The sequence below is a fragment of the Actinoallomurus liliacearum genome (assembly GCF_039542035.1).
Classification (GTDB): domain Bacteria; phylum Actinomycetota; class Actinomycetes; order Streptosporangiales; family Streptosporangiaceae; genus Actinoallomurus; species Actinoallomurus liliacearum.
On record NZ_BAABHJ010000041.1, the window covers coordinates 1 to 56961 of the forward strand.

The 56961-nt window shown below is 71.2% G+C and carries 51 protein-coding genes, 1 tRNA gene and 1 pseudogene (1 of these 53 only partly in view); 24 read left to right on the forward strand and 29 right to left on the reverse strand.

The window, feature by feature from the left end; genetic code table 11:
* Positions 1-596, forward strand: a 596-nt coding sequence (locus tag ABD978_RS43095) for a serine hydrolase (protein WP_345367457.1), incomplete at its 5' end; no start/stop codon positions are given.
* 127 nt (positions 597-723) lie between these two features.
* On the opposite strand, the gene ABD978_RS43100 is transcribed toward ABD978_RS43095, so the two are convergent.
* The 3 genes from ABD978_RS43100 to ABD978_RS43110 all read right to left on the reverse strand — a co-directional run bounded on the left by ABD978_RS43100 (position 724) and on the right by ABD978_RS43110 (position 4730).
* Complete coding sequence (locus tag ABD978_RS43100) at positions 724-1287, reverse strand: DUF3618 domain-containing protein (RefSeq protein ID WP_345367459.1); 564 nt, start codon at positions 1285-1287, stop codon at positions 724-726.
* Positions 1284-1733: a phage holin family protein gene (locus tag ABD978_RS43105; RefSeq protein ID WP_345367461.1), complete on the reverse strand. Its 450-nt coding sequence runs from the start codon at positions 1731-1733 to the stop codon at positions 1284-1286. Before ABD978_RS43105 ends, ABD978_RS43100 begins: the two co-directional genes overlap by 4 nt.
* Before the next feature lie 90 nt (positions 1734-1823).
* Positions 1824-4730, reverse strand: coding sequence for a CHAT domain-containing protein (locus ABD978_RS43110; RefSeq protein WP_345367463.1), 2907 nt, complete (start codon positions 4728-4730; stop codon positions 1824-1826).
* Between the two features lie 157 nt (positions 4731-4887).
* On the opposite strand from ABD978_RS43110, the gene ABD978_RS43115 reads away from it, so the two are divergent.
* A complete protein-coding gene (locus ABD978_RS43115; RefSeq protein WP_345367465.1) occupies positions 4888-9081 on the forward strand; it encodes a CHAT domain-containing protein in 4194 nt (1397 codons plus the stop codon).
* Here the strand turns inward: ABD978_RS43115 and ABD978_RS43120 are convergent.
* Together ABD978_RS43120 and ABD978_RS43125 are read right to left on the reverse strand one after the other, a co-directional pair.
* Complete coding sequence (locus ABD978_RS43120; RefSeq protein ID WP_345367467.1) at positions 9078-9851, reverse strand: L,D-transpeptidase; 774 nt, start codon at positions 9849-9851, stop codon at positions 9078-9080. The genes ABD978_RS43115 and ABD978_RS43120 overlap by 4 nt on opposite strands.
* Positions 9852-10037: 186 nt before the next feature.
* Positions 10038-10583, reverse strand: a complete 546-nt coding sequence (locus tag ABD978_RS43125; RefSeq protein WP_345367469.1) for a hypothetical protein — start codon at positions 10581-10583, stop codon at positions 10038-10040.
* 660 nt (positions 10584-11243) lie between these two features.
* Between ABD978_RS43125 and ABD978_RS43130 the strand changes: the two genes are divergently transcribed.
* Positions 11244-12488: a S9 family peptidase gene (locus ABD978_RS43130; protein WP_345367471.1), complete on the forward strand. Its 1245-nt coding sequence runs from the start codon at positions 11244-11246 to the stop codon at positions 12486-12488.
* Between the two features lie 4 nt (positions 12489-12492).
* Here the strand turns inward: ABD978_RS43130 and ABD978_RS43135 are convergent, their stop codons facing one another.
* From ABD978_RS43135 to ABD978_RS43175, 9 genes are all read right to left on the reverse strand, one after another.
* Positions 12493-12936: a MarR family winged helix-turn-helix transcriptional regulator gene (locus ABD978_RS43135; protein ID WP_345367473.1), complete on the reverse strand. Its 444-nt coding sequence runs from the start codon at positions 12934-12936 to the stop codon at positions 12493-12495.
* Complete coding sequence (locus ABD978_RS43140) at positions 12933-13352, reverse strand: SRPBCC family protein (protein WP_345367475.1); 420 nt, start codon at positions 13350-13352, stop codon at positions 12933-12935. The genes ABD978_RS43135 and ABD978_RS43140 overlap by 4 nt, the downstream gene beginning before the upstream one ends.
* 148 nt (positions 13353-13500) lie before the next feature.
* The gene (locus ABD978_RS43145; protein ID WP_345367477.1) at positions 13501-14004 is read right to left on the reverse strand and encodes a GNAT family N-acetyltransferase; all 504 of its coding nucleotides are present in this window, start codon (positions 14002-14004) and stop codon (positions 13501-13503) included.
* 202 nt (positions 14005-14206) lie between these two features.
* Entirely contained in the window at positions 14207-16540 is a 2334-nt protein-coding gene (locus ABD978_RS43150; RefSeq protein ID WP_345367479.1) for a transcriptional regulator, read from the reverse strand.
* A gap of 1 nt (position 16541) precedes the next feature.
* Positions 16542-16615 (reverse strand) — tRNA-Arg (locus ABD978_RS43155).
* 48 nt (positions 16616-16663) lie between these two features.
* Positions 16664-18061, reverse strand: a complete 1398-nt coding sequence (locus ABD978_RS43160; RefSeq protein ID WP_345367481.1) for an aldehyde dehydrogenase (NADP(+)) — start codon at positions 18059-18061, stop codon at positions 16664-16666.
* Complete coding sequence (locus ABD978_RS43165; RefSeq protein ID WP_345367483.1) at positions 18058-19017, reverse strand: PH domain-containing protein; 960 nt, start codon at positions 19015-19017, stop codon at positions 18058-18060. Before ABD978_RS43165 ends, ABD978_RS43160 begins: the two co-directional genes overlap by 4 nt.
* Positions 19018-19028: 11 nt before the next feature.
* Complete coding sequence (locus ABD978_RS43170; protein WP_345367485.1) at positions 19029-20033, reverse strand: zinc-dependent alcohol dehydrogenase; 1005 nt, start codon at positions 20031-20033, stop codon at positions 19029-19031.
* On the reverse strand, positions 20030-21187 hold the full coding sequence (locus ABD978_RS43175) for a mandelate racemase/muconate lactonizing enzyme family protein (RefSeq protein WP_345367487.1): 1158 nt from the start codon (positions 21185-21187) through the stop codon (positions 20030-20032). The genes ABD978_RS43170 and ABD978_RS43175 overlap by 4 nt, the downstream gene beginning before the upstream one ends.
* Positions 21188-21413: 226 nt before the next feature.
* Here ABD978_RS43175 and chvE point away from each other — a divergent pair, with 226 nt between their 5' ends.
* From chvE to ABD978_RS43205, 6 genes are all read left to right on the forward strand, one after another.
* Positions 21414-22547: a multiple monosaccharide ABC transporter substrate-binding protein gene (chvE, locus tag ABD978_RS43180; protein WP_345367489.1), complete on the forward strand. Its 1134-nt coding sequence runs from the start codon at positions 21414-21416 to the stop codon at positions 22545-22547.
* Positions 22548-22744: 197 nt separating this feature from the next.
* Entirely contained in the window at positions 22745-24292 is a 1548-nt protein-coding gene (gene mmsA, locus ABD978_RS43185; RefSeq protein WP_345367491.1) for a multiple monosaccharide ABC transporter ATP-binding protein, read from the forward strand.
* Complete coding sequence (gene mmsB, locus ABD978_RS43190) at positions 24289-25533, forward strand: multiple monosaccharide ABC transporter permease (RefSeq protein ID WP_345367493.1); 1245 nt, start codon at positions 24289-24291, stop codon at positions 25531-25533. Before mmsA ends, mmsB begins: the two co-directional genes overlap by 4 nt.
* 18 nt (positions 25534-25551) lie before the next feature.
* The gene (locus ABD978_RS43195) at positions 25552-26586 is read left to right on the forward strand and encodes a LacI family DNA-binding transcriptional regulator (RefSeq protein ID WP_345367495.1); all 1035 of its coding nucleotides are present in this window, start codon (positions 25552-25554) and stop codon (positions 26584-26586) included.
* A 28-nt stretch (positions 26587-26614) separates the two neighbouring features.
* Positions 26615-27664 (forward strand): galactose-1-phosphate uridylyltransferase, encoded by a 1050-nt coding sequence (gene galT / locus ABD978_RS43200; RefSeq protein ID WP_345367497.1) that lies wholly within the window; start codon positions 26615-26617, stop codon positions 27662-27664.
* Positions 27665-27832: 168 nt separating this feature from the next.
* Positions 27833-28441 carry a TIGR04222 domain-containing membrane protein gene (locus ABD978_RS43205; RefSeq protein WP_345367499.1) on the forward strand — a complete coding sequence of 203 codons (609 nt, stop codon included), beginning with the start codon at positions 27833-27835 and terminating at the stop codon, positions 28439-28441.
* Between the two features lie 99 nt (positions 28442-28540).
* On the opposite strand, the gene ABD978_RS43210 is transcribed toward ABD978_RS43205, so the two are convergent.
* The 7 genes from ABD978_RS43210 to ABD978_RS43240 all read right to left on the reverse strand — a co-directional run bounded on the left by ABD978_RS43210 (position 28541) and on the right by ABD978_RS43240 (position 34575).
* Positions 28541-29302 (reverse strand): SDR family NAD(P)-dependent oxidoreductase, encoded by a 762-nt coding sequence (locus tag ABD978_RS43210; RefSeq protein WP_345367501.1) that lies wholly within the window; start codon positions 29300-29302, stop codon positions 28541-28543.
* On the reverse strand, positions 29302-29784 hold the full coding sequence (locus tag ABD978_RS43215; protein ID WP_345367503.1) for an SRPBCC family protein: 483 nt from the start codon (positions 29782-29784) through the stop codon (positions 29302-29304). Before ABD978_RS43215 ends, ABD978_RS43210 begins: the two co-directional genes overlap by 1 nt.
* On the reverse strand, positions 29759-30154 hold the full coding sequence (locus ABD978_RS43220) for an ArsR/SmtB family transcription factor (protein ID WP_345367505.1): 396 nt from the start codon (positions 30152-30154) through the stop codon (positions 29759-29761). Before ABD978_RS43220 ends, ABD978_RS43215 begins: the two co-directional genes overlap by 26 nt.
* 81 nt (positions 30155-30235) lie before the next feature.
* Positions 30236-31246, reverse strand: a complete 1011-nt coding sequence (locus ABD978_RS43225) for a J domain-containing protein (protein WP_345367507.1) — start codon at positions 31244-31246, stop codon at positions 30236-30238.
* Positions 31243-31992 carry a hypothetical protein gene (locus tag ABD978_RS43230; protein WP_345367509.1) on the reverse strand — a complete coding sequence of 250 codons (750 nt, stop codon included), beginning with the start codon at positions 31990-31992 and terminating at the stop codon, positions 31243-31245. The genes ABD978_RS43225 and ABD978_RS43230 overlap by 4 nt, the downstream gene beginning before the upstream one ends.
* Positions 31993-32131: 139 nt before the next feature.
* Positions 32132-32944: an SAM-dependent methyltransferase gene (locus ABD978_RS43235; RefSeq protein ID WP_345367511.1), complete on the reverse strand. Its 813-nt coding sequence runs from the start codon at positions 32942-32944 to the stop codon at positions 32132-32134.
* A 164-nt stretch (positions 32945-33108) separates the two neighbouring features.
* The gene (locus ABD978_RS43240) at positions 33109-34575 is read right to left on the reverse strand and encodes an FG-GAP-like repeat-containing protein (protein ID WP_345367513.1); all 1467 of its coding nucleotides are present in this window, start codon (positions 34573-34575) and stop codon (positions 33109-33111) included.
* Between the two features lie 383 nt (positions 34576-34958).
* Here ABD978_RS43240 and ABD978_RS43245 point away from each other — a divergent pair, with 383 nt between their 5' ends.
* The gene (locus ABD978_RS43245) at positions 34959-38339 is read left to right on the forward strand and encodes a phosphodiester glycosidase family protein (protein WP_345367515.1); all 3381 of its coding nucleotides are present in this window, start codon (positions 34959-34961) and stop codon (positions 38337-38339) included.
* 38 nt (positions 38340-38377) lie between these two features.
* On the opposite strand, the gene ABD978_RS43250 is transcribed toward ABD978_RS43245, so the two are convergent.
* The 4 genes from ABD978_RS43250 to ABD978_RS43265 are packed head-to-tail and all read right to left on the reverse strand — an operon-like array spanning position 38378 to position 41354.
* Complete coding sequence (locus ABD978_RS43250) at positions 38378-39364, reverse strand: hypothetical protein (protein ID WP_345367517.1); 987 nt, start codon at positions 39362-39364, stop codon at positions 38378-38380.
* A gap of 13 nt (positions 39365-39377) precedes the next feature.
* A complete protein-coding gene (locus ABD978_RS43255; protein WP_345367519.1) occupies positions 39378-39794 on the reverse strand; it encodes a hypothetical protein in 417 nt (138 codons plus the stop codon).
* Positions 39795-39854: 60 nt separating this feature from the next.
* On the reverse strand, positions 39855-40769 hold the full coding sequence (locus ABD978_RS43260) for a hypothetical protein (RefSeq protein WP_345367521.1): 915 nt from the start codon (positions 40767-40769) through the stop codon (positions 39855-39857).
* Between the two features lie 21 nt (positions 40770-40790).
* A complete protein-coding gene (locus tag ABD978_RS43265; protein WP_345367523.1) occupies positions 40791-41354 on the reverse strand; it encodes a hypothetical protein in 564 nt (187 codons plus the stop codon).
* Positions 41355-41602: 248 nt separating this feature from the next.
* Here ABD978_RS43265 and ABD978_RS43270 point away from each other — a divergent pair, with 248 nt between their 5' ends.
* The 3 genes and pseudogenes from ABD978_RS43270 to ABD978_RS43280 form a co-directional block, all read left to right on the forward strand.
* Positions 41603-42460, forward strand: coding sequence for a hypothetical protein (locus ABD978_RS43270; protein WP_345367525.1), 858 nt, complete (start codon positions 41603-41605; stop codon positions 42458-42460).
* Between the two features lie 192 nt (positions 42461-42652).
* A complete protein-coding gene (locus tag ABD978_RS43275; RefSeq protein ID WP_345367527.1) occupies positions 42653-42982 on the forward strand; it encodes a hypothetical protein in 330 nt (109 codons plus the stop codon).
* A 567-nt stretch (positions 42983-43549) separates the two neighbouring features.
* Positions 43550-43888 (forward strand): annotated as a pseudogene (locus ABD978_RS43280) (DUF8017 domain-containing protein); the annotation flags it as partial.
* Positions 43889-44023: 135 nt separating this feature from the next.
* Here ABD978_RS43280 and ABD978_RS43285 read toward each other — a convergent pair.
* Positions 44024-44458 carry a DUF6086 family protein gene (locus ABD978_RS43285; RefSeq protein ID WP_345367531.1) on the reverse strand — a complete coding sequence of 145 codons (435 nt, stop codon included), beginning with the start codon at positions 44456-44458 and terminating at the stop codon, positions 44024-44026.
* Positions 44459-44547: 89 nt separating this feature from the next.
* On the opposite strand from ABD978_RS43285, the gene ABD978_RS43290 reads away from it, so the two are divergent.
* Positions 44548-46044, forward strand: a complete 1497-nt coding sequence (locus ABD978_RS43290) for a glycoside hydrolase family 76 protein (RefSeq protein ID WP_345367533.1) — start codon at positions 44548-44550, stop codon at positions 46042-46044.
* Between the two features lie 73 nt (positions 46045-46117).
* Here the strand turns inward: ABD978_RS43290 and ABD978_RS43295 are convergent, their stop codons facing one another.
* Positions 46118-46594 (reverse strand): cupin domain-containing protein, encoded by a 477-nt coding sequence (locus ABD978_RS43295; RefSeq protein ID WP_345367664.1) that lies wholly within the window; start codon positions 46592-46594, stop codon positions 46118-46120.
* A gap of 160 nt (positions 46595-46754) precedes the next feature.
* Here ABD978_RS43295 and ABD978_RS43300 point away from each other — a divergent pair, with 160 nt between their 5' ends.
* The 5 genes from ABD978_RS43300 (at position 46755) to ABD978_RS43320 (ending at position 50396) form a co-directional block, all read left to right on the forward strand.
* Positions 46755-47342 carry an HD domain-containing protein gene (locus ABD978_RS43300; RefSeq protein ID WP_345367535.1) on the forward strand — a complete coding sequence of 196 codons (588 nt, stop codon included), beginning with the start codon at positions 46755-46757 and terminating at the stop codon, positions 47340-47342.
* Positions 47343-47459: 117 nt separating this feature from the next.
* On the forward strand, positions 47460-47996 hold the full coding sequence (locus ABD978_RS43305; protein ID WP_345367537.1) for a hypothetical protein: 537 nt from the start codon (positions 47460-47462) through the stop codon (positions 47994-47996).
* A gap of 232 nt (positions 47997-48228) precedes the next feature.
* On the forward strand, positions 48229-48522 hold the full coding sequence (locus tag ABD978_RS43310; RefSeq protein WP_345367539.1) for a WXG100 family type VII secretion target: 294 nt from the start codon (positions 48229-48231) through the stop codon (positions 48520-48522).
* 47 nt (positions 48523-48569) lie between these two features.
* A complete protein-coding gene (locus ABD978_RS43315; RefSeq protein WP_345367541.1) occupies positions 48570-49940 on the forward strand; it encodes a WXG100-like domain-containing protein in 1371 nt (456 codons plus the stop codon).
* Between the two features lie 54 nt (positions 49941-49994).
* A complete protein-coding gene (locus tag ABD978_RS43320) occupies positions 49995-50396 on the forward strand; it encodes a hypothetical protein (RefSeq protein WP_345367543.1) in 402 nt (133 codons plus the stop codon).
* 161 nt (positions 50397-50557) lie between these two features.
* Here the strand turns inward: ABD978_RS43320 and ABD978_RS43325 are convergent, their stop codons facing one another.
* On the reverse strand, positions 50558-50860 hold the full coding sequence (locus tag ABD978_RS43325) for a muconolactone Delta-isomerase family protein (protein ID WP_345367545.1): 303 nt from the start codon (positions 50858-50860) through the stop codon (positions 50558-50560).
* 146 nt (positions 50861-51006) lie between these two features.
* On the opposite strand from ABD978_RS43325, the gene ABD978_RS43330 reads away from it, so the two are divergent.
* From ABD978_RS43330 to ABD978_RS43345, 4 genes are all read left to right on the forward strand, one after another.
* Positions 51007-51921 (forward strand): LysR family transcriptional regulator, encoded by a 915-nt coding sequence (locus ABD978_RS43330; RefSeq protein ID WP_345367547.1) that lies wholly within the window; start codon positions 51007-51009, stop codon positions 51919-51921.
* A 446-nt stretch (positions 51922-52367) separates the two neighbouring features.
* Complete coding sequence (locus tag ABD978_RS43335; protein ID WP_345367549.1) at positions 52368-53342, forward strand: zinc-binding dehydrogenase; 975 nt, start codon at positions 52368-52370, stop codon at positions 53340-53342.
* 67 nt (positions 53343-53409) lie between these two features.
* Positions 53410-53751, forward strand: coding sequence for an EthD family reductase (locus ABD978_RS43340; RefSeq protein ID WP_345367551.1), 342 nt, complete (start codon positions 53410-53412; stop codon positions 53749-53751).
* Positions 53752-53875: 124 nt separating this feature from the next.
* Entirely contained in the window at positions 53876-54871 is a 996-nt protein-coding gene (locus tag ABD978_RS43345) for an RNA polymerase subunit sigma-70 (RefSeq protein WP_345367553.1), read from the forward strand.
* A 182-nt stretch (positions 54872-55053) separates the two neighbouring features.
* Here ABD978_RS43345 and ABD978_RS43350 read toward each other — a convergent pair whose 3' ends face one another.
* Positions 55054-56013 carry an SDR family NAD(P)-dependent oxidoreductase gene (locus ABD978_RS43350; protein WP_345367555.1) on the reverse strand — a complete coding sequence of 320 codons (960 nt, stop codon included), beginning with the start codon at positions 56011-56013 and terminating at the stop codon, positions 55054-55056.
* Between the two features lie 181 nt (positions 56014-56194).
* On the opposite strand from ABD978_RS43350, the gene ABD978_RS43355 reads away from it, so the two are divergent.
* A protein-coding gene (locus ABD978_RS43355) for a helix-turn-helix transcriptional regulator (protein ID WP_345367557.1) crosses the window boundary here: on the forward strand, positions 56195-56961 show its 5' portion. The gene runs 127 nt beyond the window's last position; the window shows 767 of its 894 coding nt (coding positions 1-767); it begins with the start codon at positions 56195-56197; its stop codon lies beyond the right edge, outside the window.

Consider the following 56961-nt stretch of genomic DNA (forward strand, 5'->3'; position numbering starts at 1 on the left):
CGGCCAACGGCGGGCACTGGAGCAACCCGGTCACGATGAGCTCCCTGGACACCGCCAAGCTGCTCACCCTCATCAACGGCGCGCCGGGCACGGTGTGGACCGCGCCGAACGGCAAGGCCGTCACCAGCGACGTGCTCAGCCCCTCATCCCGCGCGTTCTTCAAGAAGGAACTCGCCGACCAGGGCATGAACGACGTGCTGTCGACGGTCAACTGGTGCGGCGCGGACTACCCGGCCCCCGGCATCCCCCAGCTCGTCCCGTCCCGGTGGATCGCCGCCGACGGCAGCGTCACCGTCGACGGGGACGCCTACCAGCACGACGTGCGGCCCTGCAACGCCAACGCCGAGGTCACGTTCGCCCACAAGACGGGCCTGGTCAACAACTCCGGCAGCGACGCGGGCATCGTACGGTCCCTGCCCGGCAAGGACGGCCGCAACTACATCATCGCGGTCTTCTCCAACCTGGGGAACCAGTACGTCGACCCGAACCGCCCGCCGACCGCGCCGGGCGCGCACCCGGTGGCCTACAGCGAGAAGTACGCCCAGCTCGGCCTGATCATCGACAAGTACGAGGCCGCGAAGCACGGCAGCCGCTAGGCGGCTCGCCGTCGCCGCCGAGGGTTCTTCGTCACCGGCGCCACGGAGACCCTCGGCGGCCGCCGCTCGGTTTGGCCGCCCGGCACCCGGGTCGCGAGGACGTCCGGGTGCCGGGCGGAGTCGTTCGTCAGCGCCGCCTGCGGCCGCGACGCCACAGCCACAGCCCGGCCGCCGCGCAGACCCCGGCCGCCGCGTAGAGCGCGCCGGGCCGCCGGCCCGCGGCCTGCGTCGCCTGCCGGCCGGTGCGCGCGACCGTCCGCCGCGCGGGCTCGGGCACGGCCTGCCCCACCTTGGCCACCGGCCCGGCCACCTGCTCCCGCACCTGCGGCGCCTTCTCCCGTACGGTCTGCGTCAGCGTTCCGAGGGTCCCGGTCGCCTGCTCCCGCAGTTGCGGGGCCTTCTCCCGTACGGTCTGGGTCAGCGTTCCGAGGGTCCCGGTCGCCTGCTCGCGTAGCTGCGGGGCCTTCTCCCGTACGGTCTGGGTCAGGGTCCCGAGGGTCCCGGTCGCCTGCTCGCGCAACTGGGCGGCCTTGCCACGGACCCGCGCGGGCACGTCGGCCTTCGCCGCCAGCGCCTCCACGGTCTCGCCCAGTTCCTCTCTCGTCTGCTCGATGTCGGCCTTCAGCTCCTGCCGGTCATCCGGCCGGCCCTTCTTGTCTTCGGCGCCGCCCGCCGTCGGGGAGTCGCTCATCGGGAATGCCCTTCCTTGAGATGGTCCTTGATCTCGTGCACATCGGTCTTCACGGATTCGGTGGCCTGCTCGGGCAGGGGCGGCGTCGCCCGGCGCAGCCGCGACCGGCCCGCGGCGGCCAGCAGGCCGGCGATCGCCAGCAGCACCACGCCGACGATCAGGGCCGCCGCCCAGACCGGCAACGCGACCGCGAGGCCCGCGACCGCCGCGCCGATCAGCGTGGCGCCGCCGTAGAAGGCGACGGTCCCGGCCCCGCCGAACAGCCCGGCGCCGCGCCCCGCCTCCTTGCCCTTGTCGGCCAGCTCGGCCTTTGCCAGCGAGAGCTCCTGACGGATCAGCTCACTGATCTGCCGCGTCGCCCGGCTGACGAGGTCTCCGGTCGAATCGTCGTGCTCCGAGGGGGAGCCGGCCGGGGTCGTCGTGGAAGTACGGACGTCACTCGCCATGCCTGCACCTTCTCCGCCGTTGACCGCTCTTCGTTCGGGGTAGGTGCGGCGGAATACCCGGAGAGCAGCCGACCTAACACGAAGCGGAGTCTAAATACGGACTCGACCGGCGTTCGTGCTGAATCGCACCGGCTCTGACGACCCGATCGGGTCGGGCGTCAGCGTTTGAGATATACCCCGAAGAGCTGACTGAGCAGCTTGCCGACGGAGGAGTCGCCGAGCCGCTTGGTGTGCAGCTTGAACGTCCAGCCCTTCTCGGGATCGCGTTCGAGGCGGATATCGGTCCGGAACGCCAGCAGCACCAGCGCGCCCACGCCGAGCGTGGCGGGGTCGAAGCGCTCCCGCGCCCCGGGCTGGATGTCGATGGCCCGCTCGACGAGGTCGCGGGTCGCGGCGTCGCCCTCGGCGAGGTGCGCCAGCGCCGTACGGGCGAGCGCCCCCGGAGTGGCGTCCGGATCCGGCTCGGCCAGCCCACGGGCGTCCGCCACGGCCTCGGCGACGTGCTGCTCCGTCCCCCGCAGCGAGGCGGCGTCCACCGGGACGCCCTGCCGCTCCAGCACGAGACGCAACACCCCGATGGCGTCGTCGTCGGCCAGCGCGGCGATCCGGTCGTTGCTCATTCGTCCTCCGGTAGGTCGACGCCGAGATGGTGCAGCACAGTGACCACCACGGCACGGTCGACCGGGTCCCAGAGGTACGCCGCCACCGAGGGATCGCGTGCACCCGAGAGTATGCGTCCGACCGCGTCCGCCAAGGGGAACCGGTCATCGTCCCGAGCGAGCGGCCGGGACAGCGCCTCCTCGCCGGACGGCCCAGGTCCGCCCACAGGAGATCCCAGGTCGACTCGAGCACCGGGTCGATCCGGTCGTCCTCCTCCAGGCAGCACAGGAAGAAGAAGGCGTCGCGTTCGGCCGGTGCTAACCCGCCGATCAGGCTCCGCGTCCACGCGCCGAGGGCGTGCAGATAGTCGTCACCGGTGGCATCGGCCGCGCCCGTGGTGAAGAACCGCTCGGGCAGTACGGAGGTCTCCCGCCAGGCGTCTCCGGCCGTGGTCACCAGGTCTCGCAGCCGATTCGGGTCGGAGGCCTGGCCTTCGGCCAGTTCCAGCAGCTTCGGGTGGCCCTGCGCGGCCTCGACGACCCGCGCGGCCAGCCGCCGGGCCGCGTCCGCCTCGATGCCCTCGACCGTACCTTCGAGCAGCCGGTTCAGCGCGGGAAGTTCCCGCGCGAGCAGCAGCGCCTCGTCCAACGGGAGAGCGTCGATCGGCTCGACGCCGATGCGGCGGTCGAGGCCCTCGGGGAGCCGCCGACTCGTCAGCACGAGCCGGCTCAGCCCTGAGTGGTCCGTCAGCGCCGCGACGACGGCGCGCCAACGCGGGTCGCGCCACTCGCCGGACCCGGTGAGCAGGGACTCGACGTTGTCGGCCACGATGAGCAGCCGTCGTCGCTCCGCCAGCTCGGTCAGGCGAGGCAGGAACGGATCCAGCCGGTCCGCGTCGTCGACCAGGTGCGCGAACTTCAGTTCCGGCAGGGCCGACTCGAGCTGGATCGCGAACCGGGTGAGCGCGTCGGTGATGTCGCGCCCCTCATCGGGCGCCTTGAACCAGACCAGTCGCTCGAACACGTCCTCGTGGGTGTAGGCGAGTTCGAGTGCGCAGGCGGTCTTGCCCGCTCCGGGCATGCCGTGCAGCAGCACGCCGGACGAACCGCTGCGCGGGGCGAGTGCGCTGCTCGATCGCGCCATCACCCCGACGCGCCCGACGAAGCGCTCCGGCTGGGCCGGGAAGCCGGCGAGCTTCAGCCGCCAGGGGGCGTAGGACTCCGATTCGGTACGGCGAGGGGCGGCCAGCCGCAGGTCGACGGCGTGCGCGCCGAACAGGGCGGGGGTCGCGACGGACAGCGGAGGGCACGCGGGCGTCGGGGGATCGCGGACCACCTGCCGCAGCGCCGTACCGAGCGCGCGCGGCAGCGGCTGTGCCTTCTCGGCGAGCAACCCGTAGAGCTTCTCCGCGAGGTCGATGGCGAAGTCGTCGATGATCGGATAGCGCATCGCGAGAACGGCGCAGTCCAGCCGGTCCGCCAGTTCGGTGGCCAGCGCGGCCGTCGGGCGGTCCGGAGCGGCCGTTCCTGTCGAGCGTTCGTCGGCGAGGGCGGGAGGCGGGGTCAGCTTCAGCAGGCGGAGCTGTTCGGCGGCGGTGAGGGCGGCCGACCAGCAGGACGACAGGCTGACCAGCGACAGCCGCTCGCGCGCCAGGTCCAGCAGGTCGGTCAGGTCGGCGGCGTCGATCGGGTCGGCGGACCCGTCGGCGTGCTCCAGCAGCAGTTCGCCCGGCTCTCCGTGGCCGGAGATGTGGACGATGTCCCAGCCCTCGTCCTCTTCCAGGATCTCGCGCAGCCGCTCGCGCGTCGCCCCGTACTGCAGGACGCGGACGTCGACGGCCCGGCCGTGCACGGCGGCGATCTCCTGGAACAGCCGGGACAGCGCCTGGCGTTCGCGGCGCAGGTTCAGCGGGCGGTGCCCGGTCGGCAGGCTGAACAGGCCCAGCACCCGCAGCCGGTCCCGTACGCCCTTCGTGGGACTCGTCCGCTCGGTTCCGACCTGGGTGACGAGGGTGACGTTGCGCAGGGCGAGGGGGCGGCCGTCGACGTGGGCGAGCTCGAACGGCCGGAACGCCAGCGTTCGGGCTTCGGCGGGCACGACGATCCGTACCGTCGCCGGGCGCTCCCGGACCATCGCCGCGCCGAGCGGGCCGAACACCTGCTCGCCCAGCCACGCGCCCACCTCGGCGACGATCCGCGTCTCCTGCTCCATCCGCCGGTCCGGCGCGGTGTGCCAGAGCAGGTAGGCGCGCAGGTCGGTGAACGCCTCGTATTGCCAGTCCGTCTCGTCGAGCCGTACCTCGTGGTCGCCGAGGAACCGGCCACCCGGACCGGTGAGCACCCACCGCCACCGCGCCGGGCCGTCATAGTCCGTGACCTCGCACCGGAGTTCCGCCACGACCACCTCCGCCGATCACCTGGTCCGAGCGTACGTGCGGTGGCGGCGGGATCGCCGTTGAAATCTGGGTGTTCGGGAGTTGAGATCGGATAGCGACCTGTTCCTCCGCGATCTAGCCTGGCCGAGGCGACGGCCGAGCGCCTATGAAGGAGGGCCCATGACGGCGGCCATCATGCTTCGGGCCGTCGACTTCGACGGGCCGGAGCGCTGGCGGTGGGAGCTGAGCGACGCGGACGGCGCGCTCATCGCCGCGCATGACGTACGGCTCGACGGGGCGGACTGGCGGTACGAGGCGTTCGGCGACCTGTACGGGTACCTCCAGTGGCGCGCGGCTCCCGACCGGCGGCTCGCCGCCGAGACGGAGATCGTCGAGGAGGTCGGCCGATGGGCCGGCGAGCAGGTGTTCGGGCCGGTCGGCGCGGCGCTGGCCGACCGCGCGCCGCTGACCGTGCTCGTGGACGTCCCGGACGCGGCGCACCTGGTGGCGTACCGGCCGCTGGAGCTCGCCCACGTTCGGGGGACGCCGCTGGTGTCGCACGGCGTGAGCCTCGTCCTGCGCGTCGGGACCGAACCGCCGCGCGCCGCCCGACCGGTCGAGGAACGGCTGCGGGTCCTCGGGCTGTTCAGCCTGCCGGTGGGCAGCTCGGCGCTGAACCTGCGCAAGGAACGCCACGAGCTGACCGCGTTGCTGCGACGGATCGCCGCCGTGGGCGGTCGCGCGGTCGAGCTGCGGGCGCTGCAGTACGGCGTGACGCCCGACCGGCTGCGGGAGGTCGTCGAGGACGGCGATGGCTGGGACGTGCTGCACCTGTCCGGCCACGGGGACCGGGGCGGGTTCCTCCTGGAGAACCCCGACGGGACGCCGCTCCCCGTGCCGGCGGAGCAGCTCGCCGACTGGCTGCGGCCGCTCGGCGAACGCCTCAAGCTGGCGGTGCTGTCGTCCTGTTCGTCGGCGGCGCTGACCGCCGCCGAGCATCTGCGCGTGCTCGGCCTGGAGCCGTCCGTCCGCGCGAACCCGCCGGCCGACGTCGACGAGCCCATGCGGGAGACGCCGCCGCCGACGCTGGCGGCCGCGCTGACCGGGCGGCTCGGCTGCGCCGTTGTGGCGATGCGCTATCCGGTGGCGGACGAGTTCGCCATCGCGCTCGGGAACGGCCTGTACGAGCGGCTGATCAGGCACGGACAGCCGCTCGCCACCGCTTTAACGCGGGCCGTGCGCGAGGCCGTGGCCGTGCCGCCGACGCCGGACCGCCCGCCGCTGTCGGTGGCCACGCCCGCCCTGTTCGGGTCATCGGCCCGCGACCTGCGGCTGTCCGCTCCGCGGGAGCGGCCGCCCGCGTTCGCCGAGGAGGTGAAGCTGCGCGACCTGCCGCCGCAACCGGATCGCTTCGTCGGGCGGGTCGGCGTGATGGCCACCGCCAGCGAGGTGCTGGCACCGGAGAGCCGCCGGTCCGGGCTGGTGCTGCACGGCATGGCCGGGGCGGGCAAGACCTCCTGCGCCGCCGAACTCGCCTACACCCACGCCGACACCTTCCCGGCCGTCGTCTGGTACGAGGCGCCGGAGGAGAGCCAGGACATCACCGGCGCGCTCTCCGGTCTCGCCCTCCGGCTGGAGGGACACATCGAGGGGCTGCGGCTGGTGCACCTGCTGGACGACGACGCCGCGTTGCGGGCCGAGCTGCCCAAGCTCACCGAGTACCTCGAACGCAAGCGGGTGCTCGTCGTCGTCGACAACGCCGAGACGCTGCTCACCGCGGCAGGGGAGTGGCGGGACCCGCGGTGGTCCTCGATGGTCGACGCGCTGACCGCGCATCAGGGCTACTCCAGGCTGGTCGTCACCAGCAGGGTCCGGCTGGTCGGCCTGCGGCCCGGGGTGGACGTTCAGCCGATCCACGCGCTGTCCCGTGACGAGGCCGTCCTTCTCACACGCGAACTGCCGAACCTGCGCGCCCTCATGGACGGCACCGCGCGGGTCGACGTGGACGCGGGCCGCCGACTGGTGGTCCGGGTGCTGGCCGCCGCGCAGGGCCACCCGAAGCTCCTGGAACTCGCCGACGCCCAGGCCGCCGACCGTACGCTGCTGAGCGGGCTGACCGCCGCGGCCGCCGGGGTCTGGGACGGCGCGGACCGGTCGCCGGACGACTTCCTCCGCACCGGGGAGCCTGGTACGGCGGCGGAGGACTACCTGGCGGTCCTCCGCATCTGGACGGAGCGGATCGTCGGCCGGCTGTCGGCGTCCGTACGCGACCTGTTCGCCTTCCTCTGCTGCCTGGAGCCGGCCGACCGCCACGTCGGGGTCGCGATCCGCACCTGGCCGGCGCTGCGGGAGCGCCTGCGCCGTTCGGTGCGGGCGTCGGACGTGACCGCCGGGACGGCGGTGCTGCGCGCGCAGGGGCTACTGGAGGTGCATCAGGGCGGGGCGTACGAGATCCATCCTGGCGTCGCCGGCGCGGGCCGGGCGATGGCCGGACCGGAGTTCCGGGAGGCCGTGGACGCCGAACTGGGCGCCTTCTGGAGCGAGCAGATGGAGGCCGCGGGCGCTCCGGGCCCGCACCAGGGATCCGAGGAGATGGTGGCCGGGATGGGGCTCAGCGCCGTTCCCTACCTGCTGCGGCTCGGGCGGTCCGAGCAGGCCGGCCGGGCACTGGGCATCGCGGTGACCCGGAACCCCACCCGCGAGACCGCCTTCCAGGCACTGCCCACGCTGCGGCGGCTGCTGGAGGAGGCGATGGGCACGGAGGAGGAGACCGAGGCGCACGGTCGGCTGGCGCGCGCCCTGAAGCACGTCGACCCGGCGGCGGCGGAACGGCACGTCCGCGCGGCCCGGGAGGCCGCGCTGCGGCAGGGCAACCACTGGAACATCGCGGCGGCCGCCGTCGAGCTGGTCGACGTGTGCCTCCACAATGGCGACGCCAACGAGGCGCTGCGGTTCGCCGAGGAGGCCATCGACCATTCCCGACGGGCGGGAGCGGGTCCCTGGACCGTGCTCATCGGCGAGCTCGCCCGGGTCAAGGCGCTGCTGCTCCTGGGGCGGATGGCCGAGGGCCTCGCGGAGATCGACCGGCTCTGGAGGCGCGTCGACGAGATCCCGGCCGATGGCGGGCCCGTCGAGGCGGTACGGCCGCGGCAGGTCGTCGAGGAACTCCTCGGGATCGGTGTCGCCGCGGCGACCCAACTCGGTCAGTCGGAGCAGGCCCTGAGGATGCACGAGGACCGGATCGCCGCCATGCGCGGCCGGGACGCCGACGCGGACGAGATCCTGTGGGTGGAGGTGAGCATCTGCGGGCTGCTGATGGAGCTCGACCGCGTCGAAGAGGCGCGTGCGATCCTCGAGCGCAGCCGTGCGGCGTTCGCCCGATCAGGCGACCTCAGGCGGCTCGGTGCCATCCTCGGTCACCTGGCCGACGCCGAGGCGGCCCGCGGTCATCCGGAGGTCGCGGTCGGCCTCCGCCGTGACGCGCTGCGGTACGCCTACGCGCAGGGCCTCGCCAGCGCACCCCTGCACGACCACTACCGCCTGGCCGAACAACTCGAGCAGACGGGCGAGACGGCGGGGGCGGTGGCGCACTTCCTGGCGGCGGCGGCGATCGGCGCGGTGGCCGGCATGGAATGGGCGATGAGCGGCGGCGCGCGGCGGGCCGGTCGCCTGATTCGCGGCTCGGCCGACGCGGACATCGCGCCGGGCGACCTGGCGGACCTGTGCCGACGGGTCGGTACGGTGCCCGGGGTGGCGCTGGACGCGCTCCTCGAACGCCTGGTGCCCGCACCGGAGCGGCGGGAGAGCCTGTGGGCCGGGATCGTGGCCGCGGCTCAGGGGCCGGACCTCGTGGCCGACGGCGCGTTCGCGGCCGCGAACCTCGCCGCCTGGGAGGCGGCCATCGCCGGGATCCTCGCCGCCCGTACCGACCCGGAGGCCGCCTCGGCGATCGACGCCCACCTCGTGTCCTGTGCCGAGAACCTGTTCATCGCCCCGCTGGCCACCGCGTTGCGGAGGATCCGAGCCGGAGAACGCGATGAGCGGCTCCTCGAGGACCTCGAGCCCTGGGCCAGGGCGGTCGTCTCCCGCGCCTTGGACGCGCTCGCCGGACGCGTGGCCGTGCCGGTCGAGCTGTGGCACGCGATCCCGGCCGGTCCGCTGCTCGGCGACATCGTCCTGGCCCTGTGCGGCCACTCGGAGGCCGACGCGCGGGCTCTCCGGCAACTCGACGACCTGACGCGACGGCGGTGGCGACCGGCCCTCGTCCGGGTGCTGCGCGAGATCTTCGATGGTGCGCGCGCTCCCGAGGCAGGGGCCGGCCTGGAGGATCCGCTGGACCGCGCGATCGTGGCGGTCGTTCTCGCGAACGTCTAGGACGCGATCTGCACCGGGGTGCCGAGCGGCAGCATCTTCGCCATCTTGGTGATCACCGTGTTGCCGACGCGGACGCAGCCGTGGCTGACGGAGGTGCCGAGCGACTTGGGCTCGTTGGTGCCGTGGATGCCGATGATCGGGTCCTGGCCGTTGAACTGGGTGAGCGTCGTCGAGTAGCCGTTCAGGCCGTAGGCGTACGGGCCGTACGCGCCGTTGGGGTTCGGCGCCTGCAGCAGTTCGGTGAGGTAGTAGCGGCCGCCGGGGGTGGGGGTGTCGGCCTTGCCGATCGCCGCCGGGGTGTCGATCAGCACCTGCTTGCCCTTGTACACCTTCACGCGGTGCGCCGACTGCAGGACCTGCACCCAGTAACTCGTCTTGGCGGTCGTGACGTCCTTCGCGGCGATCCAGCCCTGGCTGCCGTTCGGCGGCGCCGGCAGCAGGACGTGCAGCCAGCCGGGCTTGGTGCCCACCACGAGGAAGACCCGCGTGACGCCGTCCGGGTTCGGGTTCTTCAGCCGCATGCTCGGATCGGCGTCTCCGGGGTTCTGGTAGATCTGCACCGTCTTCGTACGCGCGGTGGCGATCGTGCTCGGGCCGTCGCCGAACTTCGCCGAGTCGGTGGCGGCCGCCGTGGAGTTCGTGTCCGCCGCCGGGGCGCTCTTGCCCGGGTGGGCGGAGCCGCCGCCGCAGCCGGTCAGCGTGATACCGAGGGCGACGCCGATCGTCGCGGCCGCCCAGCGGGGCCGCGACGCGGCCGTGCTGATGGACATCGGTCTCGCTCCTTAGCGAATCGCGGGTTGGATGACAGGCGGGCGGCCCGGGAACGCACCGTCCCGGGCCGCCTGTGAGCGTTCGTTCGCGGGCGGGGCCTGGGATCGCGCCATCCCGGGCCGCCTGCGAGCGTTCGTCGTGTCCGGGAACGCGCCTTCCCGGATACGACGGTCAGCCTTCGTACGTCAGCCGGTGAACTTCGGCTGCGCCTTGACCGGCGTCGCCGGGCGGGCCTCGCCGCTGGGCGCCGTCGGGACCGGCGTCGCCGTCGCGGGCTTGGCGCTCGACTTGGTCGGGGTCGGGCTGGGCTTGTGCGTCACCGGCTTGCCCGGCTTGTGGGGCTTCTGCGTCGGGGTCGGCGCGGCGGCGCAGTGCTTCACGCCGAACGCTCCGTGCCGCTGCCAGACCGGCAGCCGGCGGTTGTCGGGACGGTACGCCACCACGGTCACCTTTGACGCGTGGGTCGGCAGTGCGACGGCACCGCCGGCGGGCGCGGGGATCTTGCTGTTGCTGTGGCCGCCCTTGTCGTCGTTCCAGGTGAACGGCACGGCGCCCCACTTGTTGGGGTTGTAGACCATCCAGTTCGGCTGACCGTTCGCGCCGCACTTGGCCTCGAGCCGGAGCGCGGGGTCGCGGTCGTTGCAGGCCCACGCGGGGGACGCGGCCAGGGTGGTGACGGCGAGAGCGCCCGCCGCACCGGCAAAAGTGAGAGTCGCCCTTTTCAGGCGCATGCAGTACCTCCAGCGAAGGGAAGTAGGTCTGAGAGCGCCGCGAGACTGAATTCATCAACGACGCACGCGGCACCCTATCCGCCAGATAACGCTCATGTCTCACTGTTCGCCTAGTTCTTCGTCATTCGTCACATTACTCCCAGCGATCACCACCTTTCGGCACGTGATGGCAGCGCCATTGGCGATCCGGTGAGCAGCGCCGATGCGACCTCGAACGGCCGTCGGTGCCCTGACTGTTGGTTTTCTCCCGTCCGAAAATTCGGTTCGATGCAACGGTGGCTGAAAGGCGCACTGTCTCGGCGGCGGCAGGTTCGGTAGTCGCGGATGTCGCAGGCGCTGGTCCTCCCCGGTGGCCTGAAGGTGGAAGGCCGGTCGCGCCGGCCGGGGCGGAATGCTCGGCGAACGCCGCGCGCTCGGACTCGCGAATAGGACGAAGCGGCGTAAACAGGGCGGCGATGCTCGCGTTATCCGAGACTTTCGCGGGTGCCGGTCTGGTGCGGTCATCAACGCCCTGGATCGCCGTCGTCCCTGGCACCGAAATCCTCGGCGCCGACTTCAAGGCCATTCGGTGTGGGGGGGCTGGGTACACCGTGGTCGCGGGGGTTGGCAGGCTGGGGCCGACCGGCGGGCGTCCCTAGCGTCGGCGGTATGAGAATTCCTGTGAACCGACGAGCCGTCGCCCTCGTGACGGCCGCCTGTGTCGCCCTTGCCGGGACCGTCGCGGGCCCCGCGTCCGCGAACGCGCGGACCCGGGCCACGGACCCGGCCGGCGACCGGGGCACCCTGGCCGCCGCCCCCGTACGCCTCCGCGTCCTCTCGGCCGAACAGACGCGTACGGCGCTGGGCAAGGCGGGGTTCGTGCAGGCCGGCGTGCGTTACGGCGTCGAGCTCGACCGCCTCGTCTACCGCACCGTGGACGCCGAGGGCCGGCCGACGATCGCCAGCGGCCTGGTCGTGCTGCCACGGGGCGGCGACCGGAGGCCGCGCCTCGTGTCGTTCACCCACGGCACCCAGAGCTACAAGGAGGACGCCCCCTCGATCGGCGAGGACGACTTCTCCGCCGCCCCGGCGATGACGTTCGGCGCGGCGGGCTTCGCCGCCGTCACTCCCGACTATCTCGGGCTGGGCAAGGGGCCGGGTACCCACCCGTGGATGGACGTCCCGTCGGAGACCACCGCCTCCCTGGACATGCTGCGCGCGGCCCGCGCGTTCATGGCAGGCCGGGGGCGGACGCCGCAGCGACGCGTGCTGGTCACCGGCTTCTCGCAGGGGGCGTCGGCGGCACTGGGGCTGGCGCGGGCGCTGCAGGACGGCGCCGACCCCTGGTACCGGCTCGGCGCGGTGGCGCCGATCAGCGGCGCGTACGCCTTCCGCGACGCCGAGCTCCCGGCGGTCCTCGCGGGCCGGGAGATCGCCCCGAAGCTCGGCGTGGCCTACGTGACGTACCTGCTCGTCTCCTGGAACCGCCTGCACCACCTCTACGACGCGCCGGGCCAGGTCTTCCAGGCGCCGTACGCCGACAAGGTGGAGCGGTTGTTCGACGGGACGACTCCCGGGCAGGAGATGCTCGCGGCGCTGCCCGATGACCTCGACCATCTCCTCACCCCACACGGCCTCGAGCTGCTGCGGCACCCGTCCGGGGCGTTCGCCGCGGCGCTGCGGGTGGCCGACGCGACCTGCACCGGCTGGGCGCCGCGCGTTCCCGCCCGGCTGTACTACGCCACCGGCGACGAGCAGGCGGTCACCGCCAACACCGACCGCTGCCGGACGGCGTTCCACGCGAGCGGTGCCGACCTGCCGACGATCGAGCTCGGTCCGATCGACTACCAGGGCTCCCGGCACCTCGGGACGGCGGTGAGCGGCACCGCGGCGATCGTCGACTGGTTCAGCCGCCTGCCCGCCTGATCGGTTACGGAGTCGTCTCGTCCGGCGGCGCGGCCAGCGGCCTGAGGATCCGCAGCAGCGCCGCCGGGTCGGGCACCCGGCGGAAGAACTCCGCGTCGGCCGCCTCCACCGCCTCGACCGCCGCGCGCGCCACCTCCGCGCCCCGCTCGGTCACCCGAAGCCGCCTGGCGCGGGTGTCGGCGGGGTCGACCCGGCGTTCGACGAGGCCCTTGTCCTCGAGCTTGCGCACCACCTGCGACGTCATCTTGATGTCCGTGGCGGCCCGCCGGGCCACAGTGAGCTGGTTCGGCTCCTCACCCTGGGAGTTGAGCCACCAGGTGGTGGCCAGCAGGACGAACTGCACGTGGGTCAGGTCGAGCGGGGCCAGGGTCGCGGTCATCTCCCGCTGCCAGCCCAGCGTGACCTGCCAGAGCAGGAAGCCGGGGCTCTCGTCGGGATGGTGTGTCATCGGCCCTCGGCCAGCCGGACGAGCGCCGCGACGGTGTCGGGGAAGTCCGCGGTGATCGCCGGGCCCAGCTCGGGACCGGCCTGGTCGGCGGCCGGCCCGTCGATCTCCGTGCGGTAGACGATCCGGCTCCGGCCGTCGCCGAGCGGTTCGACGCGGTGCGTCGTGGTGACGACGAAGTCGCCGGCGTCCAGCTGGTCGACGAACAGCGCGTTCTCCGCCACCTCGACGACCTTCAGCACGACCGGTTCGTCATCGGGCGGCGTCATGGTGATCTGCGTTCCGACCGCGAACGGTCCGTCGATCTCGACCTTCTCGATCTCGGCGTTCCACGTGCCCCAGCCGGGCACGTCGGCCCACAGCCGCCACACCGCCTCCGGGGAGGCGACCGTCTCGGCGGTGTGCTCGTACTCCCACATGGTGATGCTCCGTTCGCGCGGGGATCCGGAAGTTATTCTACGCACAGATAATCTTCGCGTCTATTAACTGCCGCGACTGGGGCGAGGGTGGGCTGACCGGCCGAGGGGGATCGGCAGCGGGATGCCGCTGCCGATCCCCGTGAGCTGGCTACCGGCGGGCCGGCTGTGTCGCGCTCAGGACGAACCGGGCGGTGTTCTGCTCGGTGTCGGTGTGCGATCGCCGAAAGCCGGCCTTCTCCAGGACCCGGAGCGAGGCGGGATTCGACAACTCCACGTTGGCGTAGACCGTGTGGACGCCCGGTGCGGTAAGGGCGAACGCGGTCAGTGCGCGCGTGGCCTCGGCGGCGTAGCCGCGGCCACGCCGGGAGGGCACGATGCCGTACCCGATCTCCAGGGTGCCGTCGCTGGGCGGCCAGAACAGGCCGATCGACCCGACCACCAGACCGCCGTCGCGCTCGATGACCTGACGGTGGCCGTACTCGTCCAGCCAGGCGGGATGCTCGGCGAACAGGCCGACGATGACGTGATCGCCCTCGGCGGGGAAGTCCTGGGCCCAGTGCGCCGACCGGGCGCCGTCCAGGACGGCGGCGGCCTCGCCGGGGGTCCACGACCGCAGGATGAGGCGGTCGGTGGTCAGATCGGCATCGGTCACGGAAAAGAAAGAAGACACCTGAGTCTCCTGGTCGTTGGTGACGACCCGGACCGCGCTCTAAGCCTGCGCGGACCGGACAAGGGCATGCTGAAGACGGCTGCTGGCAGCCATATTCATCAACCTCCCTCGTCCCGGAGTGATCAGGCGTCTCTCGCGCCGCGGCAAGGCTAACAGCCCTTCGTACTCCGGGCCAACCGTTCAACTAAGCGACGTCGCGCATCCAGTGGCCGGTGGTGCTCCAGCCGGTGAAGCGGCGGGCGTTCGGGGCACTGCCGTCGTCCAGGCCGCCGCCGACGAGGACGTGCCGCAGCCCGGCGAGCACCGGCGCCAGCCGCCGTACGACGTGCTCCGGGTGGCGCCGGACCTCCTCCTGGATCCCGGCGATGACGGTGATCTGGTCCTCCAGACCGCACAGCGACAGGAAGAACACCACCTGCCGCCACGCGTACGCGGCGTCCTTGATGACGCCCAGCGAGCGCCGGTTGCCCTCCACCTGGGCGATGCAACGGCACACGGTGGTGAACGCCCGGCGGGCGAGGTCCGCCCAGCCTCCGGCCGGATCCACGCCGATCGGGTGGATCAGCGCGGCGAGGTTGTGCGTCGTGAGGATCTGCGCCTGCTCGATCACCGTGCCGTTCGCCGCCACCCATGAGCCGCCCGCCAGGTCCCCGGCCCGCGCACGGCACACCGCGGCGAACCGGTCGGGCTCGGGCAGCCCGCGGACCGCCGCGTAGTCGATCCCGTAGTACCGGTCGTAGAGCGTGCCCTCGAGCAGGTCGGCGGCCAGCCGGGCGGCGCGCGGGAACTTGGGGGAGAAGGCGCCCATGAAGATGTCGGCGGCCAGCTCCTCGGTGAACGGCACGTCCAGGCTCGCCTGCCGGGACAGCGTGGACAGCTCCCGGATCAGCGGATTAGGCAGGATCGTGCCCGGGAAGCCCTGCAGCGCCAGCTCCCCGAGGCGTACGAGCGCGGTGCGCGCCGAGCCACCGCCTCGGGTCGCGGAGCGGTACGGCGTCACCGCGCCGACCCAGGGCAGCTCCTCGAGCCGGACCTGACGCTCCAGGTTCAGCAGGAGCAGGGACCGCCGGTTGCGGAACGCGCGGTACGTCGCGGCCATCAGCGCGCCCAGCGCGGTGTCCTCGTACGCCTCGGCGGTGGTCGCCGCGACCAACTGGGGAACGAGCTCGGCCAGCACCTCGGCCGACGTGACGATGCCGCGCTCGACCAGGGTGGCGATCGGGGCGCTGAGCGCCCGTTCGACGATCCGCCGCAGCGCGTCCGGGACCTCGGCGCCCGCGGGCGCCCCCGTACGGGACTCCTCCTCGGTCACCGGCCGGACCACCGCGTCGACCGAGGGCAGGCCGGCGTCCGGCGGCAGATCCGCCAGCCGCGCGACGAGCAGCTGGGCCAGGACGTGCGTCGCCGGGCGGGAGGCGTTGACGGCCTGGGCGGTACGGAGCGCGATGTGCCGCGCCGACCCGGGAACGCCGCGCCGACGGACCATCGAGTCGACCGCGTGCCGCAGCAGGCCGCGCAGCCGCGGATCGAGCTCGCGCCCGGCGACCGCCTCCTCCAGCGCGGTGCGCAGGATCGCGAGGTTCTCCTTGGGGCGGCGATGCTTCGTGCACAGGGTGTGGACAGTGGCGAGCTCCCGATACCGCGCGAGCAGGCCGGCGCCGCGCTCCCGCCAGCCGTCGGGCTCGGTGGCCGCGACGCGCCCGGACTCGACCGTCTCCAGCCAGTGCGTCAGGAGTTCGTCGGCGAACGGGTTCCAGACGGTCAGCGCCTCGTTCATCACCGCGACGGCGTCGTTCGGGCGGCGGCCGTCGAGCGCGGCGCGTACCTCACCGACCGTCTCGCGGTGCACGACCTCACCGCCGGACGCGGGCGCACCGCCGGACGCGATCGCGCCATCGGATGCGGCCGCGCCATCGAACGCGGGCGCGCCGCCGGATGCGGGCGCGTCATCGGACGCGGACACGCTGCCCGGCGCGGACCCGATGGTCGGGCGCGGGGTGAAGCGGAGCCGGTCGGCGAACGGGTGGATCTCCTCCAGCAGCGTGAGCGCCGCCGGCCGGTCGCCCGCGCGCAGCAGCCACGCGACCGTGAGCAGCGCCGCCTCCTCCGGCACGGCCACCTCGTACGCGCCGCCGTCCAGCAGCGCGTACAGCTCGGCCAGGCCCGCGTCGGTCAGGTGGTGGCGGAACAGCGCGTACCGGTCGGCGGGCACGCCGGCCCGGCGGCAGGTCTCGACCTCGTGCGGCAGGAGGGGCCCGCCGGCGGCGGCCTCGCCCGTGGCGAAACCGCCGCGTACGACCTCCGGGGTGACCCAGGCCGGGAGCCCGGCGACCGGCGTCCGCGACCCGACCGTGACGGTGCCGTCCGCCATGCCGGTCAGCACGCGCTCCCAGCGGCGCACGCGCTCCTCCGCGCGCCGCCGGGTCTCGTCGTCCTCGTGGCTCGACGCGGTCGTGAACGCCTTCGCCAGCTGCCGGAACGGGTACCCGGCGCCGACGCGCACCTCGGGAGAAACCATGCCGGCGTGGCGGGTACCGCCCCCGCGCCCTCCGGGTCCGGAGCCCGGTGCTCTGTCTGACTGAGCTACACGCCGATGCCCCGGAGGGTACGGGCGGGGGGATCACGTCGGCAACGCGTTATCTCACCGGACCGTCGGCGGGAGCAGATCGTCCGGCAGGCCCTGGAAGGCGACCGGGACCTGGAAGCGCCGGATCGCGGCGGTGCCGACGGACGTGTGCAGCGGCGCCGTCGTCGCGGGCCAGGGGCCGCCGTGCTGCATCGACCGGTTCACCGCGACGCCGGTGGGCCAGCCGTTGTACACGATCCGGCCGACATGCCGGGCCAGCTCGGCGACGAGGCCGCGCGCCAGGCCGGCGTCGGAGGGCTCGGCGTGCACGGTCGCGGTGAGCGAGCCGGGCACGGCCGCGACGGCGGCGCGCAGCTCCTCCTCCGAGGAGTACTCGACGATGACCGAGGCCGGGCCGAAGCACTCCTCCGTCAGCTCGGGCCGCGCCGCGAACTCCTCGGCGCTCACCGCGAACAGGTGCGCTCCCGCGCCCTCCGCCACGGTGCGCGTCGCGCCCGCGAGGCGCTCGACGCCGGTGCGGAACCCGTCGGTGATCTGCGGCGTGAGCAGCGCCGGCGCCGCGACCGCCGCGACCGCCGCCGAGAGCACGGGCTCCAGGCCGTGCCCGGCGGGCAGGAACAGCAGACCCGGCTTCGTGCAGAACTGCCCGGACCCGAGGGTGAACGACCCGACGTAGCCGCGCGCGATCTCCTCGCCGCGGGCGGCGACCGCCGCCTCGGTGACGAAGACCGGGTTGATGCTGCCCAGCTCCCCGTAGAACGGGATCGGGTCCGGACGGCTCGCGGCGGCGTCGAACAGCGCCCGCCCGCCGCGTACGGAGCCGGTGAACCCGGCCGCCCTGATGTTCGGGTCGTTGATCAGGGCCATGCCCGCGTCGAACCCGTGCACGATCGCGAACGTCCCCTCGGGCGCGCCCGCCTTGGCGAGGGCCTCGGTGACGATCTCGGCGGTACGGGCCGACGTGCGCGGGTGGCCGGGGTGGGCCTTGACGATGACCGGGCAGCCGGCCGCCCAGGCCGAGGCCGTATCGCCGCCCGCGACCGAGAACGCGAACGGGAAGTTGCTCGCGGCGTACACCGCGACCGGCCCGATCGGCAGCAGCGCCCGGACGAAGCCGGGCTCGGCGACGTCCTGCTGGAAGCCCTCGCCGCGCGCCTCGCCCGCCAGCAGCCGCAACTGCCCGGTGGTACGTTCCACCTCGCCGCTCAGGCGGGTGGCGCCGAGCGCGGTCTCGGCGTCGGCCAGCGGCACGAGCTCGTCGGCCGCGGCCTCGAGGGCGTCGGCGACGGCCTCGAGCAGCGCGGCCCGGTCGGGCAGCGGCAGCTCCGCGAGGGGGCGCGCGGCCTTCGCCGCGGCGACGCCCAGCGCGGCGACCGTCTCGGGGGACGTCTCCGGCACGCCCGGCTCCAGGCGTTCGCCGGTCCGGGGATCGACTCCGTACAGCAGCGTCATCGCACGTCTCCGTCGGTGGGGAAGCGGTTCAGGGTGCCGGGCAGGCGGGAGCCGAGCGGGGACATGTCGCCGTCCGCGCCGAGACGCTCCAGGATGTCCAGCGCGAGACGGCCGCGGTGGACGCGCTCCCGCATGGCGTTGACGGCCAGGTCGCGCAGGTGGCGGCCGACCGGGTAGATGCCGGGCATGTTGCGCAGGCCGAACTTCAGGTAGATCGGCGCGCCGCAGCGGATCAGCTCGGCCGCGTCGTACAGCCGGACGAAGCCGCCGAGGTCGTCGGGCGCCTCGACGTAGAAGTCCATCGGCGCGGCGCTCTGCGCCCGCAGCTCGGCGATCTGCCCGATCGTCAGGTCGCTGGGCACATTGATGGAGTCGCCGCCGAGCTTCTCCCAGATCGCGTACGCGGCCGGGTTGACCGGCCCGACCAGCGCCGAGACCTTGAAGGTGACGTCGGCGGGCAGCACACCGGCCGCGCGCAGCCGGTGCAGCGTCCACAGCACGCCCTCGTCGGCGACGAGCAGGCAGCGGACGCCGAGGGCGACGGCGCGCTCGGCCTCCTCGACGCACTGGGCGAGCTGGTCGCGGCCGCGGGCGCGCGGCCCGGAGCCGCCGGACGACGCCTTGACGCCGGCGCCGACGTCCCACGTGCCGCGCGGGCCGACGAACAGGCACAGCTCGATGTGGCGCTCCTCGCACGCCTTGACCATCTCGGTGATCTCGGCGTCGGTGAGCATCCAGATGCCGCTGCCCTGGCTGATGCGGTGGACCGGCACCTCGAGGCGGTCGACCTCCTCCAGCGCGGCGGCCAGCACCTCCGGCCCCTCACAGGAGGGCAGCTCGGTGCGCCAGCTTCCGCCGTCGGGGAACCGGGCCTCCGAACCGGCGGGGGCGCCGCCGCGGGCGGGCATGCCGAGCCGGTCGAGCAGGTGCTCACCGGGATACCGGGAAACGCTCATTACGGGTACTCCTAGGGCTTCAGGATGATCTTGCCGACGTCGTCGCCGCCCCGGCCGAGCAGCGCCACCGCTTCGGGGTAATCCTCCAGCGGCAACTCGTGTGTGACCAGGGGGCCGAGGTCGAGCAGGCCGGCGGTGAACGCCCGCACCGCGTGCGCCCAGGCCGCCGACGAGGCGCCGAACACGCTGGTCACGGTGAGCTGACGGCCGACGATCAGGGAGGGGGACAGCATCTCCGGTTCCACGCCGGGGATGCCGGTCAGCACCAGCCGGCCGCCCTTGCGCACCTGCCGGGCGGCGGCCGCCGCCGAGTCGCGGGCGCCGGCGGTCTCCACGACGACGTCGAGGTCGAGCTCGCCGAGCCGGTCCGGGTGGAAGTAGGCGGTCGCCCCGCCCGCCCGCGCGACCGGCTCGCGGCCGGCGCGCGGGTCGCTCACGACGAGCTCGGCGGGAGACGAGGCGGCCAGGAGCTGGATCGTGAGCAGGCCGAGCGTGCCCGCGCCGACCACGCCGACCCGCTCGCCGGGCAGCGACGCGGCGCGGAGCACGGCGGCGGCGGCGACCGCCGCCGGTTCGAGCAGCACCGCGGCCCGCAGGTCGGTGCCCGGCGGCAGCGGGTGCAGCAGCCGGGCCGGCACGACCAGGTGGTCGGCGAACGCGCCGGGCCGGGTGAACCCGATCTCGTCGTACCCGGCGTGGCACAGGTTCGTGTCGCCCTCGCGGCAGCGGACGCAGGTCTGGCAGCTCACGAAGCCCTCGCCGACCGTCGGCAGGCCGGTCAGCGCCGGGTCGACGCCGGGACCGGTCGCCACGATCGTCCCCGACCACTCGTGGCCGGGGACGACGGGGAAGGAGCAGTACGCCTCCGGGCGGCCGCCCTCGTACAGCTCGCGGTCGCTGCCGCAGATGCCGGCCGCGGCGACGCGGACGAGGACCTCGCCGGGGCCGGGCACGGGCACGTCTCCCTTGATCAGCCGGTGCCGGCCCGGCCGCTCCAGGAGGATGGACCGGCTCACTTGGTCCTGGCCGGGTCGCGGTAGTGCCAGTCCTCTTTGAACAGGTTGAAGTTGGCCTGCTGGCGGGGGAACTCGGCGAGCGCGTCCAGGTCGAGCTCGACGCCGAGGCCAGGGGCCTCAGGCAGCGAGAAGTACCCGTCGACGACCTCGGGCAGGCCGGGAGCCACGCCCTTGATCGCCGAGTCGGCGAAGTCGTTGAAGTGCTCCTGGATCTTGAAGTTCGGCGTGCAGGCCGCCAGGTGCAGGTTGGCGGCGGTGAGCACCGGGCCGCCGACGTTGTGCGGGGCGATGAGGGTGTAGTGCGTCTCGGCGGTGGCCGCGAGCTTGCGGGTCTCCAGGATGCCGCCGATGTGGCCGACGTCCGGCTGGATGATGTCCACGGCCTGCAGCTCGAACAGCTCGCGGAACTCGATCCGGTCGTGGATGCGCTCGCCGGTCGCGATCGGCAGGTCGGTATGCGCGGAGACCTTGGCGAGGGCCTTGAGGTTCTCCGGCGGGCAGGGCTCCTCGAGCCAGCTCGGGTTGAACGGCGCGAGCAGGCCGGCCAGCCGGATCGCGGTCGCCGGGGAGAACCGGCCGTGCATCTCGACCAGCAGCTCGGCCTCGTCGCCGATGGCGTCGCGGACGGCCTCGACGAGGCTCACCGCGCGCATCGTGTCGGCGTGGTCCAGCTCCATCGTGCCGGTGCCGAACGGGTCGAACTTGAGCGCCTTGTAGCCGCTCTCGATCACCTTCTCGGCCGCGTCGTGGAACGCCTCGGGGGTGAGGTCGACGGTGTACCAGCCGTTGGCGTACGCCTTGATCTTGTCGCGGACCTTGCCGCCCAGGAGCCGCCACACGGGTTGGCCGAGGGCCTTGCCGACGATGTCCCAGCAGGCCATCTCGACGCACGCGATCCCGGACATCGCGATCTCGCCGGCCCGGCCGTAGTCGCCGTACTTCATCCGGTGGACGAGGTCCTCGATGTCGAAGGGGTCGGAGCCCTTGATGTGGTTGATCTCCGCCTCGGCGAGGTAGCCGATGAGCGCGTCGGTGTGGCTGAGCATCCGCGCCTCGCCGACGCCCGTGAGCCCCTCGTCCGTATGGACCTGAACGAACGTCAGGTTGCGCCAGGGGGTGCCGGCGACATGTGTCGAGATTCCGGTGATGCGCATGTGAAGCAACGCTCCTCTTGGTACGGGCCGGAGGCGGGCCGCGATGACCTCCCGGAAGCCGGATGTTACCGGTCACATGGGCAAAGTCAATGGCCGAGCCGAGGCAGGGGCGTTGCAGAACTGTGTCTTGACATCGGATTTGTGACCGGTAACACTCCCGACACAGCAGTGGGAAACCAGGCCGTAATACCGGCGTAACCGCCCAGCCCCACCCCAAAGGTGAGACATGAAAATCACAAAGCTGGCCACGATGGCCACGGGCCTGTTCATGGCCCTCAGCGTGACCGCGGCGTGCGGTTCGAGCACCAAGACCGTCGACAAGAAGGGCTCGGACGCCGGTTCGGCCAAGGGCGCGCTGATCGGCGTCACCATGCCGACCAAGTCCTCCGAGCGGTGGATCCACGACGGGGACAACCTGAAGGCCTCGCTGGAGAAGCTGGGCTACAAGGTCGACCTGCAGTACGCCGAGAACGACATCCCCACCCAGGTCAACCAGATCGAGAACCAGATCACCCGGGGCGCCAAGCTCCTGATCATCGCCTCGATCGACGGCACCGCCCTCAGCACGCAGCTGCAGGAGGCGGCCGACAAGAAGATCCCGGTCATCGCGTACGACCGGCTGCTGCAGAAGTCGCCGAACGTCGACTACTACGCCACCTTCGACAACTACAAGGTCGGCGTCCTGCAGGCCACCTCCCTCCTCGTCGGCCTCGGCCTGAAGAAGGAGGACGGCTCCGACGGCACCGCCAAGGGCCCGTTCAACATCGAGGTCTTCGCCGGGTCGCCGGACGACAACAACGCGACGTTCTTCTACAACGGCGCGATGGCCACCCTGAAGCCGTACATCGACAAGGGCACCCTGGTCGTCAAGAGCAAGGAGACGGACTTCAAGACCGTCGCGATCCTGCGCTGGGACCCGGCCACCGCGCAGAAGCGCATGGAGGACCTGATCACCAAGGCCTACACCGGTGGCACGAAGGTCCAGGGCGTGCTGTCCCCGTACGACGGCCTGTCGATCGGCATCCTGTCCGCCCTCAAGAGCGCCGGCTACGGCACCTCCGGCCAGCCGTACCCGGTCGTGACCGGCCAGGACGCCGAGCTCGCCTCGGTCAAGTCGATCATGAAGGGTGAGCAGTACTCCACCGTTTACAAGGACACCCGCCAGCTCGCCGCGGTGACCGTCAAGATGGCCGACACCGTCCTCAAGGGCGGCAAGCCCGAGGTGAACAACACCAAGGACTACAACAACGGCGTCAAGGTCGTTCCGTCGATGCTGCTCCAGCCGGTCGTGGTCTACAAGGACAACGTCCAGAAGACCCTGGTCGACACCGGCTACTACACGGCCCAGCAGCTCCAGTAGCGGGTCACGGGCGGGCGGCGCCGTCGGCGCCGCCCGCCTGGCGTCACAGTGAAGGGCATCATGACCGAGCGGAGCGAGGGCATCATCAGGCACAGCACCTTGGTCATGGGGCCGACGAAGGAGGTCCCATGACCGAGCGAAGCGAGGGAGTCGAGAGGCGCAGTCCCTCTGGTCACTCCTCCGACGCAGGAGGATCCATGACCGACGACGCGATTCTGCGGATGAGCGGGATCACCAAGACGTTCCCCGGCGTCAAGGCGCTGCAGGACGTGAACCTGGTGGTGCGACGCGGCGAGATCCACGCGATCTGCGGTGAGAACGGCGCGGGCAAGTCCACCTTGATGAAGGTGCTGTCCGGGGTCTACCCGCACGGCTCGTACGAGGGCGAGATCCATTTCGACGGCGAGCCGTGCCGCTTCTCCGGCATCCGCGACAGCGAGAAGCACGGCATCGTCATCATCCACCAGGAGCTGGCGCTCAGCCCCTACCTGTCGATCGCCGAGAACATCTTCCTCGGCAACGAGCGGGTCAGCCGGGGCCTCATCGACTGGAACAAGACGAACTCCGACGCCGCCGAGCTCCTCACCCGCGTCGGCCTGGACGAGAACCCGGTCACCCCGGCGATGGACCTCGGGGTCGGCAAGCAGCAGCTCGTGGAGATCGCCAAGGCGCTGTCCAAGGACGTGAAGCTGCTCATCCTGGACGAGCCGACGGCGGCCCTGAACGACGCCGACTCCGCGCACCTGCTCGACCTGCTGCGCGGCCTGCGCGACCAGGGCATCACCTGCGTGATCATCAGTCACAAGCTCAACGAGATCAAGGCGATCGCCGACTCGACGACCATCCTGCGGGACGGCCGGACGATCGAGACCCTCGACATGGAGAAGGACCTCGTCACCGAGGACCGCATCATCTCCGGCATGGTCGGCCGCGACCTCGAGCACCGCTACCCCGAGCACGAGTCGAACGTCGGCGAGGAGGTGCTGCGGATCGAGGACTGGACCGTGCGCAGCCCGACGCAGCACGAGCGCCTCGTCGTGTCCGGGGCCAACCTCACGCTCCGGCGCGGCGAGATCGTCGGCCTGGCCGGGCTGATGGGCGCCGGCCGTACGGAGCTGGCGATGAGCGTGTTCGGCCGCAGCTACGGCGTGGGCATCACCGGCCGCATCTTCAAGGACGGCAAGGAGATCCGCGTACGGTCGGTCCGCGAGGCCATCCGGCACGGCATCGCGTACGCCACCGAGGACCGCAAGCGGTACGGCCTGAACCTCATCGAGGACATCAAGCGCAACGTCTCGACGGCGGGGCTGCGCAAGCTCGCCAGGCGGGGCTGGGTCAACGACAACGAGGAGACCCGCGTCGCCGAGGGCTACCGCAAGAGCATGAACATCAAGGCACCCACCGTCGCGGCGGTCACCGGCAAGCTGTCCGGCGGGAACCAGCAGAAGGTCGTGCTGTCCAAGTGGCTGTTCACCGACCCGGACGTGCTGATCCTGGACGAGCCCACCCGCGGCATCGACGTCGGCGCGAAGTACGAGATCTACTCGATCATCAACGAGATGGCCGACCAGGGCAAGGCCGTGCTGGTCATCTCCTCCGAGCTGCCCGAGCTGCTCGGCATCTGCGACCGCATCTACGCGATGTCGGCCGGGCGCATCACCGGTGAGGTCCCCCGCGCGGAGGCCACGCCCGAGCGGCTGATGCAGTACATGACCCGTTACGACGAGGAGCAGGTAGTTTCATGAGCAGCGTGGCACCGGCCCGCTCGGACCAGGGCGAGGCCCCGCCCCCGTCCCGCAGCGTGGCCGACCGGATTTTCTCCGTCAACCTGCGCCAGAACGGCATCTATGTCGCGTTCGCGCTGATCGTCGCGCTGTTCGCGATCCTCACACACGGGGACCTGCTCTCGCCGGAGAACATGTCCAACGTTCTCGTGCAGAACTCCTACATCCTGATCCTGGCGATCGGGATGATCCTCATCATCATCGCCGGGCACATCGACCTGTCCGTCGGCTCGGTCGTCGCCGTCTGCGGCGCGATCTCCGCCGTGCTGATGGTGAACCACCACATCGCCTGGCCGCTCGCCGTCATCCTCACCCTGCTCGCGGGCGCGGTGATCGGCGCGTGGCAGGGCTACTGGATCGCCTACTTCGAGATCCCGGCGTTCATCGTGACGCTGGCCGGCATGCTCGTCTTCCGCGCCCTCACCCTGACCGTGCTGGGCAACCAGGGCATCGGCCCGTTCCCCGACCAGGTGCGCACGCTCGCCAACGGCTTCCTGCCCGGCTACTTCGGCAACGTCGGCCTGGGCCCGCTCGGCGGCGCCGACCTGTTCACCCTCATCGTCGGCGTGATCGCCGTCGTGGGCATCGTGGGCACCCAGTGGCGGGCCCGGCAGGGCCGCGCCGGCTACGGCCAGAAGGTCGAGGCGCTGCCGCTGTTCGTCGTGAAGATGGCGCTTGCCGCGCTGGTCGTCATGTTCATCGTCATCCAGCTCGCGCGGTTCAAGAACATGCCGGTCGTGCTCGTCGTCCTGACCGTCCTCGTCCTCGCGTACACCCTGGTCACCACCCGCGCCGTCTTCGGCCGGCACATCTACGCCCTCGGCGGCAACCTGCAGGCCGCCCGGCTGTCCGGCATCAAGACCAAGTCCGTGGTGTTCTGGCTGTTCGTCAACATGGGCGTGCTCGCCGCGCTGGCCGGCATCATCTTCGCCGGACGGCTCAACCAGGCCGGTCCGACCGCCGGCACCAACTTCGAGCTGGACTCGATCGCGGCGGCGTTCATCGGCGGCGCGGCGGTGCAGGGCGGTGTCGGCAAGGTGGTCGGCGCCATCACCGGTGGTCTGATCATGGCCGTGATCAACAACGGCATGTCGCTGCTCGGCGCGCCGAGCGAGCGGGTCATGCTGATCAAGGGTCTGGTGCTGCTGGCCGCCGTCGCGTTCGACATCTGGACCAAGCGCCGCGCCGGCGCCTCCCGGTGAGAATCTAGGATCGATTCCATGACCGCAGACCCCGAGGAGCGGGGCGACGCGCGAGTCACGGCGCGCCCCGGTCTCCGGGATGTGGCCAGGCTCGCGGGGGTGTCGCACCAGACCGTGTCCCGGGTCTTCCAGGATCACCCACGGGTGAGCTCGGAGACCCGGGCCAAGGTCCTGGCCGCGGCCGCCCAACTCGACTTCCGGCCCAACGCCTTCGCCCGCGCCCTGGCCACCGGCCGGTCGCGGACGCTCGGCGTGGTCAGCTTCGACGCCACCCTGTTCGGGCCCGCGTCGATGATCAGCGAGATCGAGCGGTGCGCTCGGGAGGCCGACTACTTCACCAGCGTCATCGCGCTGCAGTCGGCCAGCGAGCGTTCCATCTCCGCGGCGGCCGAGCGGCTGCGCGGGCAGGGCGTGGACGGGCTCATCGTGATCCCCGGGCACGTGCCGCTCACGCAGACCACGAAGCACCTGCCGTCCGACCTGCCCGTCGTCGTCATGGAGAGCGAGACGGTCGTCCCGGCGGTCGGGGTGGACCAGTACACCGGCCCGAAGGCGGCGACGCGCTACCTCCTCGACCTCGGCCACCGGACGGTGTACCACCTGCCCGGCCCGATGTCGTGGCTGGAGTCGCGCGAGCGCGCCCGGGGCTGGCACGACGCGCTGACCGAGGCGGGCGCGCCGGTGCCGCCGACCATCCCGGGCGACTGGAGCGCCGGGTCCGGGTACGACCGGGGCCTCGCGCTGGCCGCCGACCCGGACGTCACGGCGGTGTTCGCCTCCAACGACCAGAACGCCCTCGGCCTGCTCCGCGCCCTGCACGAGGCGGGCCGCCGGGTGCCCGACGAGGTCAGCGTCATCGGCTTCGACGACATCCCCGAGGCGGCGTACTTCATCCCGCCGCTCACCACGATCCGGCAGGACTTCGCCGCCGTGGGCCGGTCCAGCGTGAACCTGCTGCTCGAGCAGATCGAGACCGGCCGCCGCAGTGACAAGAAGATCATCATTTCCACCGAGCTGGTCAGCCGCAGCAGCGCCGGGCGACCTCCCGCGTAGTACGCCCGGTCTCCGCGAAAGGAAGACGATGTCCGCCCACGCCGTCACCGCGTCCGCCGCTCGCACGTCCGTGCGGCTCGCGGACGGACGAGAGATCATCTACTTCGACGACAAGCCCGGTTTGGACCGTTCCGCACCGGACCGGCGGGAGCTGCCGCCGTACGCGCCCGCCGCCGAGCTGCGCTACGACGTGCTGCACGGCGAGGAGGTCCTCGTCGCCGCCCACCGGCAGAACCGCACCTACCAGCCCGCGCCCGGCGAGTGCCCGCTCTGCCCCTCCCACGGCGACCGCCTCAGCGAGATCCCGGCCGCCGACTACCACGTCGTGTCGTTCGAGAACCGCTTCCCCTCGCTCGGCGGCCCGGCCGGTGGGCGCTGCGAGGTGCTGTGCTTCACCAGCGAACACGAGGGGTCCTTCGCCACCCTGCCGCCCGAGCGACTGGCCACCGTCGGCCGCGCCTGGGCCGACCGCACGGCGGACCTCGGCGCCCGGCCGGACGTGGAGTACGTCTTCCTCTTCGAGAACCGCGGCGCGGCGATCGGCGCGACCCTGCCGCACCCGCACGGCCAGATCTACGCCTTCCCGTACGTCCCGTCGACCCCGCGCCGGATGCTGGCCGCCGCCGAACGGTTCCGCGCCGAGCAGGGCCGGTGCCTGATGTGCGACGTCGTCGCCCGCGAGGCCGCCGGGCCGCGCGTCGTGGCCGAGACCGACGGCTTCCTCGCGTACGTGCCGGAGGCCGCCCGCTGGCCGTACGAGGTGTACGTCGCCCCACGCGCCTGCGTGCCGGACCTGCCCGCCCTGGAGGCCGCGCGGCGCGACGAGCTCATGCGCCTGTACGCCGACGTGCTCCGTCGTTTCGACGCCCTCTACGAGCACGCGACGCCGTACATGGCCTGCTGGTACCAGGCCCCGGCACGGGTCTCGCGCGACGCGGCCCACCTGTGCGCCCGGATCTACACGCCGCAGCGCACCGCCGACAAGCTCAAGTTCCTGGCGACGGCCGAGACCGGCGGCGGCGCGTACATCAACGACGTCCTCCCCGAGACCGCCGCCGCCCGCCTCCGCGAGCTGTAGTAGTAGTCCCCCGGCCGGCCGGCGGCCGCTGCTCCGGTGCGGCGACGGCCGGTGGCGCGGCGCCGGGGAACGGCCGGTGGCCCGGTGCGGGCAACCGGCGCGGGGCGCCGCGCGTCCCATCGGGTGTCGGGGGGAACGACACGTGCCCCGCGCGGGAGGTGACGGCGCATGACGCCCGACCACGACCTGTCCCCGTACGACGTCGCCTACCTGTTCGCCGGGCCCGACCGCGTGGCGGTCGTCGCGCTCGTCGGCCTGCACGCCGACGGGCGCGTCCGGATCACGGCCGACCGGCACCGCGTGTACGCCGAGGCGCGCGACGGCGAACTGCATCCGGTCGAGACGGCCGCGCTGGCCCTCATCCCGGACGTCGGCCGGGTACTCGGCCTGACCAGGATGCTGATCACGTTCTCCCCGGCCGTCACGGAGGTCGGCCGACGGCTGTACGCCGACGGACTGCTCCCCGGCTCCCGCCTGAGCGGGCTCTGGCGGCGGGACCGGATCAGGAGGATCCGGTCCCTGCGCCGCGAACTGGCCGAGGCGCCCGAGGGTCTCATGCGGGTCGCGGTCCGGGGAGTCGCCGGCATCGCCGACGACGGGCTCCGGACCATCTTCGAGACCCACGTCTACACGCCCCCGGCGCATTCGCCGTTGACGAACCCGAAGCGCGACCGGCCCGTCGACCTGCTGCAGCCCGACACCCGCCTGAACGACGCCGCGTCCGGCTACGCGGACGGCATGGACGGGGGCGGCATGGACGCGGGCGGCGGCTGGTAGCCGGTCGTCTCAGTGCCGCGGGAGCGCGACGGCGCGGTCGAACGCCGAGTCACGTCCGGTGGCGGGCTCCTCGTCTCCGGACGCGACTCGGCGTGCGGCTCAGCCGGGGACGGAGCCGCAGGTGATGTTGATCGCCGTGCCGGTGATCGTACGGGCGAGGTCGGAGGCGGCGAACGCGGCGGCGTTCCCGACGTCCTCGAGGGTCGCCGCGCGGCCCAGCATCGTGCGCGCCTCGATGGCGTCTACGATCGCCTCGCCGCCCGGGAAGCCCTCCGGCAGCGTCTCGGGGACGCCGCCGGTCTGCAGGGTCACGACGCGCACACCGTACGGGCCGAGCTCACACGCGAGGGCGCCGCGCAGCGACTCCAGCGCGCCGAACGCGACCTGCAGCCCGCCGAGCCGGGGCGTCGGCGGGCCGTACCCGCCGAACAGCAGGATCGCCCCCGAGCGCTGCCGCGTCATGTGGCGCGCCGCCGCCCGCGCGGTCAGGAACGTCGTGCGGATCGCCGTCACGACCGGCCGTTCGAAGTCGGCCAGGGACATCTCGGCGAGCGGGGTGCCCTGGACGTCGCCGTGCGAGATGAGGTTGACCGAGACGTCCAGACCGCCGAAGGCCGAGGCGACCGCGTCGGCGTGGTCGTCGACGGCCCGGCCATCGAGCGCGTCGAACACCGCGACCTCGGCCGCGCCGCCCGCCGCGCGGATCCGCCCGGCCGCCGCCTCGAGCGGCTCCGCCGTCCGCCCGACCAGGTGGACGCGCGCCCCTTCGCGGGCGAACGCCCGCGCGACCGCGCCGCCGATCATCCCGCCGCCCCCGTAGACGACGGCGTTCTTTCCGTCGAGCATCCCCGTGCCGGGCATCAGCGGCCCTGGAGGTCGGCGAGGAGCTCTTCGAGGCGTTCGCCGGACTCACGGACGCCGTACTCCGCGCCGGAGGCGATCATGCCGTCGCGGTCCTCGACCGACTGGAAGCCGGAGACCGACCGCACCAGCGTCCGGCCGTCGGCCTCGGTGAACGTCACCGTCTCCAGCGCCACGTGGCCGGGCACGCCCTCGTACTCGAAGGTCTGCACGATGCCGCCCTCGACCGACGGCGCGCCGTGGAAGACGCCGTGGAAGCCGTGTTCGTGGCCGGCGGGGTCGACGCTGACGTAGCGCCAGCGGCCGCCGTCGCGCGGCTCGTGGCGGTCGAAGCGCATGGTCAGGTCGCGGGGCCCCAGCCAGCGCACGATCAGATCCGGGTCGGTGTACGCGCGGAACACCAGGTCGCGGGGCGCCTCGAACTCCCGCTCGGTGACGATCTGCGGGATGCCGGGCTCAGCGGTGATCTCGGTCTTGCCCATCGTCGTCCTCCTCCTTCGCGGCCGCGTCGGTGCGGCCGTCCGGTCCTCGTCCCTGCAGCGCCGCGAGCAACTCGTCCAGCCGCTCGTGGCTCTCGTCCCAGAACCGCTGGTACCGGGCCAGCCAGGTGGTCACCTCACGGAGCGGCTCGGCCTGCAGGTGGCTGAGCCGGGCCGTCGCGCGGCGGGTCCTCGAGATGAGCCCGGCGTTCTCCAGCACCTTGAGGTGCCGGGAGATCGCCGGCTGGGACACGTCGAACGGCGCGGCCAGCTCGGCCACGGTCGCGTCGCCTTCGGTCAGCCGCGTGAGGATGGCGCGCCGCGTCGGGTCCGCGAGCGCCGCGAAGACCAGGCTGATCCGGTCGTCCGGCACTTCATAACCACCTTGTTCTAGAACCAATGTGTTAATAATCGGGCCGCAGGGCGACTCCGTCAAGGGGCGTGGTGCGGTGGTTCAGCGCCGGGTGAGCACGCCCGACGCCGTGACCTTGCCGTTCGCGTCGTAGTAGGTGAGAGCCAGCTTGCCGCCCTTGCGCGGGACGAGGTGCATGTCACCGACGTCGCAGCCGTGCTTCCCCGACCCGAAGACGGTGTTGACCGTCAGCCGGTCCCGGGTGACGGACGTCGGCACGGCGGTACCGACGCACTTGCCGTCGAGGTAGCGGACCTTGCCGTCGTGCTTGCCCGCGCGCAGCGTCACCTCGGCCTCCCACCGGACCGGCTTGCCGTTCCGCTCGGTCGCGTCCCGCACCGTTCCCGACCACGTGCCGGCGAACGAGGACGGGACGGCCGTCTTGGGCCCGTGCTCGTCCTTCCCGGAGAACAGGTGGCCGAGCAGCCACACGCTGACCGCGGTCACGACCACGGTCCACCAGGTCATCTTCAAGGCACGCTTGATGCTCTCCGTGAGCGACCGCTCTTGCGGCGGCGACCCCGGTGGCGGCGGTGGCTCGTACTCGTATCCCCCGGGCGGCGGATTCTCGTACTGCGGATTCTCGTACTGCGGCGGGGGCCGGTACTGCGGCGGCCGGCGGCCGAGGTCGGCGGCGTCCCAGGGGTCCGGGGGAGCGGCCGGGCCGGTCTCGGCCTCCGCCCAGGGGTCCCGGGGCGGCGCCGCGCCCGGTGCCGCGCGGGCCCACGGGTCGTCGACGACCTCGGCGTCCTCCGGCTCGTCGTACTCCTCGTACTCCTCGTACTCGTCGAACTCCTCGGGTTCCACCGCGCCGGACCGGTAGGCGTCGTATTCGGCGCGGTGGTGCCGCAGGACGTCCCGGGCGGCGTTCAGCAGGCGGATGACCTCCTCCGCCATGACCTTGGCCCGCGCATCCGGGTACAGGTCCGGGTGGTACTTCTTGGCCAGCGCGCGGAACGCCTGCCGGATCTCCTCCTGCGTGGCGTCGGGATCGACGCCGAGCAGGTCGTACGCGTCGTTCCCCTCGAGCTCGGCGAAGTCCGCCGACCTCACCTCCCGATCCGGCGCGCCACCGACGCCCGGTAGCACGTCAGCGACCAGTGCGCGGTCGCGTCGGAGTGGCCCGCCGGGATCACCTTGGTCCCGCACGCGACGGTGACGTCACGCGCCCCGGCCAGGAAGACCATGAACATGGTCAGCTGGTGCTCGTACCCCTCGTACGCCCAGTTGCAGCGCAGCACGCGCTGCCCGGACGTGAACGGGGTCTGCAGCAGTTCCTGGGTGCGCGGCGGAAGGTTGCCGAGCAGCCCCCGGTCGGCCGCGCTGAGGCCGTCGACCGGCGCGACCGGCGAGCGCGCCCCGGAGGCGAGGGCCGGACCGGACGCGGGCGTGTGCGGCGGCGGCCGGTGGTCCACCTGGACGTGCCGCAGCGAGCCGGGCTCGAACACGAACGCCGAGATGGCGTAGACGGGCCGGTGCTCGGTGCTGATCCGCGGCTCGGCGATCGCCAGGCCCCGGTCGCCGAAGACGACGGCGTACGGCCGGCCGTCCAGGCTCGAGCCGTCACGCCGGGCGTACCAGTCGATGACGCCCCCGGCGAGCTCCATCAGGCGTTCCCGGGTGCGCTGGCCGATCATCTCCCAGCATTCCTGGCGGAGTTTCTCGCCGCCGTCCAGGCCCATCTGCGCGGCCTGGTGCAACGGGGCCGTGGCCCCCGAGAAGCGGTCCAGTCCGCCGCCGCCACCGCGCGCCGGCGACCGGTCGTCGCCGGTCGGGACCATGGGGAAAGACGAGTCCACGCGCCGAGCCTCCTGACCAGCTCCTGTCGACCGTTGACCCCATTATGTCGATACCGGTGATCCGCTGTCCCGGCCGAGGAGGGTCATTGCGAGGTTCGGAAGACGACCCGTGCGGGCGACGGAGGACGAACGGTCACCCTCAGCGCTTGCGGCCGGCGGCGCAGAGCATCCAGACCGAATCGGCGTCCTTCACGGCCTCGGGGTCGTCGGGCCGCCACTTCGGCAGGTTGACGAGGCCGGGTTCGACCAGGTCGTAGCCGTCGAAGAGCGCCTCGATCTCCTTCGGCGAGCGGAGGACGGCCGGTGAGGTGGCGCGCTGCTTGTACACGTCGGCGGCCGACGCCGCGCCGTCGGCGCCCTGCTCCGGCGGGGTGATGTGGGACAGCGCCAGGTAGCTGCCCGGCACGGACACGTCCCGGAACGCCGAGACCAGCCCGTACGGGTCCTCCTCGTCGGTGATGAAGTGCAGCACCGACATGAACAGCACGGCCACCGGCTCGTCGAACCGGATCAGCCGGCGCGTCGCCGGGTGGTCGAGGATCGGGCCCGGGTCCCGCATGTCCGCCTCGACCACGGCCGTCGTGCCGTTGTCGGGCAGCAGCGCCTTCGCGTGGGCGCGGACGATCGGGTCGTTGTCGACGTACACGACGCGGGCGTCGGGCGTGACGGCCTGGGCCACCTCGTGCACGTTGCCCTGCGTCGGCAGCCCGGTTCCGACGTCGATGAACTGCCGGATCCCGGCCTCCTCGGCGAGGAAGCGCACGACCCGGCCGAGGAACGCGCGGTTCTCCCGCGCCAGCACGCGCACCTCCGGGGCCGCCGACAGGACCTGCTCCGCCGCGTTCCGGTCGACGGCGAAGTTGTCCTTGCCGCCGAGGTAGTAGTCGTACATCCGAGCCGGTGTGGGCCGGTCCGTACGAAGGTCGTGAACCGGGATCTCCTCGTCTCCCATCGCGGTCCCCCCTCTTTTCCGTACGCGTGTTCTGACAAGTTTGTCGACTCAGGCAACGAATGTGAAGATCATTCTGTTCCCTGACGGCCCCGGCCGGGGCCGGGAGCGCGCGCGGGCGCGGCGCCTCGCGGCACCGCGCCCGTCGCGGACGTGCGGGTCCCGGATCAGCTCGCCGAGCCGTTCCAGCCGGTCGTGAGCTGCTGCCGGGCGGAGTACCCGGTGGCGCGGCCCGCGTAGACGTACATCACACCGGTGCTCGCCTCGACGCCGACGAGGTCCGAGACGCCGTCGCCGGTGATGTCACCGGTCAGCGTCAGCGAGCGGATGCCGCCCCAGCCCGAGCCGAGCTGCTTGGGCGTCCCCACCTTCTTGACGCCGCCGGGGTAGACCCACAGGGTGCCGTCCGACTTGCGGACCGCGAGGAGGTCCGGCTTGCCGTCCCCGGTGATGTCGGTGACGCCGGCCAGCTTCTCCATGCCGTTCCAGCCGCTGTTCCCGATCTTGATCCGGGTACCCACCTTCTTGGCGCCGCCCGGGTACAGCCAGAGCGTGCCGTCGCTCTTCTGGACCGCGATCAGGTCGGCCCGGCCGTCACCGGTGATGTCGCCGATGCCGGTCAGCTCGGCCATGCCGTTCCAGCCGCTGTTCCCGATCTTGATGGGGGTGCCCACGGCGTTCGTCGCGCCGGGGTAGAGCCACAGCGTGCCGTCGCTCTTCCGCGCCGCGATCAGGTCGGCCTTCTTGTCGCCGGTCAGGTCGCCGATGCCGGTCAGCTCGCGCATGCCGTTCCAGCCGCTGCTGCCGATCAGCTTCCGGCTCGTCGCGGCGAACTTCGGGCCGGGGTACAGCCACAGCTTGCCGGTGGCCTGGTCGACCGCCACGGCGTCGGCCGTGCCGTCCCCGGTCTGGTCGCCGAGGGTGGACAGCCCCACGTCGGTGCGGCCGGTGACCAGGAACATCCCGGTCGGCTGCATGTCCGCGGCGAGCTTGGAGGCCGCGATGGTGTGCGTTCCGCCGGTGGACTTCCAGGGGTCGAAGACGGTGATCGTCCCGGCGCTACGGTCGTACCCGTACGCGACGATCGCGTGCCCGACCTTGCTGCCGGTCATCTTGGAGTTCCACGGCAGCTTCTCCATCCACACGCCGAGCACGGGCGCCCGCTTGAGCACGCCGACGTCGTAGGAGACCTTCGCCATCAGGCTCGAGGACGTCGAGGCGTCCGCGAAGCCGTACGAGTAGCCCAGCGGGTCGACGTAGGAGTTGAGCACGGGCCGCGCCTGGGCGCCCGTGGTGCCCTTGGTGGCGCTGGTCCCCATCTGCTTGGCCAGCGTGGTCTGGCTCACCGAGACGCCGAACGTCGACAGGCTCATCGACGATGAGGTCGGCACGCAGTTCATGTTCGTGGCCTGGTACTGCCCCTTCAGGGACAGCTTCGCCGACGTCGGAGCCGCGGCCGCCGCGGCGGCGGCCACCTTCGGCGCCATGGCCGTCGTTGCGGGTCGCGCGACGAGGTTCGCGCCCGGCTTCGGCGGCGCCGGCGCGGCGTCCGCCGCGTCCGTCAGACCGCCACCCGCCAGGATGAGCGCCGCCACCGAGCCCATCGGCAGCACTCGTCGGCCGAACGACCTCATTCGATCTCCTCACGTTCATGCCGGTCCGCCGCGTCCGGCGCCGGCCTCGGAGGGCGGGCGGCGACGGACGGGGGACGGCCGGTCGGATACCGGCCAGGATCTTCGACGGTGCCGCGTCAGGGATGGATCCACAGAAAAGGGGCGGGGTGGCACGCCGAGGACAGGCCGGGACGTCGTCGTATGCCGGTCTCTGAAATAGGGGGATCGCTGGTGGATCGCTCCAAAGGCCGGTTCCCGGATCGTACCGGAACGCGATCTTTGTCGCGGAAGAAACCCCGTGGCGAAAGATGTTCATCTGCGCGACGGCGACCCGTCAAGATCGGTAATAGTGATCCACCGCCACGGAGCGCTAACCTCCTGCGGCACCCCCCACGGAGGCCTCCATGCGCGTACGATCCCTGCTGACCGCAGGCGCCCTCGCCCTCGGCGTTCTCGGCTGGAACGTTCCGGCCTGGGCCGAGCGGCCGCCGCGCGTCCCGGCGCCCTCCTACCAGACCGCCGTGCCCGGCGAGTCGGTCGAGGCCGACCGGGTCGACCAGCCCGTGGCGCCGGGGATCGTCCGTACCACCTTCGACACGTTCGGCCGTACCGGCTGGACGCGCGTCCACGTCCTCAGCGCCGACCTGAGCGACCACTCGGTCGGCGTCGACCTCGTCGGCCGCAAGGTGAGCGAGGCGCGGCCCCTCGCCCAGGCCGCCGACGAGCAGCGCGCGGTCGCCGCCGTGAACGGCGACTACTTCGACATCACCGAGACCAACGCCGCCATCGGCCCGGAGATCCAGAACGGCACCCTCCGCAAGGGCACGGCCCAGCCGTCGACCGTCGCGGCCATCGGCACGGACGGCCTCGCCCGCCTCGCCGACCTCGCGATCCAGGGCACCGTCACCGTCGCCGGCACCGAACGCCCCCTCGCCGCGCTCAACTCCTCCAGCGCGCCCGCCGACGGCATCGACGCCTTCACCCCGCAGTGGGGACCGGGCCTGCGCACCCTCATCCGCGACTCCGGCCCGTACACCGAGGTCGTCGTCGCGGGCGGCAAGGTCACCGTGGTCAACGACCACCTCACCACCACGCCCGTGCCCGACGACGGCCTCGTCCTCCTCGGCCGCGGCGCCGCCGCGCAGCAGCTCGCCACCGCCCGGCCGGGCGACACCGCCGCCATCGCGTTCGCCCCGAAGACCGACGCGAAGCTGAAGACGGCGCTCGGCAGCGGCGCGGTCCTCGTCCACCAGGGCGAGGCGGTCGACTTCCCGCCGAGCACCGGCAACGACGCGCTCAAACCCCGCACCGCCATCGGCTGGAGCGACGGCGGCCGCCGCCTGCTCCTCGTCGCCGTGGACGGATCGTCGAGCTTCTCGGCGGGGCTGTCCTTCGACGACACGGCCCGGCTGATGGCCCGCCTCGGCGCCGGCGACGCGTACATGCTCGACGGCGGCGGCTCCACCGAGGCCGTCGCGCGCCGCCCCGGCGACTCCGGCGTCAGCGTCGTCAACACCCCGTCCGACGGCAACGAGCGGCCCGTCCCGAACGGCGTCGGCCTGTTCAGCCGCAAGGGCTCGGGCACGCTGCAGGGCCTGGACGTACGGCCGCGCGCCGACCGCGTCTTCCCCGGCCTGACCCGTGACGTCGCGGCGGCCGGCTACGACGAGACGTACGCGGCCGTCTCCGTGAGCGGACGGCACGTCTCCTGGAACGCCGTGCCCGGCCGGCTCGGGCACGTGGGCGGCGGCGTCTTCCACGCGTCGGCGCCGGGCTCCGGACAACTGCGGGCCCGCGCCGGGGCCGCGAGCGGCGAGCACGACCTGCGCGTCCTCGGCCCGCTGCACCGGCTCGCCTTCAGCAGCCGCGCTGTCACGCTGCAGCCCGGCACCGCGACGAGCATCGGGCTGACCGGCTACGACGCCGACGGCTTCAGCGCCCCCGTCGCCCCGCGCGACGTCACCCTCTCCTACGACCACGACGCCATCGACGTCACCGCCGAACCCGACGGCGACCTGAAGGTCACCGGCAGGCCGGGCGCGACCGGCACCGGCACCACCCTCACCGCGACCGTGCGCGGCGTGACCGCCAAGGTGCCCATCGCGGTCGGCCTCATCGACAAGTCCCTCGCCGAGTTCGAACCGGACGAGAAGTGGACCGCGTCCGCCGCCCGAGGCACCGCCAAGGTCACCACCGTCGAGGCCCCCGACCGCCCCGGCGCGCCCGCGGGCAACCACGCACTGCGCCTGACGTACGACTTCACCGGCCAGCCCAGCACCTCCGCCGGGTACGCCGTCGTCCAGCCGGCCCCGCTCACCCTGCCCGGCGGCGCCAGCGGCCTCGCCCTGTGGGTCAAGGGCGACGGCAAGGAACACTGGCTGCGCGCCACCCTCCGCTCGCAGGGCACGACGAACGTGCCGTTCACGTTCGCGCTCAGCGTCGACTGGACCGGCTGGCGCCGCGTCACCGGCACCCTGCCCGCCGGGTTCGCCACCCCCATCACGCTGCTGAACGTCTACGTCGTCGAGACCGCGCAGGACAAGAAGGACGCCGGGGAGCTGGAGTTCGACGCCCTCGCCGCCCAGGTCGGCGAGCAGCCCGACGCACAGGAGCCACCCGCCTCCGACCCGTACGTCCTGGAGCAGCGCGGCGTCGGCGCCGGCCGCTGGACGTACGCCCTGATGTCCGACCTGCACGTCAGCGCCGCCGCGGGCGCCGACTCGTTCGCCGCCAGGCAGGCGGCCGCCGCCCTCGACCAGGCCGTCGCCGCCAAGCCGGACTTCATCCTGCTCAACGGGGACTTCGTCGACAGCGACAGCCCGGCGGACTTCGCGTTCGCCCAGCAACTACTGAAGGACCACGTCCCGGCGAGCCTGCCCGTCTACTGGGTGCCCGGCAACCACGAGGCGGGCCTCGGGTCCAGCGGCGGGCTCGACAACTTCGTCAGCGCCACCGGGCGCAAGACCCGGCAGGTGTTCGACCACAAGGGCACGCGCTTCATCCTGCTCGACTCGCACAGCGGCAGCCTGCGCACCTCCGACTGGGACCAGATCCCCGCACTGCAGGACGAGCTGAACAAGGCCGCCACCGACCGTACGGTCACCGGCGTCGTCGTGGTGTTCCACCACCCGCCACACGACCCGTCCGGCGCCGGCGACTCCCAGCTCACCGACCAGCTCGAGGCCGGGCTGGTCGAGCGATGGCTGGCGACGTTCAGGGAGGAGTCCGGCAAGCCGATCGCGCTGTTCAGCGGCCACGCCCACACCGCCGCCGTCACGCGGGCGGACGGCGTGCTCGAGGTGAACACCCCGGCGGTCGGCAAGACCCCGTACAGCTCCCCGGACCAGGGCGGCTTCTTCGGCTGGATGCGCGTCGGCGTCGACCCGCACCCGGGCAAGGTCCCCGCCGGGCTCCCCGACCCCGGAACGCGCGACTGGCTGCAGGCGGAGAGCCGCCCGCTGATCGACGGCATCGACCTGCCGGCGCCCGGACCGCTGCCCGTGGGCGGGGCCGAGAAGGTCACCGCGACCGGCCTGACGAGCGGCTTCGGCCTGAAGTTCCCGCTGCGCTACCCGGCGAGCGTGACCTGGAGCGGAGGCGCGGGCCTCCTGGTGACCGCGTCACCCGAGGAGACCAAGGCCGCCCGACACCGCCGCGACATCCTCGCCGTCCTGAACCCGGAGACCGGCACCCTCACCGCCCTCCGCCCCGGAACCGTGACCGTCACGGTCACCGCCGGCCCCCAGACCAAGTCCGCCCCCGTCACCATCACCCCGGCCGCCTGACCGGGGCAGAACCTGGGGCCGCGGGTCGAGGGGCGGTGTCACCTCGACGTGGGGCGGAATCCGCAAGGATTGTCGGGGTTCCGGATGGCGGTCCGGAACCCCGGAGCGTCGTTCGGGGAGGGGATCTCCATACGTTCCCCGACACTCGCGACGTTGTCCGCCAGCGTGTTGGTGAGTGCGGCCAGCTCGCGCTCCTGGTCGGCTATCGCCTGCTTGACCTTGTCGATGGCGGTCCGCATGTTGGCGAGGATCGCCAACGGGGTCCCTCCGGAGATCTTCGCCTTGTCCTCGCGTGACCCCGCCATCGAGGCATTGGCGATCGCATTGGCGAATGAGAAGGCGGCCATCGTCGCCGCGAGCGCCCCACCGGCGGTCAGCACTGACGCGGCGGCGGTGCCGACGGTGACGGTCGCCGTAATCGTGGAGGGGGAGCAGCTGCACATCGCCGACTCCGCGTGCAGCGCCTGAATGGTCTTCTGACCGATCTCCCAGACGTCGGCGTTCGCGCGGGCCCGGATCTCCTGATGTGCCTGCAGAATGAGCGCCAGCGACCTGGCCAGCGCGGCCTGCAGCGGGATTGCCGTGTCGATGTGGTTGACGAAGAACGTGTCGAACTGAGCGCGCGCGGCACCCTGCCAGTTCTGGAGATGGGTGCCGATGTCGTGCGTACGATCGGCGATCGATAGGCGGTCGGTCCATTCTCCGGTGAACTTGGGCAGCGGGCTGAGGAGCTGTCTGCTGGAGCTCCCGCCCCGTGGATCCACCTTTACGGCGTTCGCGGGGTCGAGGTTGTCGGCGACGCTGAACAGGTCATCGACTGCCGACCGGTAGGTGGCCGGGTCGGTCATGCCGTACGAGGCGAACAGCTGAGGGACGTCCGCGTAATCGGTGTTGACCTGGTCCATCTGAGTCTTCCCCGAGTACGAGTCGAGGGTGGCGCTGTGGTTGTGTCGGATCGCCTTGAGTGCGGCCGCCAGCACCTGTCGGCCGCACGCGCTCATCTCGTCGGCATGGTGATAGGACACGCCGTACCCTCCGTCACTTTCGAGTCATGATCACGTGGGGCGGCGGCGGGGGCAGCACCTTGTCTTCAGGGATGCTGATGACGGCGTCGGGTGCTCCACCGCGCCACGCCTCCCTGACCTTCGTCGCGGCGTCGGCTTCCGCGGCCTCATAATGGGCGGCGACGTGGACGAGGGCGGTGCCCGCCTCCTCGAAGCTCTTGGCCGACCGGCCGAGGACATCCTGGAGTCGGTTGCGCAGCGCGGTCCACGGCGCGCGAAGCTGGTCCTGCACCCCTCCGGTCGCGGGGCAGGGGGCGAACGCCGTGTTGTCGAAGCCGACGGTGTCGGCCACGCGATTGTTCAACGTGGCATACGTCCAGGCCAGGTGCGGCAGGGTGACCCTGCCGGCCCCCAGCAACTGGTTCAGGTCTACGACGAAGGAGTCTGTCATTGCGCCCTCGGTTCTTATCGGTGCGCTGGATCGGGTGATGGGATCGCCGGACACCACCCGTCACGAACTCGGCAGACATGACGACGATGGGCTGTAGAACGGCAGGCCGGGCGTTACCGGGTTGGGCTCCAGGAGGACGCCGGTCCGCGACGGGTCGGCGTTTTCCGGAACCCATGCGTCGAAGTGCACCCGCTGACCGGGCTTCAGGGCCGGGCCGATGCCCTGGCCGTTCGCGTTGAGCAGCCGCCCGGACGAGTCCCGGAAGATCACGGAGGCCGCGCGTCTCCCAGGCGAAGACTTCGTGGGACTCCACGTCACCTTGAAGGACAGGCGGGCCAGGCCGTTCGCCGACGTTCGACTGGTATCGCGCTTCCCGACCGTGACGTCGGTGGCGCGGCCGGCCGCCTGGTAGCCCGAGGTGGAGGGGGCGATCCAGCAGACTTCGCCCCCGAACGGCGCGGTATCCAGCTGAACCCTCAGGTTCGCGACCCCATCGGGTGCCTGCTTGCGGTCGAAGTAGGCCCAGCCGGCGGCCCGCTGACCTGGCATGATCAGCGAAATGGTGAAGTGGGCCTGCACCGGCCGGCCCGCGGACATCAGCTCGTGTCCCTGGTCGTCCAACGGCGACACGACGAACCGGACATTGGTCGCCGTACGTCGGCACGGATTTTCGAGGATCGCGCTGGCGAGGAACAGGTCGTTCAGCTGGTCCCGCGCGCCGACCGCGTAGTGGTCCTTGCGCGTGACCGCCGACTCGGCGACCCGAACCTCGCAGGACGATCCGTGCGCCGACGGCTGCGCGCGGGGGGTCCGGTGATCTGTGGGATGACTGGAGGACGTGCAGGCGACCAGCATCGTGATCAGGGCGGCGACCACGACCATCGGACCTGCTGACCGAGCGCGCCGACCGACGCTCCGGTTCTCCCACGCACGGTCGGACGCAGGAGCGAGAACTGAAGGCCCATGGTCGGTCACGATCGCTGCCTTTCGCCGTATCTACCGAGGGGTTCGCCGCTCGAAAGGACCCACCCGCTGGCGTGTCTTATCGGAGGTGCCTGAGCCGTAGTACTCGTCCTTGAGCCTTCGCACCTCGGCTCGGTGACGAGCGAGCACCCCACGGAACGCGGTGAGCAGACCGGCCGTGAACGTGTCCTCGGAAACTCGGCTGACCGTGCCGTCCGCGATGCGCACGTCCCAGCGCACGAGCGCCTGACTGACCACGGTGATTCGCCCGTCGGGCGATGTGGCGGCGGTCCTGATCGCCGCGAGGCGCCGGCGGAACTCCCGATCTTCAAGCCCGTATTCGATGGCGTCGTCGTGCAGCACGTCCGGCACCGCCGCGTCGATGAGCTTCGTCTGAGCGCGCACATATCCCGCCATGACCCGCATCGCCAACCGGGAGAGCTCTTGCGCCAACAAGGTGCCGGAGTAGTGCCGGTAGTCACCCGGGCGAAATACGAGCTGTATTCTCTCCCCTTGGCCGCCGAAAGTGGCACTTATCCGTCCATCGGGCGATGTGGCGGTGACAGTCAGTGATAAGAGTCTGTCCGCAAGATCCATGGTGCACCGCCTCCGCGGGTCTGCAGACCGTGTGCCGGACAGTGGCTCGCACTTCCCGTCGTCGCGCCCTGTAATCGCATGGTTAGCCGTCGGTAATCATAGGCTATTCGCGAGATGCGGATCAAGATTTCGAGCGGGAGTTTGATGATCTTGAATGCCCATGTTCCGGACATTCAAGAAGCTCTATTGCGGTGCTTTGAAATATCATGGTTCGCGGTGGAACATTATTTGCTGGAGTTCGGATGAGCATGGGGCGCTTTGTGACGATCGGGGGGCGAAACGACGGGTCCGTCCCGCAGGAGTTGGTCGTCCACCATGCCGCTCCCGACGGCCACCCCGTTCACGTCGCCCCGCCGCCGGGCGAGACCTGGGACGCCACCGTCGCCGTCCGGGGCGACACGATCGCCGCGACCACCCACTCCATCGACGACCCGGCGACCCCGCCCAGGCTCTACACGATCACGGAGGCGCGCGGCGTCCGGCCGGTGCCGCTCCCGCCCATCCGCCATGGTCGCGCCATCGACTTGGCCATCTCGCCCGACGGCGCGGACATCTTCCTCGTCCTCGACGCCGGCGACACCGAGCGGGACGAGTACCTCCTGGTCGCGCCCGCGTCCGGCGACGGCCCGGTCCGCGTCTGGCCGCTCGATCCGGCCGCGCACGTACTCGGCATCTCGGCCGGTCCGGACCGCGACCTCGCGATGCTCACCGTCGGAGCCGCCGGCCGCCCGCAGCACCGTCGCGTCGTCCGGTCGCGCACCCCAACCTCGGGCACCCTGCTCGTCGAGGACGGCGACCACGGCATCCATCAGCTCCGCGCCGCCGAGATCTCGGCGGACGGATCCCGGCTGGCCCTCGCGTACACCGGCGACGAGGGCGCCACGGTCAGCGTCGCGGTGCTGTCGGTCGACGGCGGCCCGCTCCGCGTGCTCTGGCAGCGCCCCTGCTCCTGGGGCGACCCGGACGAGGTACGCCTGTCGTTCGATCGCACCGGACAGCACCTGCTGCTCAGCTATGGCGAGGTCATCGCGGTCGCGGTCACCGATGCCACCCACCACGTCCTCACCCGCGCCGCCGAGAACCGCTGGCAACGCGCCGCCTGGTAGCCGCACCGAATCACGCGTCCTGGTCCGGCCACTCGCCGGAAAGCGCGGGAAAACAACGCAAAAAATGCTAATCTCCGCTGCTTGTCAAAGATGTGGTCAAACGGGGGCCACATCGGAGGAGGTAGGACAGTGCCTACGCTGAAGACCTCACTGGCAGCACTCGGGGCCACTGCGGCGCTCACGCTCGGAAGCATGACTTTGGGGGCCACCGCCGCGAACGCCGCGAGCTCACACCGAAACTGGACCCGCGTCAGCGCCCAGGGATACTCGAACGCCGCCGGAGTCGTGTTCCACCCCAAGGGCGACAAGTTCGACGTCTATTACAACGAGAACCTGCACGTCAGCGGGACCGTTCACCTGTTGTGGCGATACAAGGGCAGCCAGACGATCCACCGCAAGGACTGGTCCACCCTGGTCGGCGTGTACCACGCCAAATACAACATGAAGGAGCACAAGAAGATCTACTTCGAGCTCTGCGTCGCCCAGTACTGCTCTCCGACCGTGTGGTACGGCACCACCTGAGCACCGTCTCCTGAGGCATGGCCAGAAAGCGCCCGGCCGCACCCTCGTCGGTGCGGCCGGCGCCGTCTCCGCCGCGTCGGCGCCGAGTGGCCGCTGTCGGGGGAGGGCGGGGGAAACCGGTGATCGCTCTCGAAGTCGAAGCACGGAGCCGGTGTCGTACCGGCGAATTAGCATTCGCCGCGCCCCACCGTGGGCGGCGTACGGCACGTCGTCGTGGACCCCGTCCGAGACAGGCGAAGAGGAAAGCCCGTGGGCTACGGAGCGCCACCCCCCGACTGGTCCACTCCAGGGCCGCCGCAGCCCCCGTCCCCCGGTGGTGGCTACGGCGGCCCGCCCGGCGGCGGATACGGCGGGCCCCCGGCCACCCGTGTTCCCACCTCCCGGTCCGCCGCGCCGGAACAGCGCCTCGCTGATCATCGTGGCCGCCGTCGCGGTCCTCGTCATCGTCGGCGCGGTCGTCCTCGTGCTCGTCAGCCGGGGCGGTGGTGAGAAGCACCCGGTCGCGGCCCCGACCACGCCGTCCGTCACCCCCACCCCCACGCCGACACCGACACCTGTTTCAAATCCACGGACTTCGACAACCTCCGCTCGTCCGCGATGCAGGCCGCCCAGAAGTGGGCCAGGTCCGCGGCGTACAAGGTCGGCTCCCCGCAGAAGAGCATCGGCAGCCCGGAGAACGCCAAGCACAAGGGTCTGAACCAGATCGTCCAGATCACGGCCCACGTCAGCCACGCCCCGGACGCCAGGAACTGCGGGTCGACGGGCACGACCATCCGCATCGTCATCATTCCGGTCACCGGCGGCGGCTCACTGTCCTGGGTCCTGTACGTCCACACCGGCCAGCCCGGCGCGCTCAGCGACACCGACATGGACAAGGTGGTGCACAGCGTCCGCCTCGCCAAGTGAGCAGGCGGGCCAGAACCTGCTCGAAAACGACGTCGCACCCTGCGGGCGGACCGTCCCGCCCAGCCGCTGCCGCCCGCACCCCTCGCCGTACCGCACAGTCACAGATCGACCGGCACGTGATCCACCGGACACACCCTAGGAGGGCATCGCCTTCGCGTGTTCGCAGATGTCCTCGACGAACTCGCGCTCCTCGTCGGTGGACGGGGTCACCGTGATGCCCGCCCGCGCCAGCAGGACGAGGGACGTGAGCAGCCAGCCGTGGAGCTGGCTGCGGTACACCCGGTTGGTCGAGGTGAAGTACTCCTTGTAGGCCACCTCGATCAGGGCGTCGAACGGCTGCGGGTCGATCTCGAACACGTCCTCGGCGACCGTCCTGACACCGGTCGCCCGGCCCCCGCCCGCCGCCAGGCACTTCGTCATCCCGACGTACAGCCGGCCGGCCTCCGCGGACGGGGCCCAGACGGTCTCTTCGCCCACCCTGAACAGGCAACTCACCCTGACCACTCCAACCCCGGAGAAAGACCGATCAACCCTTGATCGTTGACGGCCCGTTGATGCCCGCTCGATCACAGACCATGCACGCGAGGAGCGCCCCCGACGCGACCGCCGCGCGTCCTTTGACCATTGACGTGACTGATGGTCTGGATCAATAGTCGGTCATGTCGTCCTCCCGCCCCGCTCCAGGCCGACGGAGCCCCGCCCGCCCGTCCATTCGCCGATTCATCCGCCTGCTGACGACCGCCTCCCTTCTCGCCGGGGCCGCGATCCCCGTACTCGCCGGAAACAGTGCGGCCGCCGCCTCCATCTGCGACAAGTACTGCGACGGCCGTGACCCGGCGCTGACCGCCGGCGACCGTACGTCCGTCCAGACCACCATCTACTCGCGGCAGATCGTGCTGCACTTCGACGACGCCGACGACATGGCCTGGGCGAGCATCGGCAACGGCAACCCGGCCGACGAGGTATGGCTCGACCGTTCCTTCGACGGCGGCCAGAGCTGGAGCCAGGGCAGCAAACTCGGCGACACCACCGTCCCGAGCGGCCAACGCGGCTGGCGCACCCTCATGTACAACGTCGACGACTGGAACAACCGCGGCGTCGGCGCCGTACGCGCCTGCGGCAAGGCCGGCGACCGCGCCGAGATCGCCTGCATCCCGTGGGCCCGTACGACCTGGAACGCCGGCAGTCGATCCACCGCCGCGGCGACCGCGCTGATGATGTACTACAACAACGGCACCGGCCTGTGGAACACCACCAACTGGTGGAACTCCGCCAACGCGCTGACCGCCGTCATCGACAACGTCCGGGTCAGCGGAATGGGCAGCTACAAGTACGCGATCGCCACCACGTACGACGACAATCTGTCCGCCCAGGGCGGCCAGTTCCGCAACGACTACATGGACGACACCGGCTGGTGGGGCCTGGCCTGGGTCGACGCCTATGACCTGACCGGCGACAGCCGTTACCTGACCACCGCCAAGGCCGACGCGGACTGGATGACTTCGTACTCCGACGGCACGTGCGGGGGCGGCGTCTGGTGGCGCACCCAGCGCGACTACAAGAACGCCATCACCAACGAGCTGTACCTGCAGCTCACCGCCGCCCTGCACAACCGCATCCCCGGCGACACCAAGTACCTGACCCAGGCGAAGAACGAGTGGTCCTGGTTCAAGGCCTCCGGGCTGATCAACTCAGCTCACCTGATCAACGACGGCCTGACCACGTCGACGTGCAAGAACAACGGCCAGCCGGTCTACACCTACAACCAGGGCGTCATCCTGAACGGCCTGACCGAGCTGTACCGCGCCACCGGCGACGCCGGCGTGCTCACCGACGCCCGTACGCTCGCGGGCGCCTCCACGACCGACCCGACCCTCAACCCGAACGGCATTCTCGCCGACCCGGGCGAACCCCAGTCCAACGGCGGCGCGGACGGCCCGTCGTTCAAGGGCGTGTACGCCCGCGGCCTGGCCGCCCTCAACAAGACGCTCGGCGACCACCCGTACACGGCCTACCTGAACCGCCAGGCGGGTTCCGCCTACGCCCACGACCGCAACCCGCTCGACCAGTACGGCTACCACTGGGCGGGCCCGCTCGACTCCACCGACGCGGCCCGCCAGCAGAGCGGTGTGGACCTGATGAACGCCGCCGGATAACGCCATCCGCGTCGAGCCGAACGTGGCCGACCGGGTCTGCCACGCACACCCGGATTTCATGAAGGGAGACGGGTCAGCGCTCCGGAAGGGGGCCGATCAGCTCGATGCCGTATTCGGCCCCCAATGCCCGGATCCGCTCCGGCGTCGCCGCGTCCTCCTCGATCGCGCGATGCACGTCACGGAAGAAGCCCTCCGGCCCACCGGGAACGATCATGGTCAGCTTGCGCCCGCCCGCCGGTCCCGCACGCAGGCCGTGGACCAGCCCGCCGGGCACGAAGACCACCGCTCCGGTGCCGGCCGACACCCACTCGCCGGCGACGTAGAAGTCGTAGTGCCCGTCGAGGATGTACCAGAGTTCGGCGACGTCGTGCCGGTGCAGGGGCGTGGCGAAGCCGGGCGCGTCGACGCCCTCCAGCAGCCCGAGCCCGCCACCGGTCGACTCCGCGGACGCCTTGAGCCTCATGACGGAGCCCTCGGGCGCCGCCGCCATCTCTCCCTCGCCCGCGGCCAGAACGTACGGGCGGAGCAGCCGACCTATCGCCTCGTCCATGGTCACGCGCCCACGAACTCGACCGCTGTCACGGATTCAGGGCACAGGGACGGGGAAGCCGGATCAGGGCATGTACACCGGTTCGTCCACATAAGACGATCTTGACACGCTCTTGGGCGCTGTTTGATCTTGGGGGGAGGTCGATGGTTACCGTGACCAGGTGGCCACCACCGCTCTGCAGCATGCCCTCACCGAACCCGGCCCCGACCTGCGCCCGCTTCCTCCGCGCGCCGAGGCCCTGCTCCGCGACCTGAACGCGCCACCCAGGCTCGCCGCCCATCTGCGCGCCGTCCACGACGTCGCCCACCAGATCCTCGACTGGCTCGACCACGACCACGGCAACGTGGCGGCCGACCGCGAGGCGGTCCTGTTCGGCGCGGCCACGCACGACATCGGCAAGACCATCCACGTGGATGAGTTGTCCGGCCCCGGATCGGCCCACGAGAAGGCCGGCCACCATCTGCTCCTGGCCCACGGCGTCGAGGAGCGCCTGGCCCGCTTCGCCCGTACGCACGCCGCCTGGACCGAACCCGGCATCACACTCGAGGACCTGCTGGTCGGCCTCGCCGACAAGGTCTGGAAGGCCAAGCGCGTCCCCGACCTGGAGCAGCGGGTGGTCGACCACCTGGCGGAGGCGAGCGGGCAGGAGGCCTGGCAGGCGTTCCTGGACCTCGACGATCTCCTGACCGGGATCGCCGTCGATGCCGACCGCCGCCTCGCCTTCCAGTCCGTCTACCCGATCACCTGAGTACGGAGCCGATCAACGTTCGATATGTTCCTGTCGGCATGACCGTTTCGGCAGATCGGCGCAGGGGGTTCGCGGATGGACGTCGGCCCGGCTCCGAACGCCTGCCCGCTCTGCCGCATGACCGACCAGACCCAGCCGGTCCCGGGCATCGTCTCGTCCCAGACGGCGTACGCCAGCGCGTACAGCCGGGGATACCGCGCCTACGGCACGTCGAGTTCGGCACTGGCGCAGATGCTGAGCCTCCCTGCGGCCCGGCCACCGCGGGGCCTGGTCACCGCCGGCTGGATCCTCACGCTGCTCGGTGTGCCGTTGGCGGCGCTGTTCGTGCTGGTCTCCCTGAGCGCACACCACAGCTCGTCACATCCCGCGCCGATGTGGGCGTCCGTCATGGCACCCCTGCTCATGACGCTTCCGCTATGGCTCTCGGGCCTGATCTGCAGGGGCATCGGCTACGTACGCATGAGCGCCTTCCGCCGCGGAGCCCCACTCCGCGAGAAGGCCTGGCAGGTCTGGTCGACGGCCCGCTACTGCTTCCGCGACCACGTGGTCTTCCTCCCGCATGGCGCCCACGCCCCGGCCCAGTTCGCCCGTTCTCTCATCTTCGATACCGCCCAGCACGCACTTACCGGATCTCATACGCCCATCAGATCGTGAGACCGATGGCTTTCGTTCGCTGCGCAGTGCGAATACAGGAAACTCCGTGGTGACCACCTCGACACCGCTTACCTGGACCGGAGGTGGATTCATGTACCGCACTTTCTACGCACCTTGACGTCTCGTGTCATGGTGTCATTATTTCCGTGGTGCGGATGCGTGACAGGTGCGGAATCGGCGAGTGAGAACCGGGGTGCGCTCGCCGTCGGCAACCTGAACCGGGGGTGGCGGAGTGAGAAAGCGGATCGTGGCGGAGTTCGCCGTGCTGGAGAAGGCCGCCAGGGAGTTCGAGGCCGTGCTGGTCATCCTGCGGAGAGAACTGGCCGAGTTGGATCGTGACCTGCGCGCGTCTCTGGTGTCCTGGGAGGGTGATGCGGCGAACGCGTACTGGGTGGCGCACGACGAATGGCAGGCGGCGGCCGATGACATGGCTGAGCAGCTTGCGTCGCTGCGCAGGACACTGGTGACCGCGCACGGCAACTACCGGACCTCCCTACACGCCAACGTGACCATGTGGGACGTATGACCGGCAGGCCTTTCCCCTGGTCACCGCCGCAGGCGTGGCATCCGCCGATGGCCACCTCCTCACGCGTCGAGGTGACCCCGGACATGGTGGCCGGCGCGGCGAAGAACTTCGCGGTCGGCCAACGAGACATCGTGGACGCGTGGATGCGCCTGCAAGGCGCGCTAGAGGCCAACCATGGGATGGCCGGTGACGACAAGGCTGCGCACGCGTTCGACGCAAAGTATGCGCCCGCGGTGCAAGCTGTCTGGAAGGGTTTCCGGCAAGCGATCGTCGTGCTCGGCGGGACCTCCCTTGGCCTTACCCAGACCGCGAATAATCACCTCAGTGCCGACCATCGCTCGCGTGCTGATGGACGGCATGCGCCCATCGGGCTCCTCGGCCCCAACCAGGTCTATCCGGACATGTCGATGACGGTGTCGGCGAGCGCCATCGGACCGGCGGCGACAGGGCCCTATCTCGGCGCGAACAAGGTTCTGGCGAAGTTACTGGCCGGTTACTGGCCGGCAGCGCAACCTAACAATCTCGAGAGCGCAGCCGGCGCATGGCGTAACGCGGCGAGTGAGGTGATAAAGGTCGCCGATTGGCTGGACTGGTGCATGGGTCGGCTAACGGACTCCACCAGCGCACGCGACTTCGCTGCGATGCAGAAGTACTGGACGAAGGTCCACCGACCCGGCGATGGGCACAGCCTGCTGGGTGGGCTCGCCAAGTTGTGCGACGCGCTGGGTGATGCCTGCGAGGGTTTCGCGGGCGTCACGTGGAGCGTCCAGAACAAGGTCAATCTAATCGTCAGCGCTCAGGAAGTGCTCGTCATCCTGACCGCCGGAACCGAAGAGATCATTGCCCGCCTCACCGCCGTCCTCGATCGGATGGCCGCGGCCGGCGTGGCGGCGGTCTCACGCGTCACCGGACGCACCATTACCGCGGAGACCGTTGCCGGACTGGAGGCCGCCACCGCCGGCACCCCGAAGATCGAACCCGTCGAAGCGCAATTCGAGGCCACCGCGGGCAAGGCCCTCGCGGACGAGATGGGCGCCACGGACAGCGGAACCTTCGCCAACTCTGATCTGGCGAAGGCCGCTTCCAACGGTCAAGAGCGAGGTCTCGCGTACGAGGCCTACTTGCAACAGAAGTTCACTGGGGGCGACCCGTTCTCCAGTGGGGGTAGGCAGTTCGATGGCGTATATTCATCACCAGAGAACGGAGTCACCTGGTACGAAGCAAAATCGGGTCGCGCACTTGAGGATTTGACCGGTAATCCAGACAAATTCAGCAGGTTCAAGTCCAATGCTGGACAGCAGGCGGCGATCGCGCGCAAAGAGGGCGTCCACTTCGAGATCGTCTCTGAGAATCCGATACCCGAGTCGGTGAAAAGCTGGTTGGATAAGAAGGGTATTCCGTATCGAGTAGTTCCATAGACCGGATGTGGATGACGCAAGGAGCTTGGTTTGGGACGCAGGGCAGAACTTGACTTGACCTTCAAGGCGCCGGTCGGCCTCGATCGAGTATTGGAGGAGCTCGGCAAGGCCGGTTGGAGCACCGTAAAAGACAATGAGATCCTCTATATGTCAGAAGACTACGACTGGAACTTCGCCAGTCCCGAGGACTATGCCAAAGTCCGCGAAGAGTTGGATAGCACCCTGGCGAACGGCGATGACGCCGCAATATCGCTATGGACGGCCGAGGGTACTGGGATCAACCTCATGCTCCGCCCGGGCATGACACGTATCAACGTTGGTCTGGACTTGTCTCGTCGCACGCTGGACTACTCTCCAGGACTCACCGATCTGCCCTGGTACCTCAGCAAGCTCCTTCCATCGTTCGCGCGGCTGGGTCTCGTAGCAATCGTCGCCCGAGACGAATACGAGGATTAGCACGGCAGTTGATGTGGTTCGGCGAGTCGATCCCAGCTGCTGTCGGGGGAGTCGGAAGAGACCGGCTCTCCGCCGCGGGTGAGGCGGCGGGGAACCGAAGAGCGGTCCTCGCCGTGCGGTGACGACGGCGAGGAGCCACAGGGGGAAGGGGCGTCTCGTGGTCAGCCGGCGGTGTCGCCGCTGCCCGGGTCGTTGGGGTGGGGGTTCAGGGCGGTGACCGCGAAGGTCATCCAGTCATGCAGGGGCAGGGTGCCGAGGACCTTCTCGTGCAGTTCGGTCTCGTCGGCGGCGCGCCAGAGGCCGATGCTGCGCAGTTCGCCGACCGGGCGCCAGAGCCGGACCAGGTGGCCGGCGGCGGCGAGTTCCCCGGCGCGGACCGCTTCGGCGGCGCGGCGACGCTCGACCTCGGCCGGGTCGGTGCCCGCCGGGACATCCGTAGTGATCTCGACCAGAAACTCCCTCATGGCCGTACCTTCATCCTCTTCGGCGGGCGCCATGATGTGCCACGGATCTCCATGGCCCCAGAGTGCACCCGTGACCAGGGACGATGCCACGACCGCCTTTCTCCCTCCTGGTAGGCGGAGCCTCTCAGAGCCGTACCATGGCGAGCGTGGAGCTGCGCCAATTGCGGTACTTCCTCACGGTCGCCGAGGAACTGCACTTCGGTCGGGCCGCCGAGCGGCTGCTCATCGCCGGGCCGTCCCTGTCGCAGCAGATCAAGGCGCTCGAACGTGACCTCGGCGTACGCCTGTTCGATCGCGACCGCCGCTCGGTGTCCCTCACGCCGGCCGGCGCGGCTTTGCTGCCGCACACCCGTGACCTGCTCGAACGCGCCGATGACCTGCAACGGCGCGCGGCCCGGATCTCCGGCTCCGAACCGGTACGGCTCGGTTACGTCAACTGGGTGCCCGCCGATCTGACCGCCCGTACCTCCGCGGTCGCGCAACTGCACGTCGACACGTGGATCGTTCCCTCCCACGCCCAGGCGGGCAGGGTCGCCGACGGCAGCCTCGACCTCGCGGTGTGCTGGGTACGGACCACGGATCTCACCGATCTCGACCTGCGGGCCCGGCTGCTCGGTGCCGACCGTCTCTATGCCGTCTCCACCGGTGAGGACACCAGCGAGGTCCACGCTCGCGACACCGCGGTCCTCATCGACGACGACACCGGTTCCTGGAGCTCATGGAACCTCTTCGCCGAACAGCTCGCCCAGGACACGGGAGCCCGCCCGGTACGCATCTCCGACGGCGGAATCGCCGGCCCCGCCTTCTTCGACCACGTCCGCCGCAGCCGACGCCCGATCATCAACTCACCCAAAGGCCAGACGACCGCGCTGCCCCCGGATCTCGTCCAGCGCCCGGTGATCGCCCCGAAGGTCTACTGGACCTGGTCGCTCGTCTGGCGCCGCGGCGAGGTACGGCCCGCCGTGCTCGCGACCGCCGACACTCTGACCGAGAGCGTCGGCGACCTCGGAATCCACGAGCCGGACGCCTGGCTGCCCGCCGACGACCCGTACACGCGGTAGCCACCGCCGCTCCAGGCCCAGGTCGACCGCCGACGACGTGGACCCCGCCAGGTGCTGACGGCCATCGGGAAGTGGTGATCAGCGCAGGACTCTCGCCAGGTACGCCGCGGCATGGATGACGCGGACCGACTGGCCCTGTGCCGGGCGGCTGCTGCGTGAGGGAAAGACGCGATCTCTTGGAGGACGTGCTCTCCCCGGAGGACAGGCGCGGCCTGGCCCCGCTGTTCTGGTTGCACGTGCTCCCGTACGGAAGAAGTCGAGCTCGACATGAACAGCACGTTCCCCCTCGGCGGAAGCCGACCCCGTGAGGTTCGGGGGCGGTCGATTCCTTTGTGCGGTGGCCGGGGTCTACATGGGTGGGAGGCGGGCCCGCGCGACGGGCCGTTCGGTCTCTCTCATGTACGCCGAGAAAGTAAGGCTGATCGCCAATGAGCATTCCCGCGACCATGCGCGCGCTGCGGCAGACTTCCCTCAACGGTCCGCAGGACATGCGCCTGATCACCGACGCGCCGGTGCCGAGCCCCGGTCAGGGCGAGGTCCTGATCCGCGTCACCGCCGCCGGGGTCAACTTCGCCGACATCTCGAAGGCTCACGGTACGTTCGCAGGTGGCCCGCAGCCACCGTACCTGGCGGGTTTCGAGGCCGCCGGTGAGGTCGTCGCGGTGGGCGAGGCGGTGACCGGGCCGCAACCGGGGGCCCGCGTCGTCGGCGTCGGAACCGGCGCTTTCGCCGAGTACATGGTCCTGCCCGCGGCTGCGGCGGTGCCGGTGCCCGCGGGATGGACGGAGCAGCAAGCGCTGGGTCTGGTCGTGAACTGGCCCACCGCGCTGGCCGCGCTCAGGCCCCTGGGCGGCATCGCTGCCGGGCATGTCGTGCTGATCCACGCTGCGGCGGGCGGGACCGGCCAGGCCGCCGTGAGAATGGCCAAGCACTACGGTGCGACGGTCATCGCCACCGCCTCGCCGGGCAAGCACGAGATGGTGCTGGCACTGGGAGCCGACCACGTCCTGGACTCTCTCGGCGGCGACCTCGCCGCCGAGGTGATGGACCTGACCGGCGGTTCCGGCGCCGATGTGGTCCTGGAGTCCGCCGGCGGCGCCACTTTCGCCGCCAGCCTGGCCGCGGCCAAGCGGGTCACCGGCCGGGTCATCGTCTACGGCGTGGCAGGCGGCGAAGCCCCGATCACCAACTGGGAGCTGGTGTACAAGCACCAGGTCCACATCGTCGGCCTCAATATCGGCGTGCTGATCCAGGCCGCACCGCAGATCTTCGGCGAGCTGATGGGTGAGCTGTTCGCGCTGATCGCGGCCGGCGTGCTCGCCCCCAGCCGGCCGACCGTGTACGACCTGGCCGACGGCCCGAAAGCGCTTACGGAACTGGAAGCCAGGGCCACCGTCGGCAAACTGGCCCTGCTGCCCTGAGAAAACCCCGTAGTACCGAGCCGGTGACGCCGCACACCGGAGGTTCTCATGACAGGAGCTGGAACAGATGACCGCAACCGTGGACCCGGCCACTAAGCAGAGGGCGCGATTCGTCGTGCTGTACGACAGGCCCTCCGACGTCGACGCGTTCGAACGTCACTACAACGACGTCCACATCCCGTTGGCGAAACAGTATCCGGGACTGCGTCGTTACACGCGCAGTCACGAGCCGGCAGCCGTGATCGGCGAGCCGTGCTACATGGTCGTGATGCTGGACTGGGACGACCTGGCCGCGCTGGAAGCCGCGCTCGGGTCAGAGGTCGGCCGGCGCACCGCCGAGGACGCCGCGGCGAACCTGGCCCGCTACGCGACCTTTCGCGGCATGATCCTGCAGCTCGACGAGGTCTGATCGTGGACGCCGCCGCTGCGAGAGGGTCCCGCCTCGTCGATAGTGCCCGAGCCGGAGTCTGGCGTTGTCGGCGGCGTCGGCACGTGGACCATGCCCAGGGGCGCTGCGGTACTAGGCTCCCGGCGTGACATCGGAACTTCGGGCGGCGCCGAATCAGGACCGGTTCACCGCCGAGACCGAACGGTTCCGCCGGGAGCTGTTGGCGCACTGCTATCGCATGGTCGGCTCGGCGCACGACGCCGAGGACTTGGTGCAGGAGAGCTATCTGCGGGCGTGGCGGTCCTACTCCGGATTCGAGGGCCGGGCGTCGATTCGGTCCTGGCTCTACAAGATCGCCACCAACGTCTGCCTGAAGGCGTTGAAGCCGCGCCCGATCCGGGTGCTGCCCTCAGGCCTGGCAGGCCCGTACGACGGACCCGATCGCCCGCCGAGTGCCGTTGCGCCGGGCGAGGTCTCCTGGCTGGAACCACTGCCGGACGCATGCATCGCCCCGCCCGCCGACGATCCGGCCGCGGTGGTGGTCGAACGCGAGTCGCTGCGGCTGGCGCTCATCGTCAGCCTGCAGCACCTGCCCGCCCGCCAACGCGCGATCCTCATCCTGCGCGAGGTTCTGGCGTTCTCGACGGCCGAGACCGCGGAGATCCTCGACACCACCACGGCGGCGGTCAAGAGCGGTCTGCAGCGCGCCCGTGCCCGGCTGGACGAACTGGAGCCGGAGCGCGAGGAACTGCTTGAACCGACCGACCAACGGGCACGCGCGCTTCTCGACGGCTACATCGCAGCCTTCGAACGCTCCGATGCCGGTCTGCTGGAACAGGTGCTGCGCACGGACGCCACGCTGGAGGCGACGCCATTCCGCGAATGGCAGGCAGGCCGGGCGATGTGCATCCACATGCTCGACGCGTACGTGCTGGGCACACCGGGCGACTGGCGGATGATCGCCACCACGGCCAACGGCCAACCCGCCGCCGTCGTTTACCACCGGGATGCGGACGGGGCGCTCCGCGCCGACGGCGCCGTGGTGCTGGCCGCCACCGCCACCGGCGTCTCCCGCGTGATCAAGTTTCACGATCCCGCGCTGGCCGCGACGTTCGGCTTCCCGGACGTGCTCGCGCACTGACACAACGATGGCGCTTGATCAACCCCAACCCGACCGCGGACCCCCATTTTCCCTGCCCGCCTACCACCGGCTCGTCGGCCACCTGCCACCGCCCGGCCTGGCCGTCCACCACCAACCGTCAACCACCAGTCCTGCCGGCCGCCCACCACCAGGTTTCGGTGACCGCCGGCAGCCATGGGCGGTCAGGATCGCTGCTCGGCAGCGGCGAGCAGGTCGAGCGACAGCCGCCACAGCCGGGCCGCCTTGGACGGGTCCAGCGCGTGGTCCGCGACGCCACGGCGTACGCTCGGCCGATGGGGTTCGGCCTCCTGGCAGTCCTCGAAGTACTTCCCGGTGACGCCCTCGACCAGGGGCGAGGCGGCGAGCAGCACCGAGGTCGCGGCGCCCTGCTCGATGTCCTTGACCGACACGCCGTTGCTCTGGCCGGGTTCGAACGAGGCCGGGGCGTTCGTGGGCTCCCCGATGTGCCGGGCGAGGTTCGTCGAGGCGATGCGCCCGGGGTTGAGGGCGTTCACGGCGATGCCGTCGGCGGCCCAACGGCGGGCGGCCTCGACGGCGAACAGGATGTTCGCCGTCTTCGACTGGCTGTAGGCGGCCCAGGGGTCGTACGGGTGGTGCTCGAAGTTGACGTCCTCGAACAGCACCTCGCCGTTGACGTGCCCGACCGAGCTGACGACGACGACCCGGGCGTCGCCCGCCTCCGTGAGCGCGTCGTGCAGGCCGGTGGTGAGCGCGAAGTGACCGAGGTGGTTCGTGGCGAACTGCAACTCCCACCCGTCCGCGGTCCGCGTCTCCGGTGAGGCCATGACCCCCGCGTTGGCGACGAGGATGTGCAGCGGCCCGTCCCACGCGGCCGTGAACGCCGCGATCGACGCCCGGTCGGCCAGGTCGAGCGGCGCCACCCGGACCCGTACGCCGCCCGTCGCCGCCCTGATGCCGGCGGCGACCTTCTCGCCTGCCGCGACGTCGCGTACGGCGAGGGTGACCTCGGCACCGGCGGCGGCGAGCGCCCGCGCGGTCTCCGCGCCGATGCCCGACGAGGCCCCGGTGACGATCGCCCGGCGACCGGTGAGGTCGACGCCCGCGACGACCTCCGCCGCCGTGGTCCGCGCGCCGAACGGAGTGGTGAGACGTGCCGTCATGAGAGTGCCTTCCTGTGCTGCCGCCCGGCGGTGATCGTGCGCCGGGCGGTGAGTGCCGTACCTCCAGCGAAGCAGCCCGATCAAGCCCGCCGAGCGCCATGACGGGCCCCGCTCGACCGGGGGACCGGCAGTACCCCTCTGGCGCCGGATCCACCGTCGCCGCGCACGTACGGTGGAGGGCATGGACGTGCACCCTTCCGCACGACGCGACCGCTCCGACCTGGGAGAGTTCCTGCGTACGCGCCGCGGGCGGGTCAGGCCGGAGGACGCCGGCCTGACCCCCGTGCCGACGGTCCGGCGGGTGCCGGGGCTGCGCCGTGAGGAGGTCGCGCAGCTCGCCGGAGTGAGCGTCGACTACTACGTCCGCCTCGAACGCGGCCGGGACGTCAACGTCTCCGAGGCCGTCCTGGACGCCATCGCCCGCGCCCTACGCCTCACCGACGACGAGCGCTCCCACCTGAACGCGCTCGCCCGGCCCGTACGACGTCGGCCCCGGCCGGTGCCGCCTCAGCGGGTACGGCCCAGCGTCCACCGGATCCTGGAGACGATGGGCGACAACCCGGCGTTCGTGGTCGGCCACCGCACTGACGTGCTGGCCGCCAACCGCATGGCGCGGGCGCTCCTGACCGACTTCGACGCCCTGCCGTACCGCGACCGGAACATGGCCCGCTACATCTTCCTGGACGAGGCCGCCCGGAGCCTGTACGCCGACTGGGAGACCGTCGCCCGCAGCAGCGTCTCGGCCCTGCACCTGTACGCCGGGCGGCACCCGCACGACCCCCGCCTCGCCGAGCTGGTCGGCGAGCTGTCCGTACGCGACCAGGATTTTCGCCGGTGGTGGGCCGACCACGACGTGGCAAGACGCACGCACGGTTCTAAGCGCTTCCACCATCCCGTGGTGGGCGACCTGACGCTGAACTACGACGTGCTCGCGCTGACCGACGACCC

What these genes read in the sequence shown, in the direction of transcription:
- ABD978_RS43165 (WP_345367483.1), bottom strand. Translation starts at nt 19,017, where the DNA reads ATGAGCGTTTCCCGGTATCCCGGTGAGCACCTGCTCGACCGGCTCGGC.
- ABD978_RS43100 (WP_345367459.1), bottom strand. Translation starts at nt 1,287, where the DNA reads ATGAGCGACTCCCCGACGGCGGGCGGCGCCGAAGACAAGAAGGGCCGG.
- ABD978_RS43290 (WP_345367533.1), top strand. Translation starts at nt 44,548, where the DNA reads ATGTCGTCCTCCCGCCCCGCTCCAGGCCGACGGAGCCCCGCCCGCCCG.
- ABD978_RS43210 (WP_345367501.1), bottom strand. Translation starts at nt 29,302, where the DNA reads ATGCCCGGCACGGGGATGCTCGACGGAAAGAACGCCGTCGTCTACGGG.
- ABD978_RS43340 (WP_345367551.1), top strand. Translation starts at nt 53,410, where the DNA reads ATGACCGCAACCGTGGACCCGGCCACTAAGCAGAGGGCGCGATTCGTC.
- ABD978_RS43205 (WP_345367499.1), top strand. Translation starts at nt 27,833, where the DNA reads ATGACGCCCGACCACGACCTGTCCCCGTACGACGTCGCCTACCTGTTC.
- ABD978_RS43325 (WP_345367545.1), bottom strand. Translation starts at nt 50,860, where the DNA reads ATGAGGGAGTTTCTGGTCGAGATCACTACGGATGTCCCGGCGGGCACC.
- mmsB (WP_345367493.1), top strand. Translation starts at nt 24,289, where the DNA reads ATGAGCAGCGTGGCACCGGCCCGCTCGGACCAGGGCGAGGCCCCGCCC.
- chvE (WP_345367489.1), top strand. Translation starts at nt 21,414, where the DNA reads ATGAAAATCACAAAGCTGGCCACGATGGCCACGGGCCTGTTCATGGCC.
- ABD978_RS43135 (WP_345367473.1), bottom strand. Translation starts at nt 12,936, where the DNA reads ATGACACACCATCCCGACGAGAGCCCCGGCTTCCTGCTCTGGCAGGTC.
- ABD978_RS43215 (WP_345367503.1), bottom strand. Translation starts at nt 29,784, where the DNA reads ATGGGCAAGACCGAGATCACCGCTGAGCCCGGCATCCCGCAGATCGTC.
- ABD978_RS43160 (WP_345367481.1), bottom strand. Translation starts at nt 18,061, where the DNA reads ATGACGCTGCTGTACGGAGTCGATCCCCGGACCGGCGAACGCCTGGAG.
- ABD978_RS43270 (WP_345367525.1), top strand. Translation starts at nt 41,603, where the DNA reads ATGGGGCGCTTTGTGACGATCGGGGGGCGAAACGACGGGTCCGTCCCG.
- ABD978_RS43315 (WP_345367541.1), top strand. Translation starts at nt 48,570, where the DNA reads ATGGCCACCTCCTCACGCGTCGAGGTGACCCCGGACATGGTGGCCGGC.
- ABD978_RS43335 (WP_345367549.1), top strand. Translation starts at nt 52,368, where the DNA reads ATGCGCGCGCTGCGGCAGACTTCCCTCAACGGTCCGCAGGACATGCGC.
- ABD978_RS43175 (WP_345367487.1), bottom strand. Translation starts at nt 21,187, where the DNA reads ATGCGCATCACCGGAATCTCGACACATGTCGCCGGCACCCCCTGGCGC.
- ABD978_RS43115 (WP_345367465.1), top strand. Translation starts at nt 4,888, where the DNA reads ATGACGGCGGCCATCATGCTTCGGGCCGTCGACTTCGACGGGCCGGAG.
- ABD978_RS43105 (WP_345367461.1), bottom strand. Translation starts at nt 1,733, where the DNA reads ATGGCGAGTGACGTCCGTACTTCCACGACGACCCCGGCCGGCTCCCCC.
- ABD978_RS43140 (WP_345367475.1), bottom strand. Translation starts at nt 13,352, where the DNA reads ATGTGGGAGTACGAGCACACCGCCGAGACGGTCGCCTCCCCGGAGGCG.
- galT (WP_345367497.1), top strand. Translation starts at nt 26,615, where the DNA reads ATGTCCGCCCACGCCGTCACCGCGTCCGCCGCTCGCACGTCCGTGCGG.
- ABD978_RS43195 (WP_345367495.1), top strand. Translation starts at nt 25,552, where the DNA reads ATGACCGCAGACCCCGAGGAGCGGGGCGACGCGCGAGTCACGGCGCGC.
- ABD978_RS43120 (WP_345367467.1), bottom strand. Translation starts at nt 9,851, where the DNA reads ATGTCCATCAGCACGGCCGCGTCGCGGCCCCGCTGGGCGGCCGCGACG.
- ABD978_RS43295 (WP_345367664.1), bottom strand. Translation starts at nt 46,594, where the DNA reads ATGGACGAGGCGATAGGTCGGCTGCTCCGCCCGTACGTTCTGGCCGCG.
- ABD978_RS43275 (WP_345367527.1), top strand. Translation starts at nt 42,653, where the DNA reads ATGACTTTGGGGGCCACCGCCGCGAACGCCGCGAGCTCACACCGAAAC.
- ABD978_RS43125 (WP_345367469.1), bottom strand. Translation starts at nt 10,583, where the DNA reads ATGCGCCTGAAAAGGGCGACTCTCACTTTTGCCGGTGCGGCGGGCGCT.
- ABD978_RS43350 (WP_345367555.1), bottom strand. Translation starts at nt 56,013, where the DNA reads ATGACGGCACGTCTCACCACTCCGTTCGGCGCGCGGACCACGGCGGCG.
- ABD978_RS43150 (WP_345367479.1), bottom strand. Translation starts at nt 16,540, where the DNA reads ATGGTTTCTCCCGAGGTGCGCGTCGGCGCCGGGTACCCGTTCCGGCAG.
- ABD978_RS43265 (WP_345367523.1), bottom strand. Translation starts at nt 41,354, where the DNA reads ATGGATCTTGCGGACAGACTCTTATCACTGACTGTCACCGCCACATCG.
- ABD978_RS43245 (WP_345367515.1), top strand. Translation starts at nt 34,959, where the DNA reads ATGCGCGTACGATCCCTGCTGACCGCAGGCGCCCTCGCCCTCGGCGTT.
- mmsA (WP_345367491.1), top strand. Translation starts at nt 22,745, where the DNA reads ATGACCGACGACGCGATTCTGCGGATGAGCGGGATCACCAAGACGTTC.
- ABD978_RS43255 (WP_345367519.1), bottom strand. Translation starts at nt 39,794, where the DNA reads ATGACAGACTCCTTCGTCGTAGACCTGAACCAGTTGCTGGGGGCCGGC.
- ABD978_RS43235 (WP_345367511.1), bottom strand. Translation starts at nt 32,944, where the DNA reads ATGGGAGACGAGGAGATCCCGGTTCACGACCTTCGTACGGACCGGCCC.
- ABD978_RS43305 (WP_345367537.1), top strand. Translation starts at nt 47,460, where the DNA reads ATGACCGACCAGACCCAGCCGGTCCCGGGCATCGTCTCGTCCCAGACG.
- ABD978_RS43240 (WP_345367513.1), bottom strand. Translation starts at nt 34,575, where the DNA reads ATGAGGTCGTTCGGCCGACGAGTGCTGCCGATGGGCTCGGTGGCGGCG.